Source organism: Phocaeicola sp. RTP21198st1_B8_RTP21198_201120 (assembly GCF_040929485.1).
Lineage (GTDB): Bacteria > Bacteroidota > Bacteroidia > Bacteroidales > Bacteroidaceae > Phocaeicola > Phocaeicola dorei.
This window is the reverse complement of record NZ_JBCOCI010000026.1, coordinates 1-54,660: the sequence shown is the minus strand read 5'-3', so window position 1 is coordinate 54,660 and position 54,660 is coordinate 1. Positions and strand designations below refer to the sequence as shown.

At 39.9% G+C, this 54,660-nt stretch carries 29 protein-coding genes, 2 tRNA genes and 3 pseudogenes; 7 read left to right on the top strand and 27 right to left on the bottom strand.

Annotation, left to right across the window (positions count from 1 at the left end; genetic code table 11):
* Positions 1–67 precede the first annotated feature (67 nt).
* From AB5935_RS11760 to AB5935_RS11735, 6 genes and pseudogenes are all read right to left on the bottom strand, one after another.
* Positions 68–235 (bottom strand): hypothetical protein, encoded by a 168-nt coding sequence (locus AB5935_RS11760; RefSeq protein WP_368327433.1) that lies wholly within the window; start codon positions 233–235, stop codon positions 68–70.
* Between the two features lie 22 nt (positions 236–257).
* A complete protein-coding gene (locus AB5935_RS11755) occupies positions 258–3,584 on the bottom strand; it encodes a SusC/RagA family TonB-linked outer membrane protein (protein WP_038610834.1) in 3,327 nt (1,108 codons plus the stop codon).
* A 43-nt stretch (positions 3,585–3,627) separates the two neighbouring features.
* Positions 3,628–4,143 carry a sigma-70 family RNA polymerase sigma factor gene (locus tag AB5935_RS11750; RefSeq protein ID WP_038610837.1) on the bottom strand — a complete coding sequence of 172 codons (516 nt, stop codon included), beginning with the start codon at positions 4,141–4,143 and terminating at the stop codon, positions 3,628–3,630.
* Between the two features lie 199 nt (positions 4,144–4,342).
* Complete coding sequence (locus AB5935_RS11745; protein WP_038610840.1) at positions 4,343–7,156, bottom strand: two-component regulator propeller domain-containing protein; 2,814 nt, start codon at positions 7,154–7,156, stop codon at positions 4,343–4,345.
* 158 nt (positions 7,157–7,314) lie between these two features.
* Positions 7,315–10,053, bottom strand: coding sequence for a heparinase II/III family protein (locus AB5935_RS11740; RefSeq protein ID WP_038610843.1), 2,739 nt, complete (start codon positions 10,051–10,053; stop codon positions 7,315–7,317).
* Between the two features lie 89 nt (positions 10,054–10,142).
* Positions 10,143–11,744: pseudogene (locus AB5935_RS11735) on the bottom strand (hypothetical protein).
* 133 nt (positions 11,745–11,877) lie between these two features.
* Here AB5935_RS11735 and AB5935_RS11730 point away from each other — a divergent pair.
* Positions 11,878–13,191 (top strand): annotated as a pseudogene (locus AB5935_RS11730) (glycoside hydrolase family 3 protein); the annotation flags it as partial.
* Between the two features lie 130 nt (positions 13,192–13,321).
* Here the strand turns inward: AB5935_RS11730 and AB5935_RS11725 are convergent.
* The 5 genes and pseudogenes from AB5935_RS11725 to AB5935_RS11705 form a co-directional block, all read right to left on the bottom strand.
* A complete protein-coding gene (locus tag AB5935_RS11725) occupies positions 13,322–13,867 on the bottom strand; it encodes a sigma-70 family RNA polymerase sigma factor (protein ID WP_038610846.1) in 546 nt (181 codons plus the stop codon).
* Positions 13,868–13,891: 24 nt separating this feature from the next.
* A complete protein-coding gene (locus AB5935_RS11720; RefSeq protein WP_007831627.1) occupies positions 13,892–15,118 on the bottom strand; it encodes a glycoside hydrolase family 88 protein in 1,227 nt (408 codons plus the stop codon).
* Positions 15,119–15,351: 233 nt separating this feature from the next.
* Positions 15,352–18,173, bottom strand: a pseudogene (locus AB5935_RS11715) (two-component regulator propeller domain-containing protein).
* Positions 18,174–18,327: 154 nt separating this feature from the next.
* Positions 18,328–18,401, bottom strand: a tRNA-Met gene (locus AB5935_RS11710).
* A gap of 60 nt (positions 18,402–18,461) precedes the next feature.
* Positions 18,462–18,535 (bottom strand) — tRNA-Met (locus AB5935_RS11705).
* A 203-nt stretch (positions 18,536–18,738) separates the two neighbouring features.
* Here AB5935_RS11705 and AB5935_RS11700 point away from each other — a divergent pair.
* The 4 genes from AB5935_RS11700 to AB5935_RS11685 all read left to right on the top strand — a co-directional run bounded on the left by AB5935_RS11700 (position 18,739) and on the right by AB5935_RS11685 (position 23,642).
* Entirely contained in the window at positions 18,739–19,125 is a 387-nt protein-coding gene (locus AB5935_RS11700; protein WP_007831622.1) for an START-like domain-containing protein, read from the top strand.
* An 83-nt stretch (positions 19,126–19,208) separates the two neighbouring features.
* Positions 19,209–21,107 carry an LptF/LptG family permease gene (locus tag AB5935_RS11695; protein ID WP_007831621.1) on the top strand — a complete coding sequence of 633 codons (1,899 nt, stop codon included), beginning with the start codon at positions 19,209–19,211 and terminating at the stop codon, positions 21,105–21,107.
* Positions 21,108–21,109: 2 nt separating this feature from the next.
* Positions 21,110–22,324 carry a bifunctional 3,4-dihydroxy-2-butanone-4-phosphate synthase/GTP cyclohydrolase II gene (locus AB5935_RS11690; RefSeq protein ID WP_007831619.1) on the top strand — a complete coding sequence of 405 codons (1,215 nt, stop codon included), beginning with the start codon at positions 21,110–21,112 and terminating at the stop codon, positions 22,322–22,324.
* A 124-nt stretch (positions 22,325–22,448) separates the two neighbouring features.
* A complete protein-coding gene (locus AB5935_RS11685; protein WP_038610849.1) occupies positions 22,449–23,642 on the top strand; it encodes a pyridoxal phosphate-dependent aminotransferase in 1,194 nt (397 codons plus the stop codon).
* A gap of 177 nt (positions 23,643–23,819) precedes the next feature.
* Here the strand turns inward: AB5935_RS11685 and AB5935_RS11680 are convergent, their stop codons facing one another.
* From AB5935_RS11680 to AB5935_RS11665, 4 genes are all read right to left on the bottom strand, one after another.
* Positions 23,820–23,987, bottom strand: a complete 168-nt coding sequence (locus AB5935_RS11680) for a 4Fe-4S binding protein (protein ID WP_005841910.1) — start codon at positions 23,985–23,987, stop codon at positions 23,820–23,822.
* A gap of 117 nt (positions 23,988–24,104) precedes the next feature.
* Positions 24,105–27,083, bottom strand: coding sequence for a glycoside hydrolase family 3 N-terminal domain-containing protein (locus AB5935_RS11675; RefSeq protein ID WP_007839511.1), 2,979 nt, complete (start codon positions 27,081–27,083; stop codon positions 24,105–24,107).
* Between the two features lie 45 nt (positions 27,084–27,128).
* A complete protein-coding gene (locus tag AB5935_RS11670) occupies positions 27,129–27,971 on the bottom strand; it encodes a bifunctional metallophosphatase/5'-nucleotidase (protein ID WP_007839508.1) in 843 nt (280 codons plus the stop codon).
* A gap of 11 nt (positions 27,972–27,982) precedes the next feature.
* On the bottom strand, positions 27,983–28,762 hold the full coding sequence (locus AB5935_RS11665; RefSeq protein ID WP_007839506.1) for a 5'-nucleotidase C-terminal domain-containing protein: 780 nt from the start codon (positions 28,760–28,762) through the stop codon (positions 27,983–27,985).
* A gap of 198 nt (positions 28,763–28,960) precedes the next feature.
* Here AB5935_RS11665 and rplS point away from each other — a divergent pair, with 198 nt between their 5' ends.
* Together rplS and AB5935_RS11655 are read left to right on the top strand one after the other, a co-directional pair.
* The gene (rplS, locus tag AB5935_RS11660) at positions 28,961–29,314 is read left to right on the top strand and encodes a 50S ribosomal protein L19 (protein ID WP_005841919.1); all 354 of its coding nucleotides are present in this window, start codon (positions 28,961–28,963) and stop codon (positions 29,312–29,314) included.
* Between the two features lie 153 nt (positions 29,315–29,467).
* Entirely contained in the window at positions 29,468–29,686 is a 219-nt protein-coding gene (locus tag AB5935_RS11655; protein ID WP_007831604.1) for a hypothetical protein, read from the top strand.
* Between the two features lie 87 nt (positions 29,687–29,773).
* Here AB5935_RS11655 and AB5935_RS11650 read toward each other — a convergent pair whose 3' ends face one another.
* The 12 genes from AB5935_RS11650 to AB5935_RS11595 form a co-directional block, all read right to left on the bottom strand.
* A complete protein-coding gene (locus tag AB5935_RS11650) occupies positions 29,774–34,060 on the bottom strand; it encodes a two-component regulator propeller domain-containing protein (protein ID WP_032933340.1) in 4,287 nt (1,428 codons plus the stop codon).
* 81 nt (positions 34,061–34,141) lie between these two features.
* Positions 34,142–34,456 carry an L-rhamnose mutarotase gene (gene rhaM / locus AB5935_RS11645; RefSeq protein WP_007831600.1) on the bottom strand — a complete coding sequence of 105 codons (315 nt, stop codon included), beginning with the start codon at positions 34,454–34,456 and terminating at the stop codon, positions 34,142–34,144.
* Positions 34,457–34,492: 36 nt separating this feature from the next.
* Positions 34,493–35,908, bottom strand: a complete 1,416-nt coding sequence (locus AB5935_RS11640; RefSeq protein ID WP_007831598.1) for a glycoside hydrolase family 105 protein — start codon at positions 35,906–35,908, stop codon at positions 34,493–34,495.
* Positions 35,909–35,920: 12 nt separating this feature from the next.
* Positions 35,921–37,828 carry a rhamnogalacturonan lyase gene (locus AB5935_RS11635; protein ID WP_007831596.1) on the bottom strand — a complete coding sequence of 636 codons (1,908 nt, stop codon included), beginning with the start codon at positions 37,826–37,828 and terminating at the stop codon, positions 35,921–35,923.
* Positions 37,825–39,213: a glycoside hydrolase family 28 protein gene (locus AB5935_RS11630; protein ID WP_038610852.1), complete on the bottom strand. Its 1,389-nt coding sequence runs from the start codon at positions 39,211–39,213 to the stop codon at positions 37,825–37,827. Before AB5935_RS11630 ends, AB5935_RS11635 begins: the two co-directional genes overlap by 4 nt.
* Before the next feature lie 63 nt (positions 39,214–39,276).
* Positions 39,277–41,628 (bottom strand): glycosyl hydrolase 115 family protein, encoded by a 2,352-nt coding sequence (locus tag AB5935_RS11625; RefSeq protein WP_007853429.1) that lies wholly within the window; start codon positions 41,626–41,628, stop codon positions 39,277–39,279.
* 273 nt (positions 41,629–41,901) lie between these two features.
* A complete protein-coding gene (locus AB5935_RS11620; RefSeq protein WP_038610855.1) occupies positions 41,902–44,019 on the bottom strand; it encodes a hypothetical protein in 2,118 nt (705 codons plus the stop codon).
* 56 nt (positions 44,020–44,075) lie between these two features.
* Complete coding sequence (locus tag AB5935_RS11615; RefSeq protein WP_007839490.1) at positions 44,076–46,316, bottom strand: hypothetical protein; 2,241 nt, start codon at positions 46,314–46,316, stop codon at positions 44,076–44,078.
* 8 nt (positions 46,317–46,324) lie between these two features.
* Positions 46,325–47,833 (bottom strand): pectate lyase, encoded by a 1,509-nt coding sequence (locus AB5935_RS11610; protein ID WP_007839489.1) that lies wholly within the window; start codon positions 47,831–47,833, stop codon positions 46,325–46,327.
* Positions 47,834–47,925: 92 nt separating this feature from the next.
* Positions 47,926–49,803 (bottom strand): RagB/SusD family nutrient uptake outer membrane protein, encoded by a 1,878-nt coding sequence (locus AB5935_RS11605; protein ID WP_007831581.1) that lies wholly within the window; start codon positions 49,801–49,803, stop codon positions 47,926–47,928.
* 18 nt (positions 49,804–49,821) lie between these two features.
* Positions 49,822–53,361: a TonB-dependent receptor gene (locus AB5935_RS11600; RefSeq protein WP_038604606.1), complete on the bottom strand. Its 3,540-nt coding sequence runs from the start codon at positions 53,359–53,361 to the stop codon at positions 49,822–49,824.
* Positions 53,362–53,478: 117 nt separating this feature from the next.
* Positions 53,479–54,498: a FecR family protein gene (locus AB5935_RS11595; RefSeq protein ID WP_007831579.1), complete on the bottom strand. Its 1,020-nt coding sequence runs from the start codon at positions 54,496–54,498 to the stop codon at positions 53,479–53,481.
* Positions 54,499–54,660: the final 162 nt, after the last annotated feature.

Sequence of the window (54,660 nt, the reverse complement as noted above, 5' to 3'; positions counted from 1 at the left end):
CAAAATCCTGAGCAACTTTTTGTTGCTCAGGTACTTAAAAAGTTTAATTTATAATAGTGTTGCGGAATTAAGGATTATATAAAGCATTGGCAGCCTGTTCAAAATGTTCAGGAGTCTTAAACACAATAGCCTCTGTTCCCTGAGACAACGGTTCTTTATCAAGAAAATCACTGCATGCTGTCAATGCCATCACTACAGCCGATACAAGAAAAAATTTATTTATTATGGTTTTCATACGTTTATATTTTAACAGATTATTAGAATGTAACATCTACTCCGAATGTCAGCAGTCTGCTGAACGGGAATGTATTATTTGAATTTTCACCATATTCCGGATCATATCCATCCTTTACTTTTGTCCATTCCCAAAGGTCATCACCGGAGAAGTAAACTCTCAGTTTGCTGAGTCCGGCTTTTGAAATCCACTTTTGAGGCAATGAATACCCTACTACCAAAGATTTCAAACGGACGTACCGATTATTCTGAACACTGACATCTTTGTTATTATAGTTCCACTTATTAAAATCCTGATCACGTGAAGCGATAGTATATTCTGCATCCCGATTATTCTCACTCCACATTTTCCCTGCGAAGTTTTTATTTTGCAGAACATAATTTGTTGTCCATGGAGCAGCCAAATATCCATTTCTTAACAATACTTGTTTACCTACTCCCTGGAAGAAAGCCGAGAAGTCGATTCCTTTCCATTCCAACCCCAATTTAAAGCCAAATGTCAAACGAGGGGCCATATCTCCTGCATAGTAAAGGTCATCCTTCGTGATAGCACCGTCGCCATTCAAATCGACTACTTTGCGAGCACCCGGACGAAGTGTATTGGTAGCCGCCTCCTGAGGTGCAGGAAGAATATTATTAGCTTTCGGTCCTGAATGATCCGCATTCCAATAGTACTTTTCATAATATGCAGCCACTTCATCCGCATTTTGGAAAATTCCATCAGTCTGGTATACATACAATGCTTGTCTTGGCATTCCTATCAAGCGATTTTCATTCTTACCCTCATTGGGTACATTTTCATTATTAGCTAATTCAAGCACTTTTGACCATGCATCCGAAAGAGATCCTCCAATACTATATTTCACCTGACCTATTTGATCATCCCAATTCAAAGCCAATTCCCAACCACGGGCACGAAACTTACCATTGTTGCTTTTAGGAGCAGCCGCACCTAAAATAGAAGGATATTGTACATCAATAAACATTCCGTTATTGGTCTTGATAAAATAATCAAATGAACCTCTCAAACGGTTACTGAGAAAGGCAAAATCCACTCCCACATCGTGACTGTCGATAGTTTCCCATGTACGGTCCGCAGATCTCATACCGTCTACCCACAATGAAGTATGCGTACCGGGATTTATACCAAAAATAGTCGTACCAGTTTTGATAGTAGCAAACCTTTCGTAATTATCAATACCTTCCACACTACCCGTTCTACCATAATTATAACGCAGCTTCAGATCACTCAACCATGAAACATCTTTTAAAAAGTCTTCATTTGAAAGTCTCCAAAAACCAGAAATAGAGTAAAAATTCTTCCAACGTTGTTCTTTCGCTAACTTAGAAGACCCATCCCGACGTCCCAATATCTCTATTGAGTATTTATCAGCATAAGTATAATTTAAACGTCCTAAATAAGAAACCAATCCCCAAGAATTCTGTCCACCGTATGCCTCATTATTATTTCCATTTACCCATACATCCAAATCTGTTAATCCGGACCCCGGATAAACAGCACCGGATTTACGAACCGCACCTACCTTTTTATATGTTTCTTGTTCGGCAGTCATACCCAACATGGCAGAAACGCTATGTACATCAGCGAAAGTACGGTTATAATTAGCAAAAGCACCTAAAGTAATGTTTTCCCATTTTTCTATTTCTTCTTTCAATTGTCCGGGACCTTGCTTATTACCAGTCTGTGTACCTACCCAATCATAATATTGTACTTTATTCTTCACTTCCTGCATATTTCTCTGTACAGTTTTATAAGCTCCCGAAGCTGAAATAGAAAGTCCTTTTACCCATTTAGAAAAATCATAAGTCGCTTTGGCACTTCCTCTGAAGGTTGTCAATGAATTTTTCTTTCCCCCCCCTTGAGTCAACCCGCCAATAGGATTCCGGTTACCACTGAATGTATCATAAGCCTGACCATTTTGATTATACACAGTCCAAAACCAAGGGTCAAAATATCCAGCTCCCACATCAGTAGTTGGAGTTATAATATCACGTTTGTCATACGACATGTTTGTTTCAAATTTCAAAGCATCTGTCGCTTGATAATCAGCATTTAAACGACCACTATATTTTTTTTCTCCATCATTAGCAACTTTCAATTGTGAATTATTATCCGCATATCCCAAAGATGCCCGATAACTGAATTTTTCATCTGCTCCCGAAATACTAATCGAATGCTTTTGGGAAGTTGCCTGACCATAAAGATAATCCATCATATACACATTTGGATCCCAACGTTCTACCTTATCGCCATTTTGTAATGTCAAGACTTTACCTGCACGAAGGGCATTAAAAAGTGTTTCTCCCTTATATACTGTTGGTGCACCAGTAGCCGGATCAATATCTGATTGATCCAGAGTTGGACCTCCAAAAGAATTAAATATCCACCAATTCACAGCTTTATGAATTTCATCAGCAGTAGTCAAATTAGGATTTAAAGCGGCAGCATCGTTATATTGAGCTTCATAAAACATATCCAACCATTCCTGATTATTTGTGATAGGGGGCTGAATACCATTAATTGTACGACTAACTGAACCACTATATGATATTTGAGCCTTTCCTTTCTTACCACGCTTTGTTGTCACCAGTACAACTCCTGAGGCTGAACGGGCACCATAAATCGCTGCTGAAGCATCCTTCAGAACTGAAATATTCTCAATATCACTTGCATCCATGGCATTTAACTCATCCAATGAACCAGTTATACCATCAATGATAACTAATGGAGAAGATTTTCCGTTGACAGAAATATCACCACGTATTTTCATCTCTGCTCCCTCACTACCCGGACGAGTAGAAGTGCGTGTAATTGTCAATCCCGGAACTTCACCTTGCAAAGCGACTGTAGCATTAGCAATACCCTTATTTTTAAAAGCCTCATCCCCCTTGATCTGACTAATAGAACTAGTTAAAGAAGCTTTCTTTTGGGCACCGTAACCAACCACTACTACTTCATCCAGCACCTCGGTATCCTCTTTCACAACAACCTTAATGCTCGTTTTCCCTGATATATTTACTTCCTGAGCCTTGTATCCGATATAAGAAATAACCAATATGCCTTTTTCCGGGACATTATTCAATATAAAGTTACCATCAAAATCGGTAATTGTACCATTAGTCGTACCTTTTACTTGTACCGTGGCACCAATAACAGGTTCTCCGGCAGCATCCACTACTTGACCTTTCACTGTACCAGCCTGCATAACAGACTGTAACTCATTCACCTCTGCAAATACAGCCTGCGGACTACCTGCCAACAAGGCAGAAGCCATCACCGTAGAAAACAAGATTCTTCTCGATGAAAATTTAAAGAATTCGTTTTTCATAAACTTGAAATTTAATATTAACAGTTTTATTGTTGTTTTCTTATTATATACACTGTTTGATAAACTCGCGCACCTCATGCCGCCCTATCCTTAAATGGTTTTCAACGGTACGATGCGAAAGATTTAATTCCTCTGAAATATCTGAAATAGATTTGTCTTCAAAACGACTCATTGCATAAATAGTACGACGCTGTGGAGGAAGCAAAGACAATCTATATTTCTCACATGCTTCCAAGTCATCAGCCACCACACGAGCCTCAGTCTCATTTGTATAAGTTACCGCATGCTCATATAAATAAGAAGTCACTTCCTGCCTCTTATAATAACGACGTAAATAGTCAGTCACCAAATTACGGGCAATGGTAAAAATGAAATACTTAATAGTTTCTGCACAGAGCATCCGATCGTAATCCATCAGCCGTACATACACATCTTGTGCCAAGTCTTCTGCCTCTTCTTTATGACCTATCTTATAATAAAGATACAGATAGACCGAATGATGATAATTCGCATAAGAGTCTTTTATTAATTGAATAGATTTCATGGATATGTTTTTCATGTCTTCAGCTTTTTGGGTTACATTTACGAATGCAAATATAGAAGGTAGAAGAACAAGAAAAGCACTTTTCCGGTTCCAATAAATCTCATATCATTACCCTAGACAAAAACAGTTTAAGCTGCTAATTTATAGCAGCTTAAGGATTTGAGACTATCAGTATCATATAATAATTTGATACTCTCAACAAGAAATAGCGAGGTTATTCATTGTTTTTCCCAATACTTCGGATGTACTCATTGGGAGTGATATTTGTCGCTTTTTTGAAATATCGGAAGAAAGAAGCCCGTGAACTGAATCCGCACAACTCTGCCAAAGCACTCAAAGTGTATTTAGCATATTCATCTTTCTCCACCAAGCGCTTGAATTCAGCTATACGATAATCATTAATATAATCATAATAATTACGGTTTAAATACTGATTAAACAAATAGGACAAAGTATGAGATGAGGTTCCGATAGAGGCGGCCAAATCGGCAATCTTCAAATTAGGATTGGTATAAGGCTTTTCTTTATGCATAACAATCTCCAATTTATCCGCCAACCGTTTACATTCTTCCACACTTATCTTATTTGTCTTATACTTTTCTTCCGCTACAACATTGGTTTCCTCAACCGGTTGTATTTCCTTTTCTATAACCTTAGCAGGACCAGGCATTGGTTCTTCCCTTTCGTCCTCTCCCTCTTTCTTCTTTGACAAAAGAATAGCAATACCTCCGGTCACCACTGCTATCACGATAAACACTATGCTCCATATACTGATAGAAGAAGCGATTTTAACCGTCATCTGAGTTTCCGACTCTGGATTCCCCGTCCGCCTTACTTTAAAAGTATAGGTACCGGACGGCAAATCATAATAAGTCATATCCGAACGACCTGTCACAGCTATCCATCCGGCATCCTCACCCTCCAACTGATATTCATATGACATAAAGGCAGGTGCCGTATAACTGAAATCGGAAAAGTAAAAGGTAACATTCTTTTGAGAAGACTCCAATGAAATTTCACTCTTGCCGCCATCTCTCACAACAGATTGCACTACAGATTTTCCATTTACACATACATCTGTTATGGCAACCGGATAGGGAATGGATTTCTTCTGATTCATCCGCACTGCATCCAAATACAGAAGCCCTTTGGAGTTTCCAAACCAAATGCCATTCTCATCACGCACCGGCGGACAAAGAGTAAATATGGAACTGGGAATGCCATCGACAAAATTATAAGGAATAAAACAGTCTTTCTTATCATACCGGAACAAACCATTGTTAGTTCCCAGCCATAACCACTTTTCACGATCCTCCACAACAAACATACCATCATTCCCATCCAGAGGAGTCCCCGGCTGCAAACGTCTGAAAGTAGTCATTGATAAATCAGAGATAAAAAGCGAGCCTTTGTCCGGAAAAAAATAAAGATCATGGTCGGAATCTTCGTAGATCACTCTTACTTTTTCCTTATGAATAAATCCTTCAGGAAACACATCGGTTTTTAATGTCCGGACGGAAGGGTCCCAAATACACATTCCATTCTCCGTACATATCCATCCTTTATGGGTGGAATCAAAATAAATTTCATATACATTCCCTTCCGGCAACTTAGAGTTGGCACTGGTATAATGAGCTATCTGTCTGCCATTTTTATAGCAGAATATTCCTAAAGATGTTCCTATCCACAAATTACTTTCATTATCCTGCTTGATACAGAAAATATGTCCTTTACTGAAAGGCATTCCTTCATCGGGGGCAAAATCTCTGAGTGTCAAAGTTACAGGATTGAAAACATACATTCCCCCACCGTATGTACCTATATAATACTCATTCTGATAATACAGACAACTGAAAATCATATTTGAGCGTAACTGTGGAACCTTGAAACTTTTATAACGATGATTTTCTTCGTCAATATAAAAAAGTCCGTCACGAGATCCGATCAGCTTTTCCTTCCCCTCGATGGCAAGTGCACGTACCGGCATATCTCCGGAATCAAAAAAAGGAGCATACGTATAAGTGGAGAACAACCCGCTCTGATATAATGTGTAATCCAATCCCAGCTGATAGAATCCTACCCATATCAATCCTTCCTTATCAACCAAAACAGAATAAACGGAATTAGAACGCAAAGTCTCATCCTTCCCTGTTTCATGACGCATGGAACGAACAACTTTCTTTTTATCCGTTGATACAAAATGAACTCCGTTACCATCCGTCCCTACATACAAAAGGCTTTTGCCATCACCGGACAAAGAAGAAATGACATTACAACCTACATCAACAAAACGGGCAAATTCTTTAGTTTGTGTATCAAAACTGATGATTCCCTGTCCCATCGTTCCCAAATAAAGCATACTCCCTATCCGGGCTATATTCTTAAAGGAACAAACATGTTTCTCTTCCACCACATTATGATAAGCCACTATTTTTCCATCTGAGAGTTGTAAGGAATAAAGACCATTCTCCGTAGCCATCCAAAGTATTCCATCTTCCCCCAAATTCAAACCACCAATCGAATTCGCCGCCGACAACATATTAGGATCTATCATAATTTGGTTCAGGCTCCCTTCTTTATAAATGAAAAGTCCTCTTTCTGTTCCGATATAAAGTATTCCTTTCCCATCATGTAAAAGAGAGCGCACAGCATATCCTATCGTTTCACGAGCAATGGGTTCCAAACTGTTTTTCGCTCTACTGACACGCCATAGTCCACTGCCATTCCCCATCCACAATTCATTGCCAGGCATTTCGGCAATGGCATTCACCCGTTTCAATTTTTCATCTGAGCCCGGAATAAGATAATGCTTGAAATGAATCCCGTCAAAACATTCCAGTGAATTACCGGTTCCCAACCATACATAACCCAAAGAGTCTTTATAAATGGCATTTACTACCAAATCTGATAATCCCTCAGTTACAGACAAGCCACGAAAAGCATAGGAACGAGAAAAAACGGGTAAAGACAAGAATATAAGAAACAATATAAATATAAATCTTAAAATGTTTTTCATTACATTGTGCATATTTGGAACCTCGTGTTTATCAAATAATGCAAATATAGTGAAAAGGGAATATATTTTCCCTATCAAAAAAAGAAAAAATCATCATCCACTTCTTATTTGCTGTATGAAAAAGAAAGGATGATGATTTAAAAAGATTACTTTATAAAAGAAAGTTTATATCAAAGTTTGCGTAAATCATGTCCGGGCAACAAATTATATTCTTTTCCATTCATCCTGACTTTACAAGGTGTAGAAGCTGCATATTTCCAAACGCCCTCTTTATACACCAACATCACATCTGTTACTGTCAATGAACTTATTTCAACATGTGGAGTTTTCAATAGTGTACCTCCTCCCAAAAAGAAAATACAATCATCGCCTTGTTTATTTCCCCACAATGCATAAGCTGCTTGTACAGTCATTTCTCCACTTTTACACAAATGGCCTGCATCATCCGAAGAAATAATCCGGTCCACACGTCCCTCTTTTTGTTGGATACAAATTCCGACATGACTTCCAGCCACACCACTTTCCACTTCTGGAAAAGTAACGGAGGAAATACATCCCGGCTCCTTTACCGAAGAAGGTTCATAAACAGCTACAAACGGACGATTCCAAGCTTCACCTTGTTGGCGGGCTACAAAAGTCAACGTAGGTTGCTCTTTGATAGCATAAGGCATATCCGGAATCCGGCTCAATCCTTCAGTCATCGGGCTCAAAGCCGAGAAGACTTTACGTTCAGGAGCACCTTTCATCCACATATTCATACTGATATTATCCTCATCCGGCATCTGTATAGTAAACGTTGTTTTAATATCTTTGGACGTCTCGGCACTTTTCTTATCAAACAAATACGAATAGGCATATATATGTGCCCCAGCAAAAGCCAGTTCCTCCGTTGGTTGAAGAGACAAGCTGCTCCCGTCAGCAGCAGTCAAATTCATGGTTTGTCCCATATTATGATAAAAATAATCATGCATTTTATCTCCTCCCTCCACTTTCCTGCTACGGAAAATATCGACATAATATCCGTTCTTTTCTCCTGTAGTCACAATACTCATCATACGGTTTTGATCAGCTTGTGATTCAGGTTCACGGAAAAAGACTTCACTATAACTCACAGGCTGATAATCTACTTTCATCCCTGCTTCGGGGTAGCAGTTCAATAATTTGAAAGCATGATTGCTTTTCATAACCGGATAAGAAGAGATTCCATCTACACAAACCGTATTGTGTGCAGGGAACTGACTATAATACTCCAAATAATCCAAACCGGAATAAAGGGTCAAGCCAATACCTCCATCCGGTGCCAGACGATATCCTTTTCCATAAAGTTCCATGCTGATGCCATTGGCATGCATGTGATTCCCTTCACTGGCATTTTGGGCAATCATCAAACTATGACGTTTGTCCATGCCATTGCGTTGCACCAACCAACTGGCATTGGGAGCATAAAAAGTAGGAGTTACATAATCATTGATATCACCGGCAGGTATCTTATCATCAATTACCAAAGGCTTGTCACTGAAAAAAGAAGTTACCGCCACCCTCACATTTTTCTTTTCAGTCGCCGGTTTGGAGGCATCGGGATCAAATAACTTCAACATAGCAGTAAATTGTCTTTCCTGATCTTTTTTACCATGTTTCTGGGCATTAGCTACCATACGGGCAAAGATAGCAGGATTCAATTTACCGGGATGTGTATCGCCAAAACCCATTGTCATACAATCCGGAAACAAATATTGCGGGTCGGCGGCCACCGCTTTTTTTATGACAGGAATCTCCTCGGTCAGGTCCATACCCAAATTACGGTCAAAGATAGTGACCATATCCGTATAATCCCCGACAACTACCTGACTATAACCCGGACATTCAGCCCAAATACCGGTTTCAGCATCATAACCATAATCAGCAAGCTGTTTCAGTGACCATTGACGGATGGAAGAACGATTCAACACATAATCAATATAATACTCGCCTCCCTTTTTATCCGGATAAGAAGCATCAGATTCCAAAATCATGCCGATGCTCATGATATAACGTGCCTGCATCAGATTCCAGTTATTATGCGGCACTCCATTATCAATGATATTATCCGCCCATTTCTTGAATGCTCCGGCATAGATGTCCATCTTATCAGCCTTATCGGTTTTCAAATAATCATATAAAAAATCATACAATGGAACCAAAGCATTCACAGCATCCTCGTGAATGACTTCAAAACTGCTCATACCCACCAAAGTCTGCTGATGTCCATGATTCAAATCCTTGGGAACATTCCGGTAATAAATCCCCGTCATATAAGTGTCAAATACCGAAGCTGCCAAATCAGCATATTTCTTCTCCCCGGTCATCCACCAAAGAAAAGCGGCATCACGGGCGATACCCAGTATCTCTACATTAATACTTTGGATGATATTTCCGGTTTTACTGATATTCACCCATTCGTACGGTCTGCCTTCCAACGTCCCATTTGCCAGATACATTCCCCGAGCATCTTCCTGATAAGGCTTCAAATCTTCCAGCTTGGGACGTACATAGTTAGCTGCATGACTGCGTGCACCGGTATACATCACCGTAGGAGCCGGCGCCTTCTCTCCTCCTGCATGATCATAATATTCTCCTTTAATATATACCTCCGTTGCATGAGTTTTCCAATACATTTGCAAACGGGAAGTAAGCCATTCAGGCCCTCGGTCAGCATACCGGTCAGTCCGTTGCTTTAACTTTTCAAACACTTCCTGTGCCCACGGTTCTTCCTTTATCAACTTCTGCGTTTCAACTTTGCCATTACTATCCGTCAGATAACGGGGATGACCTTGTGACAGTTTCACCGATAAGGAAGTTTCCTGTGCATATAATACACTTGTTACAAGCAAGCATATCCATAAAACGATCTTTCTCATAATTCTATTCATTCTCTTTCACAAAAATACGTATCATAAAGCTATTCCACTCAATCCAAATGAATTATTTTATCATCCGCCTCTTCCATTCAAATTTAAAGTTACCGAATATAAAATGTTTGCTTTACCGGCTCTGCAGTCTTTATCTTAGGATCAGAGTTTTTTCCGTATTGCCATGCTATTACAGTTACTTTTACCGGATAGGTGGTTTTAGGAGGAATAGCAGTTAATATCAATCGATTACCATCCACATAAGCCGGTCCCGATTCCACATAAAAATCGACCGGCAAGCCACAACTGGAAACAGCAGATAAAGAAACGTACTTAGTACCACGCTTTATGTCCGGTAACGTTGCAAACTTAATATGTTGCTGCTGTCCTTCCGTATTTTTAACCGGAATTGTCACCTGAGCTTGCTGAACAGCCGGTTTATATTCTTCGTCTCCCGGATGAGTTATAGAAAAAACAATATCCGATTTCTTGTCCGTCCATAAAGTTCCCCGATTCCATTGTATTCGAAATGTCACAGAATCAACTAAAACAGCTGGGCCGGTAATCATCTGCAGGACCGGAGTTTTTCCAGCATGACCAACAGATGCCCCAACAGGCAAATCAGTCCAATTGGAAAGTCGGGGACTTTCTCCTGGAACAGTATCCCAAAAAACAGGGGTCAATTGAAATGTGATACCATCTTCCTGTGGCATAAAAGCCGGGTGAACTTGTAAATGAGTATTCTGTTGGGATACTGTTTTTCCGTTTTGAGACACACTTACCAATTGTGGCTTCATATCGTAATATCGGGATTGATACGCCAAAGTAGCCTCTATCATCTCACGATCAAAAAACCAAAAAGCTTGTGCAGGATCACCTTTAAATTGATTTACCGGTGCCGGAATACAAGAAGGTTTTTCATTTTTTTTCCATCGCTCCATCAACCATCCTTCCTTTGTCGGATCCACATGTCCATAGTGCATTGCCTTTTTAATATAAAGAGCTATATATTGTGCTTTTTCCGGGGTATAGGCAAAATGGCCTTCAGCAGGACAGGCCAACATACTTAAAGGTAGCAATGGATGTTCCTTACGTTCTTTCAAACCCTCATTGCTCCATGTATGTGCTGATTCATATTCTCCCATGGTTTCCAGACAAGGGATTTTATTGATGTTACGCTCACCCCAAATATCTGGACATAACCACTTATCACGATGATATGGCCATTGACCACTGACAGAAATACATGCCAATGTACGTTCCGGTTTATAGGCTGCAAGATAATAAGGCCAACTAGCAGCTGCCGAATGTCCTATAGCTATTAAAGGAGCTGTAGACAACTCTTTATATCCAGATTCTTCAGCAAGATCTGCCAAAAGACCATCCAAAGTTTCCCATGCCCCATCCGTAAAATCAAATCCGTGATTGAAAGAAGGACATACCCATATTTGAGCAACATCAAGTTCAGCCATACGCTGCCGGAAAACCTCATCTTCAAGGATAGAAATTTCCTCCATATTGTGTTGGGCAACCAAGATTGCTTTTACTTGTTCACACTGACTGGGAATCCACAAGTAAGCCCTTGACTCAGGATTCTTGGGATGAGTGCTAAAATTACGAACGGGTACGGATCATTGCCAGATTCCTGTTTGTGCGACAAGCGTAAATGATAAGAACCAACCGAATATTCCAAATAAAAATACATGTTTCATAGTTATCTTCACTTTTATTACAAAGACGAATCACAATCAAGAAACACTCAACTTTAGTTATGAATATCTTCCGGAGAGATGAGTAAAATTCTATCTTTGTACGTATTAAGCATATATACAAAACCTAGATAACATGAATAAACACACTTTATTTACAGTAGCCTCTTTCCTGTTTTGTACACAAGTATCAGGAGATACGCCGGATGGAATTTATCACAAAGGATGGATAGATTTCAACAAGAATGGAAAAATGGATCTATATGAAAATCCTAAAGCCCCACTGGAAGAGAGGGTACAAGACTTGCTCTCACAAATGACATTGGAAGAAAAAAGTTGCCAGATGGCTACCCTCTATGGTTCAGGACGTGTACTGAAAGATGCCCTGCCCCAAGACAATTGGAAAACAGAGGTATGGAAAGACGGAATAGGGAACATAGATGAAGAACATAACGGACTGGGAACTTTCAAGTCCGAATATTCTTTTCCCTACACCAAACATGTGGATGCCAAGCATGCCATTCAACGCTGGTTTGTAGAAGAAACACGTTTAGGCATCCCCGTAGATTTCACCAATGAAGGTATTCGCGGATTATGTCATGACCGGGCAACTTATTTCCCCGCCCAATGCGGACAGGGCGCTACTTGGAATAAAGAGCTGATAGCCCGTATCGGTGAAGTGGAAGCCAAAGAAGCTGTAGCGCTGGGGTATACCAATATCTATTCTCCTATCCTTGATATCGCCCAAGATCCTCGCTGGGGAAGATGCGTGGAAACATACGGAGAAGATCCTTATTTAGTAGGAGAACTGGGAAAACAAATGATTACCAGTCTGCAAAAACATAACCTGGTGGCTACTCCAAAGCATTTTGCAGTTTATAGCATTCCGGTAGGTGGGCGTGACGGAAAGACGCGGACTGATCCACACGTAGCTCCACGAGAAATGCGTACCTTATATATAGAACCTTTCCGGATGGCATTTCAAGAAGCCGGAGCATTGGGAGTGATGAGTTCTTATAATGACTATGACGGAGAGCCCATTACGGGAAGTTATCATTTCCTGACTGAAATATTACGTCAGGAATGGGGATTTAAAGGATATGTCGTATCGGACAGTGAAGCTGTGGAATTTATCTCCAGTAAACATAAAGTGGCGAATACATACGAAGACGGAATAGCGCAGGCTGTCAATGCAGGACTGAATATCCGTACCCATTTCACTCCGCCTGCTGATTTTATCTTGCCTCTTCGTAAAGCTGTTGCCGACGGTAAAATCTCTCAGGAAACTCTTGACAAACGGGTAGCCGAGATACTTCGTGTCAAATTCTGGCTGGGATTATTTGACAATCCCTATCGGGGTAATGGTAAACAAGCGGAACAAATCGTCCATAGCAAGGAACATCAGGCTGTATCATTGGAAGCAGCCCGTCAGTCACTTGTATTATTAAAGATACTTTTTCCGACAAGAAGAATCGCACATTAATTTTATCATCAGGTGAGAACACTTCTTGCGCCTTCACACCAATAACCCAACATATTGCTAAAATTCCTAAAAATAGTCTTTTCATATTATCATCAATTTAAGAGCATAAATAAGAGTCAATATATTTTCGTAATACATTACGGGCAATATAAACCTGGTTTTCAACCGTACGAAGAGACAGACCTAAAAGATTACTTATTTCTGAATTCGAAAGTGATTTTCTACTTTTCATTACAAATATCTGTTTACATTTAGGTGGTAAAGTATCTATTCCATTTTCAACTATTATAAAAAATTCTTTAGTAAGCAACTCATTATATTCACCAATACTGACTTCTTCCCTTTTTTTATCACTATGTGCAGTTTCATAATGCTGCACAATCTGTTTATGACGCAACATATCAATACTACGATTATAGATAGCAATATAAATACATTTTAATGCAGCCATTTCAGACACAAAATAATTTGTTTGCTGAAACAATCCTGTAAATACATCCTGCACTACATCTTCCGCATAAAATTCATCAGATAGCACTTTTCCGGCATATCTAATAAAACTATTCCTATATTTTCCATAAATTCTCTCCAAGGAGATATCCCCTTTTTGATAAAGACTGGTATTAACAGATTGTGTATTCATAATATAGATGGATTAACAATGGTTTTATAAATTAGCCAAAACAGATTGTTTCTCTTTCAAACGTTTCAATCGTACCAATGCTTCCAAATAATAGTAATCTGCATAACTAATAGAAGCATCAACTTCCCATCCCTTGTTCATGTGCCCAACCGAATGCAATAAAAAAGCATCTTTTTTATTTCGAGCCTGGTATGCCGGAGAGGATAGTATCTGAAGCATTTCCACAGCCTTATTCCGATAGAAAAATGCAGAATCACTATCATTTATATAGGTAGAAAGTTCCAATAAAGCAGAGGCTGTTATGGCAGAAGCCGATGCATCTTTCGGTTCACCTGAGGATAATTCCGGAGCATTAAAATCCCAATAAGGAATCATGTCCTCAGGAAGACGGGACAAATAGACATCCGATACCTTCCGAGCAAAATCCAAAAAACGCACATCATGTGTTTCACGATATACCATGGTATATCCATAAATAGCCCATGCCTGTCCACGGGCCCACATAGAATCATCACTCAATCCTTGATGGGTAACTCCTTTTATAAAATGACCATCCAGCGTATCATACACCGCTACATGATAACATGAATAATCTTTACGGAATTGATGTTTCATAGTCGTTTCCGCATGTTTACAGGCAATGTCATACAAATACTGCCCCCCTCCATTCCGCGCAGCCCAAAACAAAAGTTCCAAATTCATCATATTATCAATAATAGTATTGTGCGGCCAGTTTTCCTTTTTCACCATTCCAGGCCAAGATAAAATAGTACCCACAACAGGATTATAAAGCATAGCCAAAGAATCTGCGGCATGCAGCAATCCTTCCTTATATTCCGGTTTTCCTGTCAAACGATAACCGTTGCCCAAACTACACATCATAATAAAACCGGAATCATGACTCTTTGCTTTCCTGTAAGCCAAGGGAGCAATCATATCGGTTACTTTTCCTGCTGCTTCCCTCCACATATTATCCTTAGTATCCTCATATAAATACCAAAGGATACCAGGCCAAAATCCACAAGTCCAAGAGCCTGCCTGTGTATAACGCCATTTAATACTATCTAAATCCATAGAATTAGGAATTTTATCTAACGAAGGAATAGAAACCAGCGTCCGCATAGCCTGAGACCGGCAATACGCAATTTCCGAATCAACAGGAAAATCATCAGTAGCAGTCGTTTTACACGAAAAACATCCTATGCTAACTAAAAAGATAAAAACAAGAGTAAAAAAAGTTCTGCTTTTCATAATCGTATCAGTTTCTTTAATGGATAAAAATATTTTTCTATCAGCAAAATTAGAAACTGAAATGTCTTTTCAACCATCTTGTAAAGTAGGATTAATCCCAACCTACTAGATGAAACAAAAAGACCATACAGCACTATGAATCAACAAATTACACAACAAGAAAGAGAGTTTCAAAAAAATATGAAACTCTCTTCTTCTATCCAATCACTAGAGTAACACCCCTATTCCAAACGCTACTTTATAAATATCCCATGTTCCTTTATATATTCGGCAGGTGACATTCCCTTAAACTTCTTAAACGAACGAAAAAAAGAAGTACGGGAACTGAAACCACATTGTTCCGACAAAGAAACCAAGGTATATCTGGAGGCAGACTTATCCTGTATTCTTTTTATGAATTCGTCTATCCTATATTTATTAACATAATCCGTGAAACCAATATTCATAAACATATTCAGCACTTGGGACAACTCTCCAGTATTACATTTCACCACTTTTGCCACATCCTGCAACTTTAAATCAGGATTCAAATATAACCGATCTTTTTCCATACACTCATTCAGTTTCCCAATAATGAGCATGGCCGTTTTCTCTTCCATCCTTGATTTTTGATATTTTTCTTTCCGGTTTTCTTCGGATGGTTCCGTCTTTTTATTTATATATTCCTTCATTGTGCGATACTTCCCCAATAACCCGGAGTAAAAATAAATAAGAATACAACAAACGACTACACTTAACACCACAATCCATCTTATAAAAGGCGTATTTCCGGCAACAACCACCCTTACCGCTTTTATTGCTGCAGGATTGGAAGCCGCCCTGACCCTAAACATATAATCGCCAACAGGAAGTTCTGTATAAGAAACCTGATTTCCTTTCATCAAAGTTTTCCATTCCTTATCATATTCTTCCAAACAATACTCGTATAAATCCGTATTCTCCACTGCATAATTCAAGGCTGAGAAAGTGAATGAAATATTATTATCATTTACAGACAGAAACACCTCATCTATAAATGGAGCAGAAACGGGCATTAATGTCTCTCCCGGGCACAAAGGTCTGCCTGCGACTGAAATGGAAGTAATCACGGGAGGCTGGACCTTTTTGTTCCTATCTCACTCCAGCTCTTTACTGCATCATAACAGACCAATCCTCGTTCATTTCCCCACCAAACCGTATTATCATCCGTTATCTGTACCGGAGAATTAAAAATATATCCGGGAATGCCATCGTATAACGAAAAAATCTTATGATAATTTTCCTCTTCCTTTATATATAGTAACCCCCTCTGAGTAGCAAACCATAATCCGCCATTCTTAGGATCTTCCACTATGCTCATCACAGAATTATTCGGTAAGAAATCATCGATCGTGATGTGTTCAAATGTCGTAAAAGACTCATCTACCTTAACCACCCCCTCCTTATCATCACAAAACCACAAATTCTTCTTTTTATCCTCATAAATGAACCGTACACTTTTAGTATATGGCAAAACATGTTCCGGAAAAACATCCGATTTAAATACTCCATCAACCCTATCATACATAAAAACGGCTCCTCCCGTGCCCAGCCACATCCTGCCCTTCGAATCTGCCTTCAATGAAAAAACAGAATTAACCGACAAAGAAGAATTACGACTGTTATAAACCTCATATTCCCCTGTCAAATGATCATATACATACACACCTTTGGAACTGCCGATCCATAATTTATTATTTACATCCCTTTCATATCCATTAAATGACCCTTGCATAAAACATTGATCTGATTGAAGAAAGGAAAGTTCACCCGTATTCCTGTGAAGCAAGTACAAGCCCCCTCCATAAGTTCCAATTAAAAAATCCCGATTGAAAGGTTTTACAGACAAAATTATATCCGAACGCAAAATGGAATTCCGGTGTGTATAATGCCTTATCCTTCGTTCCATTTCAGAAATATAATAAAGTCCGTCACGCGTGCCTATTACTTTTTTCCCATCTGCATCCACCCAAAAAGCACGTACATTCATATTATAAGAATTAAAAAGCTCTGGATAAGAATAAACAGAAAAGAAACTTCCATGAGCCGGAGTATAACTTAATCCGCCCATGTAAGTACCTACAAAAAGCATATCATCCTCTTTCAACAAAGAATAAACTGCATTAGAACAAATAGCATCCGCATTCGAAGTATGCTCTATAGCCGACAACTCTTTTCCTGTAGACGCACTGATTATTCTAATACCGCTTCCATTTGTTCCCACCCATATCTCATCATTAACAGCAATGATACTTTTTATATATCCATTTTCCACTTCAGGACAAATAGAAAAAGCCGTCTTACCGATATCAAAAACAAGCATACCATTGCCGGCTGTTCCTAAATATAGCTTTTCTTTTAAAAGAGTCAGACAAGAAAAATAATTAACAAACCTCTCATCACCCTGATATGTATAGACTTCCGATTGACCAGTTACAATATTATATTCTATCAAACCACCTTGTGAAGTCAGCCAAAAAGTATCTTTATGTCCTTCAACAATGCCAGTGAGAAAATTAGTAGAAGACAAAGCATTTGATCCGAAAAGCACCTTCCTGAAAGTATTCTCCTGATAGATAAAAAGTCCGTGAGTTGTTCCAACCAGTAATCGCCCTGTCTGGCTTACAAATACTGATCTAACTTCCAACGACTTTGTATCCAAAGTGACCAATTTCACTTGGTCTGTTTTCCTATCAAGTCTCCATAATCCTTTATCTGTACCCACCCACAAATAAACAGAATCTGTTTCGGCTATGGAAAAAATGGTACGTCCTGAAAACTGAAGAAAACTTTTCACATTGATACCGTCAAAACGATCTAATCCGGTCTGGGTGCCCAACCAAGTAAAGCCTCTTTTATCTTTATAAATAGTATTAATAATATTGTTAGACAGGCCGTCTGAAATAGTAATAGTACGAAAAGTTAAATTCGGAAGGTCAACGGCCGGTAAGGATACAGGTAGCCATAATAAAATTGCCACCCAAAGATATAATCTATATAGCCATAAATTCCCTTCCATATAGAATGCGTTTTTCATAATTCAGCAAAAGTTACAACTTTGATTGATATGAGTAGCAAATCTACATAAAATTATTCAAATGTGATTCTTTATGAGAAGAAAAATAAGTCCACATAAAATAAAAGAAAAACAAGACATCCATGAAACAAACTCATAAATACCTTGTTTTGTGTAGCGGGACCCGGGATTGAACCGGGGACCTCATGATTATGAATCATGCGCTCTAACCAGCTGAGCTATCCCGCCATCGTTTTTAAAAAGACCGCCAAGAGTGGAAGCCTCTCAACAGTCTAATATTGCTCATTGTAGCGGGACCCAGGATTGAACTGGGGACCTCATGATTATGAATCATGCGCTCTAACCAGCTGAGCTATCCCGCCATCGTTTCTCAATTGCGGGTGCAAAGATAGAAGGTTATTTTGAATATTGCAACATTTCAGAGAACTTTTTCTTGTAAAATTCGTTTTTAAAGAGAAAAACAGCTTAGTATGTGGCTAATAAATATTTCAAAAAACATAGCATTTATTATGGCAAATAAGAAAATTTGGCTTAATTTGCCACCGAAACTTTAAAAAGCTAACCTATGGGAAAAGAAAAAATTCGTTTGGAGTACATGTTGAAAGCCGGATCCGGTAATATTGTATGGTCTATTATTAGTACCCCATCCGGCCTGGAAACATGGTTTGCAGACAAGGTGACATTCAAAGACAAAGTATTCACCTTTTATTGGGGAAAAACAGAAACACGGCAAGCTGAAGTAACAAACTTCCGGGTTAACAGTTTTATACGCTTTCGATGGCTGGATGATGAAGATCCTAAAGCCTATTTTGAATTGAAAATGGTCTATAACGAACTGACCTCTGACTATATGCTGGAAGTGATTGATTGGGCAGAACCCGATGAAGTAGAAGATATGAAAGAACTTTGGGATTCCGAAATAGAAAAGCTAAAAAGGGTAAGCGGACTGTAATTCTATAAAAATATGCAAAACTTGTCTTTGCTCTCCGTTTTTTATGCTAATTTTGTGCCTTGATAGTTGCACAAAATGAAATAATGCTACGCATAAAAAAATTAGATATATTTATCCTAAAGAGCTTTTTGATGCTCTTTATAGGTACTTTTTTCATCTGTCTCTTCATCTTCATGATGCAATTTTTATGGAGATATGTAGACGAGTTGGTCGGAAAAGGATTGGAGATGAGTGTTTTAGCACAGTTTTTCTTTTATTCTGCTCTGACCTTAATACCTTTGTCCCTACCTTTGGCAATTTTATTAGCCGCCTTAATGACATTTGGTAACTTTGGTGAAAGATATGAATTGCTGTCTATGAAAGCAGCGGGTATTCCCTTATTGAGGATCATACGTCCACTGATTATTTTTTGTACTTTCCTGTGTTGTACCTCGTTTTATTTTCAAAATGTCATAGCCCCCAAAGCGCAGATCAAATTGCTTACTTTACTTGTATCCATGAAGCAAACTTCACCAGAACTGGATATTCCGGAAGGTGTATTTTACGACGAAATTGAGGGGTATAATATATATGTAAAACAGAAAGACCGTGAAACAGGAATGCTAAAAGATGTACTGATCTACAACTTTTCAGATGGGTTTGAAAACGCTCACATTATATGGGCTTCCGAAGGAAAAATGGAGATGACAGCAGACAAACAACATCTTTACCTACATCTGTATAACGGAGAACAGTTCGAAAATCTGAAATCGCAGACCATTTCATCCAATAATGTCCCCTATCGACGTGAAACCTTCAGAGAGAAACATACCATTATTGAATTTGACGGCGGATTCAACATGGTAGATGGGAGTTTTTTAAGTGACCGTTCGGACAGCAAGAATATGATTGAAATCAGCCAGTCCATCGACTCGCTGAGCCACCGCGCCGACAGTTTGGGAAGAAGCATGTACAATGAAATAAAAGCCTCGACTTATCGCAATATCATATTATCGAAAACAGACTCCGCAAAAATAGTTGAAACAAACAGCAAAATCAATGTAGACAGTCTATTCAATTCCTATACTTTAGCTGAAAAAGATAAGACACTGGGTAGTGCGGCGGATCGCACCGAGTCACTGGCCAGTGAATGGAACATGAAAAGTTATCAAACTACAGATGCGGACAACAATATCCGAAAACACGAAGCCGACTGGCACAAAAAAATCACCCTCTCTATAAGTTGTTTGATTTTCTTTTTCATCGGTGCGCCTTTGGGAGCCATCATCCGCAAAGGAGGTTTAGGAATGCCCGTAGTGGTATCCGTCTTGATTTTCGTAATCTATTATATCATTGATTCCGGGGCTACCCGAGTAGCAAAAAGCGGTGAAATGAATATGGTATTAGGTGTTTGGATGAGTACCATTGTATTGGCACCTATCGGAGCCTTCTTTACTTATAAGTCGAATAATGACTCAGTGGTATTCAATGCCGAAGTATATATCAATTTCTTCCGTATGCTGTTAGGTCTGCGCCCCTCGCGCCATGTATTCAAAAAAGAAGTTATTATAGAAGATCCGGACTATCCACGCATACAAACAGAACTGGAGAAACTATGCAACATCTGTAACGAGTATGCCATCAAGCATAGACTGGCCGACGCACCTAATTATATCCGCATCTTCACCAACAAAGGACATGATGACATCATAGCCGATATCAGCGCCAAAATGGAACTACTCATAGAAGAATTATCCAACAGCAAAGATGGAGTATTACTGGAATACTTAAATAGATATCCCATTTTGTCCACCAAAGCTCACAAAAGTCCGTTTGACAACCAATGGCTGAATTTACTCGCAGGAATCATTGTACCAATAGGCCTGTTCTTCTATTTCCGCATTTGGCGGTTCAGTATCCGGCTGGATAAAGATTTAAAAAACATAATCAAGACCAACCGTGAAATTCAAGAAAGAATAAACAATAAATCATTTATAATTTGACTATGGAAGAATTAAAACTAAATACCATCGAAGAAGCGATAGCTGACTTCCGTGAAGGTAAGTTTGTCATTGTAGTGGACGACGAAGACCGTGAAAATGAAGGCGATTTAATTGTTGCTGCGGAAAAAATTACTCCCGAACAAGTCAATTTCATGCTGAAACATGCGCGTGGCGTACTTTGTGTACCTATCACTATTTCTCGTTGCAAGGAATTGGAATTACCTCATCAAGTAGATACAAACACGTCAGTTCTAGGTACTCCTTTCACTGTAACTGTGGATAAGCTGGAAGGTTGCAGTACCGGAGTTTCTATCTACGACCGGGCCGCCACTATCCGTGCTCTTGCCGACCCCACCTCCACTCCCGAAACATTCGGACGTCCGGGGCATGTCAATCCATTATATGCACAAGACAAAGGCGTACTGAGACGTGCCGGTCATACAGAAGCCTGTATAGACATGGCACGGCTAGCAGGACTCTACCCTGCTGCCGCATTAATGGAAATCATGAGTGAGGATGGAACCATGGCTCGTCTGCCCGAACTAAGAAAAATGGCCGATGAATGGGGGCTGAAACTAATTTCAATCCGTGACTTGATCGCCTATCGTCTAAAGCAAGAGTCATTAGTAGAAAAAGGGGTGGAAGTGGACATGCCGACTGAATACGGCCATTTCCGTCTGATACCTTTCCGCCAGAAAAGTAATGGTTTAGAACATATCGCTATTATAAAAGGTGACATAAAAGAAGGAGAACCCGTTTTGGTACGCGTGCATTCTTCTTGCGCCACCGGTGATATTTTCGGATCCATGCGTTGTGACTGTGGAGAACAACTGCACAAAGCATTGCAAATGATCGAAAAAGAAGGAAAAGGCGCTGTTGTTTATTTAAACCAAGAAGGAAGAGGCATAGGACTAATGGAAAAAATGAAAGCCTACAAATTGCAAGAAAATGGTGTGGATACTGTAGAAGCTAATATCCTTTTAGGACATCAGGCAGATGAACGTGATTATGGAGTCGGAGCACAGATACTACGCAGTATAGGCGTCACCCAAATGCGTTTGCTGACAAATAACCCTGTCAAACGTGTAGGATTGGAATCATACGGTTTGTCCATAGTTGAAAACGTTCCTATTGAAATCACGCCTAACAAATATAACGAGCGTTATTTAAAAACCAAAAAAGACAGAATGGGACATACATTGCACTTTAACAAATAAAAAAGCTATAACTCAGACGAAATCACATCATTTTTCATGCGATTTCGTCTGTTTTACTTTCATAATTGAGATATTATCCTTTATTTTGCAGCAAGTAAACTTAAACACATTAAAAATAATAGCAATGAATCAATTATCAGATCGTTTGAATCGTTTGTCTCCTTCAGCAACATTGGCCATGTCCCAAAAAAGTAATGAGCTAAAAGCCCAAGGAGTTGATGTCATTAATTTAAGCGTGGGTGAACCGGACTTCAATACCCCGGACCACATCAAAGAAGCAGCAAAAAAAGCAGTAGATGATAACTTTTCCAGATATTCTCCAGTTCCAGGATATCCTGCACTTCGCAATGCAATCGTAGCCAAACTGAAGAATGAAAACGGATTAAACTATACAGCTGCACAAATCTCCTGTGCAAACGGTGCCAAACAATCTGTTTGTAATACGATTATGGCTCTAGTTAACAACGGTGACGAAGTAATAGTCCCGGCTCCCTATTGGGTAAGCTATCCTGAAATGGTAAAATTAGCTGACGGTACTCCTGTTATTATTACTGCCGGTATTGATCAGGATTTCAAGATTACCCCTGCACAACTAGAAGTAGCGATTACTCCCAAGACCAAAGCATTGATTCTTTGCTCACCGTCAAATCCCACCGGTTCTGTTTATACCAAGGAAGAGTTGGCTGGCTTGGCCGCTGTTTTGACAAAGCACCCGCAAGTATATGTTATAGCCGATGAGATTTACGAACATATCACATACAGTGGCAAACATGAAAGCATTGCCCAATTCCCCGAGATTCATGACAATGTAATTATTGTAAACGGAGTTTCAAAAGCATATGCTATGACAGGATGGAGAATCGGGTTCATTGCCGGTCCGGAATGGATTGTAAAAGCTGTAAATAAGCTACAAGGACAATATACCTCAGGTCCGTGCTCTGTTTCTCAGAAAGCTGCCGAAGCTGCCTATACAGGCACTCAAACTCCCGTAGAAGAAATGCGTCAGGCATTCCAGCGCCGCCGTGACCTTATTGTAAAATTAGCAAAAGAAATTCCAGGATTTGAAGTAAACAATCCTCAAGGAGCATTCTATTTATTTCCGAAATGTGATTCTTTTTTTGGCAAATCAGCAGGTGACCGCAATATCAATAACGCTGACGATTTGGCAATGTATCTACTTGAAGTAGGTCATGTGGCATGTGTAGGTGGTACTTCATTCGGTTCCCCCGAATGCATCCGTATGAGTTATGCAACTTCCGATGAGAATATTATAGAAGCTATGCGCCGCATCAAAGAAGCATTAGCCCTATTAAAATAAAATATTCTTTCTTTAAAAAGAACAGGCATCCGTTTTTTTCTGTGGTGCCTGTTTTTTTATTCATAAAGTAGACATACGAGCTTGTAATCAACACAAAGCTTTAAGAAAAACAAAAAAACGACCGTTTCCATCAACGGAAACGATCGTTATTAACTTTAAAGAACAAAATTGTATTGCTTAGCCAAGATGAATAGCTTCAGAAGGACAAGCATCAGCACAAGTTCCGCACTCTGTACACAGATCCGGATTGATAGAATACTTATCACCTTCAGAAATTGCTTCTACCGGGCATTCATCGATACAAGTACCGCAAGCGATACAATCGTCACTAATTACGTAAGCCATTTTCGTTAATTATTAAATTATTAGTACTAATTGATGGAGCAAATATACAGCTTTTCTCTATTAGTTGTCACATAGAGATTACAAAAATGCGCTAATTTGTATTTAATCTAAATACGGTTATTTCATCAAAGCCTGATACATAACCTGTTGCATACGAGGACGGATATTTAACCGCATCAACTGTTTATGGTCAAAAGGACGCGGATAAATCCGATTACTCAGAAAAACAAAAACCAAATGATTTTTCGGATCTGCCCAAGCGCAAGTTCCGGTAAAACCAGTATGTCCTACCACCTCTTCAGGCGCTTCTTCCGTACACGGACTTTTCACACTATTATTCACATCCGGTTTGTCGAATCCCAATCCTCTCCTACTGATCTTCGAAGTATGGGTTAGAAATAAATCACAAGTTTCCCTACTCAGATAACGCTTTCCATTATAAACTCCTCCATCAATCAATAACTGATACACTTTTGCCACATCACGAGCCGTAGAAAATAAACCGGCATTTCCTGACACCCCTCCCATGAAAGCAGCTGATTCATCGTGTACATAACCTTGCAACACTTTTCCTTTACGCAAATAATCCGCTTTCACTGTAGGAACAATTTCCTCCTTTTTAAACTGTCGAAGCGGCAAATAAGCCGTACGGTTCATCTCCATCGGTTTATAGAATTCTTTATCTAAAAAAAGATTCATAGGCATTTTACTGATATTCTCTACCATTTCCTTCAATAACATAAAGTTCAGGCAACTGTAACGATATCTCCTGTCTTTTAATGGAATACGTCCTATTTGTGCTATAATGGAATCACGAAAAGAACGATGAAGAAACATACTGTCAGCTACCTGTAAAGGATAATCGGCAGAGAAAGATTTTGCCATCAACTCTTTTCTATAATCGAACTTATCAGTGACATACAGCCGTACATCTATTTGCGTATGATGACTAGCGTCCGGTCTTGCTTTGTAAAAAGTCCCCTTATAACTGTCTTTATCTATAGCCTCCTTATAAAAAGGCCAAAAAGCGGGAATGCCCGACTGGTGTAAAAGCAACTCCTCTATAGTGACCCGCTCCTTATCCGTGCCTTTTAAAGCTGGAATGTATTGGGATATGCGATCGGTCAAACCAAATTTACCTTCATCGTAAAGTTTCATAACAGCCAACAGCGTCGCCGTGGTCTTGGTCAACGAAGCCAAGTCATACAAATCATCCTTTTCCACCTTTTGGTCACTTTCATAAGTGAAAGTACCGAAAGACTTATCATATACTGGTTTCCCATCTTTTAAAATTAGAATCTGACAACCAGGATAAGCTTTCGCTTTGATTCCTTCCATAGCTATCCCGTCTATCTTTTCCAGTATTTTGGAGTCCATACCATAATCCTCAGGTCTATAAATACGAGGCACTTTAGGAGTTATAGTCACTCCATCACCCGGTTTGAACAAATCGGCGACAGCCACGGACAAACGCCCGTCTGCCACCGCCTTTCCTACCAAGACATCAGCCACATACTCCTGAATAACAGATTCATCACTATGCCCCAATACTACAGCCGCCGCTTTCTTCCAGTAGCCCTCCATATCCAACATAGACTTTAATGGCATCAGAAACACATAAACAACAGGCAAATCAGCCGGAAGCGAATCAAGCATTGTTTTATACTTTTTGTAATCATCCGAAGTAACCACCACAATTACACGCTGACTACCCAACAATCGTTTTCTAATAGCTTCCATCGAATCCGGACGAGCAACAACGCGTGTGAGAGAGAGTGTATTTTGCAAACGATTATAAAAATCAAGCCCTGCACCGGGAGTTTTCCCAATATTCAGAACCACCGTACCCTTCAATTTTGAATCCAAAGGCAAGATTCCACTTACATTAGCAGGAACCGTTATAGCAGCTTTCTGCAAGCGGAGAATCAACTCCTTCGTTTCCGGGCGATTCAATCGTTTCTCCAGCCCGGAAAGTTGGACGTGAGGTTTATTCTTCAACCCTAAAACATATTTATAAGTCAATACTTTACGACATTTTTCCGTAATCAATTCTTCTGATAGTTTTCCACTTTTTACAGCATTTAAAACACCATCCAATTCTCTCTTCAAATTACGGGGAGCCAATAATAAATCATTGCCTGCTATCAAGGCTTGAGCGCATATATTCTCATTTTGCGAAATACCTTTCATCTCCAAAGCATCTGTAAAAACCAAACCTTGAAAGCCCAATTCCCGACAAAGTAAATTATAAATAATATGTGAAGAAATCGAAGCCGGATTTTTACCCAATTCAGGTACCTCCAAATGCCCTACCATCATACCTCCCAGTCCTGCTTTAACAGCCTCTTTAAACGGAAAAAGTTCAATGCTGTCCAAACGCGCACGATCAAAATTCAAAACCGGTAACGCCTTATGAGAATCCACTTCCGTATCTCCATGCCCCGGAAAATGTTTACAGACAGACAATACCCCTCCATCCTCCAAACCACGAGCATAAGCCACCACTTTTTGAGCCACATTCCGAGGATCACCACCAAAAGAACGGGTATTAATAACCGGATTCCGAGGATTAACATCCACATCAGCCACCGGAGCAAAATTGATCTGCACACCTATCTCCTTACATTGGCGAGCTACTTCCTTACCATATTCATAAAGCAGTTCATTATCCTGTATACATCCCAAAACTCTGTTTCTTGGAAAACGAGGAGTTCCTTTCAAACGCATAGCCAGCCCCCATTCACCATCAAAAGTAATGAACAAAGGTACTTCTGCCAGACTCTGCGCATAATTAGTTAATAAAACTTGATTAGACAACTGGCCACTCGAAAAAAGTAATCCTCCTACTTTATATTCTTTTATAGCTGCATATATATTGTTTTTATTTCGTTGTGTCTGAAGAGGAGCCACTGTGTGTATAAACAGTTGTCCTATCTTTTCCTTCAAACTCATTTCAGAAAGCTGTTCATCCACCCACGCCTTACAATCCTGAGTGTCCGCCTTCCCCTTTTGTAACAGCCCAGGCATCTGCTGTGCATACATCATCGCACATCCGACAACACATAAACTTATAAATAACAATATGTTTCTCCTCATCTAACTTACTCAATTATATCAGATTTCCCTATACAACAGCAACTATCAGTTCTTTTCCATCCTTACTTTCATTTCTCCTACATAAACAGCATTTTTTCCCATTTGTTGCAATGGAATCTCTTTGCCATCCAAATTCTTATAAAACAAAGTCTTATCAAAATAAGAATGCGAATGACCTCCCAAGACAATATCAATATTACGAGTATTAGGAATCAAAGTTTCATCAGAATAAGGTTTTCCTTGCCATCCTAAATGAGACAAACAAACCACCAAATCACATTTTTCCCGATTCTTCAATATATCTGCCACACGCTGGGCGGCCTCTATTGGATTTTCAAAAACCACTCCTTCACAGTTTTTTGCCTGTACTAATCCCTCCAACGCAGGACTCAGTCCGAACACGCCTACCTTTACCCCCTTACGTTCCAAAATAACATACGGTTTGACAAGACCCTCCAAAACAGTTCCCTGTACACCATAATTAGCACAAACAATAGGAAAATCCGCCATTTTAAAAAGACGTGCCATATTATCCAAACCAAAATCAAATTCATGATTTCCAATAGTCCCGGCATCATATCCCATTTCATTCATCAGCTTCACTTCAACCTCACCACCAAACATATTATAAAAAGGAGAACCTTGTGAAAAGTCACCACAATCGAACAATAACAAATCCTTGTTCTGTTTCCGCATTTCTTTGATTAAGGTAACACGACGTACAAAGCCCGCTTTTCCTGCAAACTCCGGATTCGGGTCAGTAATGGAAATAGGTTCCACACGGCTATGGGTATCATTAGTATGAAGTATCAAAAGTTCTTTGATATCCTGTGCTGCCAGCACACAACATACACACAGAGCAGTAAATAATACATATATTCGTTTCATGACGGTTCTGTTTATTCTTTAACGGTAATTCTTCCTTCTATCTTTGAGTCTATTTTCTTCCCTGCTTTAGTCTGCTCATTCACATAGTTCAGAAACAACTGACGCACTGTGGCCTTTTCAGGCAGCAATTTATCCGCATCGCCTACTTTAGCAAAAGCAGTCATATGGTCATTTCCCTCAGCCAAATAATCCAAGGTAGCCACTTTATACTCTTTGGAGTCTTCAATTTCTTTTCCGGCTACTGTAGCATCCAATAATTTTCCATCTCCAGAAATTTCAAGGCAAGCACCACTTAATCCCTCACCATGCACAGCTGCTATATTTTCAAAAAGTTCGCGCAGCAAAGAACCATTCATAGTAACAATGCACAATGTATTTTCAAAGGGAGTTATTTCATAAATATTACCGTAAGTTATATCCCCCTCGGGCAAAGCCGTACGTAGTCCGCCCATATTCGTCACCCCCACGTCGGCTATGCGGCCTATATATGCAGAAGCAGAACAACGTAAAATATCCGCTACCAAGTTGGATAACTCACTTTCAGGACGAAAGCGATCCATAAAACGAGCGCTTTGTCCTATGACTGGTGACATAATACTATCAACCGTTTTTTGATACGGAGTCAAAATAGCGATTGCAGTGGAATCCGGGTTAGCATCCAAAGCTGCTGTCACTTCTATCCTGTTTCCCTCAACTGATGCCAGTGAATACCCTGAGTGACAGCTTGAAAACATAAAAATCCCGGCTGCTATTCCTGCCGGAATCATACACATAATTCGGTTTGGTTTCATGTTTATTAGTTGTTTATTGCCCAAATGTAGTTAAAAAAGAAGTTGCAACCAACGATATCAGATGAAAAAATAGTTGAATTTAATTTGGCTGTATGACAAAAATCTAGTAATTTTGCACCGCTTTCGCGCAATCGCTGTCAAAGAAGAGTTACTTGATATGTTGCGTTGGTAACGATAAACAATTTAAAATCAAAAAAAATGGATTTAATTAAAATTGCTGAAGAAGCATTTGCTACTGGCAAACAGCATCCTTCATTCAAAGCTGGTGATACTATTACAGTGGCATACCGTATCGTTGAAGGTAGCAAGGAACGTGTACAGTTGTACCGTGGTGTTGTTATCAAAATCGCTGGACATGGTGACAAAAAACGTTTCACCGTTCGTAAAATGTCTGGTACTGTAGGTGTTGAACGTATTTTCCCTATCGAATCTCCGGCTATCGACAGTATCACTGTTAACAAAGTTGGTAAAGTTCGTCGTGCTAAATTGTACTATTTACGTGCTCTTACTGGCAAGAAAGCTAGAATTCAGGAAAAAAGAGTTAATCAGTAAGATTTATCATTCCTACATAAAAAAGGAGTATCCTCTTCCAGAGGATACTCCTTTTTTAATTTACATCCCTTTTACTCACGATTTTTTATATAATCATGAACAAACTGACTTGAAATAGCATTTATTTAATATTGAATCAAACTTAAACCATTTATGAAAAGAATAATGTTCATTTTAGGAGTAAGCATCATTATGGCCTTACTTACTGTTACCGCAGCCTTGGCAGGTTGGTGGCTTGGAGCGTCTCTGCCTCTAGATATATCTGACACCACTCGACAAATAGCAGCATTACTTACCGCTTCTGCTTGTACATGGATACTATATATTGTAAGTCGCAAAGTACTGACTAAAATCAGTCTCAAGCCATACTAAATAATATAGTCCATTAAAGCAAAAAGGTCAACCGATTCTATTCTATATTATTCTCGATTGACCTTCTTATTTAAGAAAAGTTTTTCATCAGTCCTTATTTTCTGTATCCTGTATCCCGGACTCTTCCTTTCCACGCAAATAAACAGAAGGTGCCACACCAAATTGTTGCTTAAAACATTTACTAAAATAGAACGGATCATTAATACCTACTTTATAAGAAACTTCAGCTACCGTATAACGATTTTCCAACAACAGTTCTGCCGCCTTCTTCATACGAATAATCCGAATATATTCATTGGGTGAATATCCCGTCACCCCACGTATCTTACGATAAAAAACGGTTCGTCCCAATCCCATCATCGAAGCAAACTCATCAATCGTAAACTGAGCATTACCAATCTGTTGTTCCATAACCACCTGTAATCTGTCAGCAAATTCTTTATCCTTATCAGAGGTACAAATAGCCGGTCGTACCATATTCGGATCATTCGAAAACTTCTCACGTAATTTCTCACGTTGCTCTATTAGTTTGAAAGCGCGTGCCAACAGTAGTTTCGGGCTAAAAGGCTTAGTAATATATGCATCCGCACCACTTTCCACACCTTCCAAATGACTTTCGGCAGAACTCATAGCTGTCAATAAAATAATAGGTATATGACTTGTATCAAAATCATTTTTCAATTTTCGGGTTACCTCAAACCCTGTCATCCCCGGCATCAACACATCACAGATTATCAAATCAGCATCATACGTACGTGCACGTTCCAATCCAGACGGACCATCCGCCTCGGCCACAACTTCAAAATATTGTCCCACTTCTTCTTTCAAAAACTCACGTACATCGTTATCATCTTCTATAATAAGTACTTTCCGCTTATTAAGTGGTGCAGATGGAAGTTCCACTTCCCCTTCTTGCGCCGATATTTCTCCTGCAAGAACAGCCGCATGATGTACTTCCTCCTCTTCCAGCAACACATTATGGGGAATCAGGAAATCTTTTTCCTCATAAACAGAAATATCAGTAGGCAAACTGACTGTAAATATAGACCCACCACCTTCATTTTCAGTATACACTATCGTACCTTTATGCACACACACCAGTTCATGTGTCAAATGCAGGCCGACTCCGACACTACTACCCGAAAAACTACTTTGCATAAAACGCTTAAATAACTCATTACGCTTCTCTTTAGGAATGCCTACACCGGAATCGGCTACCGATATGACCAACAGTTTCCTTGCTTCATCTACCGTCACAGAAAAAGTCACTTTTCCACCACTGGGCGTATATTTGAAAGCATTAGACAATAAATTATAAGTCACTTTATCCAAATAACCCTTATCGATAAACATCTTATAAGAGGCTACAGATGGCAAAAACTTGAAATCCATATTCTTAGACTCAGCAGCATCATTGAAACTCAGAAAAATTTCATACAAGAAAGCCATGACATCCGTTTCCTCTAAAGAAAGGGCCAGTTTATTATTCTGCATCTTACGGAATTCCAGCAACTGATTGATAAGACGCAACATACGCTGGGTACTTTTATCCATGACCTTCAATGAATAAGCCATTTCTTTAGGGATTTTACCACCACGCTGTATCTTCTCCAATGCTCCTTGTATCAAAGTCAAGGGAGTACGGAACTCATGAGAGATATTCGTGAAAAAAACTAATTTATACTCTGTCAGCTGTTTCTCCACCTGTATACGATTACGCAAAGTATTAAAGTCACGCATTAGTCTGAAAGTGATGTATAACGCCCCCCCTATCAAAATAGCATAAATAAAGAAAGCCCAAGTAGTTTTCCAAAAAGGAGGAACAACGATAATCTTCAAAATCGTTTCTTTATCTCCCCACACACCTACCCCATTGCAAGCTTTCACCCGCAATTTATAAGTACCGGGTACCAGGTTCTTATAAGCTGCAAAATTCAACGAAGACGGTATACTCCACTCCTTATCATAATTATCTAACCGATACGTATATTTAGTACTATTCGTTCCGGAATAATCAAATGTAGAGAAATCTATGACAAAAGAATTTTGGAAATATTTCAACTCAATTTCATCTGTATAAATCAACGAACGGTCTAACGGAGAATCCACATCGCCTGGGCGCATAGCAATACCATTAATTCGAAGATTGGTAAAAGCTGCCATAGGAGTTACAGTAGAATTATTCACAATTTTGCCGGGAGTGATAACAACTAATCCATAATTAGAACCAAACATCAGTTTACCATCCTTACTCACACAACCACTGTTCTCACTATAAACATTCCCCAACGCATATGCTGAAAAAAAGAAATTTTCAAAAGCATGCGTATCCGGATCAAAACGAGAAATACCATATTCCGTCGCAACCCAAAGTTTGCCCTCCCTGTCTTCAACAATAGATTGCACCATACTATTTACCAACCCATCACTTCCATCATAATGCTCAAAAGTCAAGTTTCTGTAATCACCTTCTGGCATGCACATACTGAATCCTTTTCCTGAAGTACCAACCCATATCCGACCCTTACTATCTTGATGGATACACTTTATTTCATTACTACGTAACTTACCGTTATTATAATTATAAGTAATATAGTTATCCGGATCATTCATTAACGAATCAGGATTAAATATGTAAACCCCAGCACTAGTACCCACCCATATCCATCCATTATTGTCTTCCTGTATCACACGAATCTGACGCTGGCTATAAAAATTGTTCAAAAACCGCTTGAATACATACCTATCCTTTTCCTTAACCGCCAAATTCAATCCACCGCCAAAAGTGCCTATCCACATTCTATTCTTTCGGTCCCGGTAAAGAGTAAAGATATTATTATTTCCAATAGACAGAGGATCATCCGAGTGATAAGTGTACCATCTTCCGTCAATACTCAATCCGTTTCCACGGCTCCCCAACCAAATACTACCATCAGCCCCTTCCTCAACAGCATAAATATTAGAATCAAAATAACGACTGCTCTCTATAGTTTTCAAATGAGGGTCATAAATATACAATCCTCCACGACGGGTACCCAACCAAATCTTATCATCAGGCATACGGTTGATCATACGCACGGTATTTGAACGGTCTGATAAAGTTTCATCTTCAGGAAAAATACGCTCAGCTCCTTCATTCAAGACCGAAAGACGAGAAATACCCGTATATTCCGAACTAACCCAAATACCACCGGCACGATCCTCCATAATATATTGCAAAAAATTTGAAGTGATATGACTGAATCCATTAATATTGGATTCGAAATGCTGCAATTCATCAGTTGCCAAATCATAAGCAAACAAACCGTTACCATAAGTGGAAATCCAAACTATATCACGAGAATCATGAACTATGTGGTAACGTTCCTCATCTATATAATTTACTTTATCAGCCGGAATCAGTTGGAAAGACTTGACAAATCTGGTCTTGGCATTGACATACCATACCTTACCCGTATGATTATAAATCCAAAAATTCCCCCGGTTGTCAATCTGAACTTGTCCTTTTTTTATATTCAGTTCCGTATCCAAACTTACCTGATGAGTTTTCAAATTGAAGACATAACTGCCATCTTCCGTAAAAACAATCCAATCGTTTTGCAAGCGCATGGTACTATATACTTTACTACCTTCACCTAAACGAGTAACAATACGGCTATCCTCTCCTTCTCTCTTCAACGAAATTGTTCCTGTTCCCGAAAGAAAAAAAACATCTTTACCAAAAGACATCATCTTGGAAGCATCATGATTTTCTTCCACCAATACTGCCTTGTCCTCTACCACTTGAGCTATACCGTCATGGCTACCAATCCATATTCTTCCTTGTTCATCCTCAGATATATAAGTAACATTATTAGAAGGGAGATTATTATTTTCTTTCTTGAAAACTATAGATGTAAACCCACCATTCATATAAGTCACTTTACGACACCCGTTTCCATCCTGCCATAACCAGACATTACCTTCACGGTCAGTCATCTTATAGCTATACAGTTGTTTATATTCCCCACAACCGGTAAAATCAACAAAGCAATCTTTCTTCAGATCATAACAACTAAACAACTCGGCAGAAGTCGCAATCCACAAGAAACCATTTTTATCTTCTTCCAAATCGCGAATCCGATGGTCTATCAACGAAATTTTATTTCCACCCTCAGGACGAAAAGTCACAAACGAATTCCCGTCATAACGACTAAGCCCATTCAACGTTCCCATCCAGATAAAGCCTTTGCTATCCTGATATATATATCGAATTGAGTTATTGGCGACTCCATCTCCCGTAGTCATATGAGTAGAACGCACCTCGACTGATGCGGCAATACTCTGACTGAAAAGAATAAAGAATGCCCATAAAGTATAGATGTGTTTTTTCATATCATTCATCATAGTGTTGTTGTGCCTGCAAAGGTATAAAAAAAGAGTGTATCAAAATGAATCGATACACTCTTTTTTATCTTAGTCCATGTGGAAGACTTCAGGCAGCGGGATGGTTACCGGAGAATTATCCGGATTTACTTCCATGATATCCGCCATATAATCCCACCATTTCTGTACAATGGGATTGGCCCCCATATCTTGCGAAGACTCATCTCCTTTTGTCTTCTGACAGGCAAACAGAATATTAGTATCCTTATCCCAATAAATGGAGTAATCATATACTCCTCCATCAGATAACATTTTCTTCAATTCCGGCCAAATAGCCGCATGTCTTTTTTCGTACTCTTTCTCAAAGCCCGGCTTCAAGAACATCTTAAAAGCTTCACGTTTCATGGTATTTTCCTCCTTTTTTTAAGTTCTGTTTTTTTCTTATTTAGCTCCACCATCCATTACATGGAAAATAGGTTCTGAAGTCTTTTGTTCCGTACGGTAATATTGCACGGCGCTGTCATTCATTTTAGGATGTTGTTTGTTCAGCATATTAATCATCTCAGCACCCGCCCAAAGTACCGGGCCATAACCGTGGGCAGCATATACATTGACCGGACGATAATAATAAAAAGCCGGATCAAAAGCCATACCTGTTCCTACACAAGTTCCGTCTACTTGACCTTCCGCATTGATTTGAGTCGTTACGGCATGCCATCCCAACTGTGCCACCGGTCCGTATGCCATAGCGTCAATCCATCCTTTATTGATAGCATGGGCAAAGCAATATACATAAATAGCCGTGGCTGAAGTTTCCAGATAAGAATCATTACGATCCAGCAACTGATGCCAGAAACCTTCACCACTTTGACATGCAGCAAGACCACGTACATGAGTACGGAACAGATCTAGAATTTTATCGCGCTGAGGATAATCCTCCGGCAACACATCCAATACCTCACACATAGTCAACAACGCCCAACCATTGGCACGTCCCCAATGGAAAGCAGGATGATCCTGCATACCTTCCACCCATCCATGACGGAAAAGTTTCTTCTCGGGAACCCACATACGGTCTGCAAATTGAAATATCTGACGTACAGCTTCGCTCAAATAGGCCTGTTGTTTATCACCTGCGATACACGAATACCAAGCTATCGGTGGAATACCCATAAACATATCGTCCAACCATAACGTATTATGTTGTGGACGGGTACGGGCAAATGTTCCATCAGCAAGACGATACTCCTTATTCACAATAAAATCCATATAATTATCAATCAACGGCTTAAGTTCCGGTGAATTTTTCTTCATCTGCACCTTGACCATAGCCGCGCACACCGCCCCGGCATCATCCAATGCATGAGGAGTCAAAATTTGTTTCATCTGCGGATCTACAGTTCCATACTTTTCCAATACTTTACGGAAGTGTGGAGCAACCTCGGCCAGAAACTGAAAACGATCTGTTACATATTTATAATAAGCCTGATCCCCTGTAGCCTCAGCAGCAGCCAACATAGCTGAATAAGTCACCCCCCATTCATAACTTGCCAGACGGAAAGCACCTCGTTCCAGCTGTGCATCAGCCGTCATATTGGCATAATCCGTAATAACCTTACCTGTATTCTTATCAACGACACGAGTCGGAGTATTCTTTTCCAAATAACGAAGGACACGATCCATATCGGCCTTTATCTCCTCTGTAGTGAGCATACCGTAAGGCACTTTGTATGCAGGTTGCAACAAGTGTAACGGCGTATTCGAATCATTCAGTACTTCTTTCTTCTTTTGCGCATTCGCACCCGTTCCTGCCAGCAGCAACAGAGCGCCCATCATACTTAATGTTTTCAGATTCATGGTATATAGTCTTTATTTATTTTTAAATTCATAACCTCTAAATATCCCCTCTTTCAAATCCGGTCCGAAATAAAAACCAGGCTGGGTAGGCTGGTTGTATGCCACATTTTGAGTAGCGATACTGATACGATACACCGGATCTTCCAAGAAAGTATGAAAACGGTATTCAGTCGGTATCCGCGACACATACAGACGAAGTGCCGAATTATCTTCCGTACGGAGCAGCACCTCCTCACGCCAATCACCTATTATATCTCCCTGCAAACAAGGATTGGACTTCGTACCATTATTTGAATCCGTTCCATCAAATATCATTAACGGACGACATACATCGTCTTCCCAATCATACTTGGTTATCCTGTTTTTATCCAGCAACTCACGAAGCAAATCTCCATCCCACCATACAGCCATATTGACTGAAAAGCTCTTGAGGTCAGAACGAATCACTTCACCTTTTATATTACGTACTCCTTTTGAATCGGATGACCACATCTCCACTCCCGGATTGCGCGGATCAACATCAGCAGCCATACACCGACCTACATCTATACTACTTTTCACCTGAAACAACACTTCACCCGTAGCCGCATTACGGAAAGTGGAACCATCTTTCTTATTTTCATGACAATCCCAAACCTGCAAACCTTTTAATCCGGGAGCAAATTGTGTTAGATGCATAGCGTCTCCATGCCCCATACGGGTAGAATACAATCCTTTTCCATCATGATCAATAGCACAAGAACCATAAATTATTTCATCACATCCGTCACCATCCACATCGCCTACGCGAAGATTATGGTTACCCTGCCCGGCATAGTCTCCACACCCCGGATTATTGCTGTCGAACACCCAATGTTGTTTCAAGTTCTTGCCATCCCAGTCGAATGCCGCCAGCACAGCGCGGGTATAATATCCACGACACATCACCACACTGGGATGTACTCCATCCAGATAAGCTACACAAGCAAGGAAACGGTCACTGCGGTTGGCACGGTTGTCTCCCCAGTCGGTCAATTTACCACGAGCCGGAACATAATCAATTGTTTTCATCGCTTCTCCTGTCAGTCCGTTGAATACAGTCAAGTATTCGTTACCAGTCAGGATACGTCCTTGGTTACGAGGTGTATTTCCATGGGAATTTCCGTCTGTGATACCCGGTTCACGGTAATCAGCCTTGGCATCACCTATTATCTTTCCTTTTCCATCCTTTGTTCCATCAGAAGTCTTCATGACTACTTCCGCCTTACCATCTCCATCCAAATCAAACACCATAAACTGAGTATAGTGTGCTCCGGCACGGACATTATGCCCTAAGTCAATGCGCCACAATTTTTCTCCTGTAAGACGATAGCAATCAAAATAAACATTTCCGGTATAACCGTCATGAGCATTGTCATGTGCATTGGAAGGATCCCACTTTAAAATAATCTCATATTCACCGTCGCCGTCCACATCACCTATAGATGCGTCATTAGGACTATAGGTATATTTTTGTCCTGAAGGAGTCACACCTTCTGCCGGCCTGTCCAGAGGAATATCGATATAACCAGACGGAGCATTAGCCGGCAAAGTATAATTTCCATTCAACTTACCTGTTTCAACCCCATTTATCATCGGTTTTACAGTATATACCGCTTTTTCATTACCCGAGTAAGTATCTCGATAAAAAGTACCTGTAGAATTGGGGACTTCCGCTATTTTCTCTCCATTTCTATATACATTGAAAGAAGTATTGATCGGATCGGAAGACAGGTAACGCCACGACACCACTACCTCCGATGGATTTTCACGAATGGCCACAACGCCACGCCCCAACTGTTCTTTTTGCAGTTTAGAATAATTGTAGGCCGGTTGGGCAACCGTTACAGTTGCCACACACAGAGCAGCTAAAGCACTCCATAGTTTTTTTTGTGTTTTCATTGTTTATCTTGTTTCTCCTTGTAAATTATATTTTCCTCCACCACATTCTCCGCATTTACCACATTCTTCACAAACTTTGTAACTTCACCCACAGTCACATTCCTTATTTCCACATTCTTGATAGGAAGACGGGCATCGCCTTTCAAATCATAAACAGCCTCGGTACGGTCGCAAGTCACACTATCCATATAAAGTCCGTTGATGAATGTAATGCTATCCTGATAGGTAGGTACCAAATCACGCCACTGGTAAAGCACATCCGTATCCACTTCGAGTACACGTTGCATCTTTCCCGCTTTCACATTTTTCATCCAGATATTTTCAATAAATCCGCCACGGCGATGATTGGTTTTAGCAAAGAAAAGACGGAATACAGAATCGGGAGCCGTACAATTGTGCATGTACACATTCCGTACACCACCAGACATTTCACTACCGATTCCCAGTAAAGTATGTCCTTTCAAAATATCACAATGGCGTATCACAATATTCTCACAAGGAGTATTCAGACGCCATGCATCCTGATTACGCCCTGCCTTTATAACCACAGCATCATCCCCTTGATCGAACACACAGTTCTCTATCAAGAAGTTGCGGCTCATTTCCAAATCAATTCCATCATTGTTATGACCATGAGCCTTTACATCCAGATTACGTACGATACCACCATCACACATATAAAGATGTATAGTCCAAAAAGGACTCTGGCGAATCTTGAATTCATCCAGCAGCACATTTTTACACCGGTTGAAATGTATCAAATGAGGACGAAGATGATTTTCTCCTTTTGCCATCTGACGCTGTTCTACAGGTACATCAGTAGAAGCCATCGTATATAACTCTTTCAAAGCATCCATGTGAGGTTTAGGACGCTTGAACCAGATTTTCCAAGTATCCATAATAGGAGCCAATGTTCCTTTTCCGGTAATAGCAATATTCTCACAATCCATAGCATACAGCAACGGAGAATAGTTGTAACATTCCATACCCTCCCATGAAGTCATCACAGCAGGCAGATAATCAGAAGGATTATCTGTAAAGCGTAATATGGCATTTTCTTCCAAATGAAGATTTACATTACTTTGAAAATGAATAGGTCCCGTCAACCATTCCCCTTCAGGAATAACCACACGGCCTCCTCCGGCCTTATTACAAGCTACTATGGCTTTGGCGATGGCCTCCGTATTCACTATTTCCCCACCTTTCACCGCACCATAATCCACAATGGAAAAATCTTGTTCGGGAAAAACACATTCTTTGATGGGTTCCATAGCAAAAGGAGCATCAACTATTACCATTTTATACTTTGGAGCCGGTGCTGTACATGATACGGCAAAAGCTACGGCCGCAATACTAGCCAAAGATTTAAAAAAAGTCTTCTTCATTTTATCTGTTGTTTTTCATTGTAATTTCTGTATGCACAAATATCCTGAATATCTTCGTTCACCCTATTTTATCCGAGGTGTATAAAGGTATATCTGATCCAATACCACACCTTCATCCAATGCAGTAAAAATTAAACGATGAGAGGTTTTCCGTGTAACAGGAAGAATCATCCGGCGAACAGCCTGATTACACAAAACATTTTCCTTCCATTCCTCACTGCGTCCTTTGGTTTCATACGAAACAGACTCCGTGGCACTTCCATCCAAAGAAATGGTAAAACGCAACCGTTCTCCTTCCACCGGATGATTAGGCAATAATCGTACCTCCACCTCTACAGAATCCGTTTCCCACGCAGCAAACTCAAAAGTAAGTTCTTTATTTTTTGCCACCGCTACCGCCTTTCCTTCATAACCTAGCCCCTCGCATACTACCGGTGAACTATTAACGCAATCAGCACCATTCCATGTATAGACAGCCTGACGTTTTTCAGGTAAAACGGATAAAACTGTTTTTCTTTCCACCCGGTTAAAAACCGGAAGTTTGCGTGGTTGGAAATCCATCATACGATTCCATTTGGTCGTGTTATAGCGTTTTGTCAATGAAACAATACTATCATACGCCCTGTCGCTATCCGCCCAATCAACCTTTCCACGACGTGCCAACTGCGCGGTCAACAGTTTGCTATTCATTTGAGCTGCTGCCTGAACAGGATACTTCGCCAACTGGAAATAGGTTTCTTTTTTTTGTGCAGAAAGCGTATGCCATTCCTGCTCCACTTTATCTGATAATTGTTTGTATGCAGTCAGACGTTCTTTTATTTCTTGCTCACTCCAAGGCAAATCACTGATAATTTTAAACTTAGGATCTTTTTCTTCCGTACGAGTATTCCCCATAAATTCCGGTTTACGGATATAAGCCAAACGATAAGCTTCCTGCATGACAGGTTGTAATTGTGCAGCCACTTCCAGTCCAAACTCACGCTCTAGAAACTGACGTTGATGAGCTACAACCCCTTGCTGCTTCACCGCTTCCAAGTTCCATGCCATATCAAGGAAAAGTTCTATCTGATATTCAGACGGTTTAATATCCCCTACATTCAATATCCACATTTTCTGTATCCCTCGCTCATATGCCAAAGTCATTTGTTGATATATCAGCGAAGGATGAGCAGTTCCTAACCAAAGATAATCATGCGGACGTCCCCAATAAGATATATGATAATATACCCCGTTTCCTCCCTTACGGGCACGTTCTTCTGCTGTAGGGAAATGACGGATATAACCATAATTGTCATCGCACCACATCAGCGTCACTTCATCGGGTACTTGCAGCCCAGCATGGTACACATCCAAAACTTCCTTATAAGGAATAAAGACTTGAGGCACTTGAGTCACATCCTTATTTACATATTTAGTCAACAAATCGCGCTGATCCTTTAGCACTTTAGTCAGAACGGCTTTTTGTTCTTCTATAGTCTTAGCACCATTCATCGCACCGTCGTGTACTCCACGCATACCTAAAGTATACAGATTATCCAACTCTGCAACCTCCTTTACGCGTTGTTCCCAAAAGGACAAAACATGAGCACTGTTATGAACATAGTCATACTCTCCCACTCCATCCCGTTTCCACTCACCATTGGTATTCCGCATCATCGGTTCACAATGAGAAGTTCCAATGAAAATACCAAACTTATCAGCCACTTCTTTATTGCCCGGTGTAAAATAAAAAGGTACAGAACAGCCATGCATAGCCGGCCAGAAGGTATTGGCACGCAGACGAAGCATCAATTCAAAGATACGTTCATGCGTTTTCGGGCCTATTTGTCCTTTCATATTGCTCGGCTCGTATGTCTGCCAGCTCCAAGGAGTCAGCCCCCAGTCCTCATCGTTGATAAAAATCCCCCGATATTCTACAGAAGGAAACTGCATATTCCGATAAGAAGCCGGTAGTTGAAAAATCTCTTTCTTTGCAGGGATCGCATCTGCCCACCACTCCCATGGAGAAACGCCTATCAACCGTGAAAGTTCCATGACGCCGTATGCAGTACCACGCTTGTCACTGCCGGCTATAACTAATTTACCAGTGGAAGAAACGGTCAACAGAAAAGCTTCTTTTTTATTTTTTATAGGAGATAAATCAACACCTGCCTTAGCGATCAAATCACTTTGTCCGATGGTTCCGACTATAATCATTCCTTTTTTACTTTCTGGAGTAACGATTATGCGGGTAGAAAAAACAGACTCTACATCACGATTGAGCAAATTCAAAGCTGTATGTACAACTTCTTCCTCTGAATTACCACAAGCAATAGTCACCGGTTCACCTGATTTCAAGACAAAAGGGTTCTGTCCATATACTGACAAAACTGCTAAAAAGAAAGCTAGAAAAGAAATGAGTTTTTTGTATTTCATAGTTTTTATTTTCAATATTGCAAAAATAAGACGAAATGGAATTAGATTCCATAGAATAAGATACAATAATATGGAAATTCGTCCATAAAGCCTGTATTATTTATCGTATTTATGGTGTTTTTTATGTTGCAGAATACAAAAAGCCTCAATAAACAATTACCACATTTACAACAATAAACCAATGTGCCAATATACCAATAGCTATGCGAAACATTACACAGCCTATTGATACATCAGCACATAAACAATAGTACGCCACTTTATCAAATCAATTTAAGGCATGGGCGACAATCCCTCCCACATTACATTCCATTTTCCATTTTTCGGGAAACCAGGATTTTCTATTTCACAACCATCCCAACCAGCGCACATTAATGCAATGGCAGTTAATAAACCACCATTACCAGGTAAATAAACACGTAAACGGGGATCTTGATAATTATGTCCATTCGGCAAATATGTATTGGTACGTTTATTCATAAGCAATGCCTCCACCGCTTTTTCCGGCTCACCCAATCGAGTAGCATTCATTGCTGTCATAGGATAATCCCAGCCCCAAGTCTTTCCCCAATTCCAATTATCCCATATCCATTGAAGTGTATTCTTCATGTAATCTTCACGGATTAATTTATTCATAGGCAAGATACCTACGGCACCCAACACTGCCATGTGGTCACTGGTAAAACGAATATCCTTATAAGTGTCTATTGCATTTTCCGCAGCCAGATACAACCCATCCTCATTATAAGCCAGCGGAGAAAGTTTGTCTATTAACTCATCCCATTCCAAGTTACGTTTTTCACCTGCACGCTCACGCCATATCTGCGCTATCTGCATGGCAAAATACCAATAAGAAAGTTCAAAAGGAGGATTTATAGTAGTACTCGCATTCAATGTTTCTTGAGCTGGAATCGCTCCCTTTAAAATAAACCGCACTCCCAATTCATCATATGTGGCAAAAGCATACATAAACTTAGCTGTTTCTTGAACCAGATAGTTATATTTCTCTATCACTTTCTTATCAGGGTTAGAGCGATAAAGAAGTTCTGCCAGATAAATAAAATGCGGTTGTTGCCAAATCAAAAAACTGCCTACACTGGAAGGTGCCTCCACACCACTAGGATCAGTCATTTTCATCCATCGGATTCCATCAAAACCTTGCCGACGAGCCACTTCCCTTGCTATAGGCTCTACCGTTTTATACCATTCTAAAGTATGGCTGAGTAATTCAGAATGTCCCCAAAGCGGTTGCCATGCCTGATGCCACCAAATCATTTCAAGATGATATTTCCCAAACCACGAATTGTAAGTTAGCCCTGTTTCCTGCGGAGGGGTACTACCCGCGCATTGAATAGCAAGCAAATATTGACTAAGCACTACCCGACGTTCCAATTCTTTAGCACGCGGATCCGTGCAATGAGAGAAATCTACCGCAGCACCTTCTTCCCAAAAGTTCACCCAATGATTCTTAGCCAAACTTTCAACTTCAAAAAAATCAGGGAGTACAGTAAGCTGATCTGGCTCATTAGCGGTAAAAGCACATGAAAACGAAAAAGCATCTTCTTGTGGAAGCAGTACGAAATAATTTTTCTCTTTTTCTTTCAATAATGCCTTGCCTTCCCATTTTAATTCTACATAATATACCGTGGAATCCAACGTACGCTTTAACACAGCGCTTTGTGTGTCCTGTTTAAGAACCTCGGTAGAGTGTTTATCATTGGCATCCCAATCACATGCATTATCAGTATGAATACCTGTAGGATAAGGAAAATGAAATTTTATCCCTGTATGCAAGTGACTGTCTATATGGGCTGAAATCATATCTTGTGCCGGATGGCAAACCGTCCGTACATTAAATTCATTCCCTTTCCAAGTAAACCGACTGAGTATCTCACCTTCCCATAAATTCAAAGTCTGACTGATTCTGGTAATATCGGAAATAGCAGCCTCATCCCCCCATTCAAATCCGATCACTCCTAAATGTAACCGATGTGGGTTGACACGAAACCAATCAGATGCATTCTTTTGTCTTTTATCTTCTTGAGATTGAACTGCATACAATTCCTTATGTCCTCGTCCAAAATCATATTCACTCAATGTTTCTTCGTGTCTATAACCGTCCATATTAGCAAAACTATGCCATCCCCATTGACTTTGCGTACCTAGAGGGACACCTTTTTTATAAGCGTCAGGAAAAGTTTGCAATCCTGTAATATCTACTGTAAATGCAAATTCGCCATTCCCTACTGAAAGCGAAGCCAACGAATCGAAAGCTGAAAATTGAGGATTATTCCGATTCACTAACGCCTTACGGTCTATTGAAATCTGCTGTACGGGATGAGTACAGGCACCGAACATCACTAATAAAGAGCAAAATAACAATATTTTCATTACCTAAATTTTTATACACTGTAAATAGATATTCATTTTTACGACTTCCTTATATCCTATGGCATAGGATGTAATCCCTCCCAACGCACATTCCATTTACCATCTTTGGGAAATCCCGGATTACTGACCGAGCAACCGTCCCACCCGGCACACATCATAGAAACAGCTAATAACAGCCCTCCATTACCAGGCAAATAAGAACGAAGACGAGTCGAACGATAATTATTACCACTAGGTAAAAGCAAGTCCTCCCGGTTGTCCATAGTTATGGCACGCAAAGCAATCTCAGGCTGCAACAGGCGAGTAGCATTCATTGCCAATGTGGGATAATTCCAACTCCAAGATCCTCCGGACCAATTCCAATTTTGAGCTGCACGCACCAAAGTCTTTTGCATTTTTTCTTGATCAATGAGCCGCGACTCAGGCAACATGCCGTAAGCCAGCAAATTTTCAGAAGAAGTTCCTGTAACATAAAAAGGATCATGCTTACGTTTGCTTTTCTCGCCTTCCGATAGAGAAACAGAACCGTCTGCTTCTTTAGGACGCTGGCCATTAATGTATCCACCGGCCGGCATTTCCGGTAATTTTTCAGCAGGAATACCATTCACGAAATCAGGTATTCCTCTACCCTTTTCCGCCGGTAAGTAAATGCCATCAGGACTAGTAGCAAGAGGAGCTAATTTAGCAAGAATTTCATCCCACTCCGCATGACGTTGCAGCCCAAGTCTCTCCCGCCATTTCTGAGCTATGGACAAGCCAAAATGCCAATAAGCCATTTCAAAAGCAGGATTAAGGGTCGTCTCTTCATTATAGGATTCATTAGCCGCACAAGCTCCCTGAATAATGTAACGATCATTATCAGAATCATAATTAACAAACGAAGCCATAAAAGCAGCCGTCTGCTCTACCATATCAGCATACTCACGAAGAAATTCTTGAGAAGGACGTGCACGATAGATAAGTTCTGACATATAAATGACATGGGGTTGTTGCCAGATAATAAAAGAGCCGACATCCGATGGTGCCTCTTTAGAAGATGGATCAGTCATTTTCATCCAACGTATGCCATTAAATCCCTGTCTGGCTGCAATATCACATGCCATCGGTACGGCAGTCTTATACCATTTCAATTGTTTCTCCAAAAGATCTGCTTTATTCCAAAGCGCATAATGAAAACTGTGCCACATTACCATTTCTAAATGAAATTTACCATACCATGTATTATAAGTCAGGCCGGTTTCAGCAGGAGGGTAATTTTGCGCTTCCTGCGAACGGAGCAAATATTGAGACAGCACAACCCGACGCTCCAAAAGCGAAGCACGGGGATCCGTACAGGAAGAAAAATCAATAACACCGGATGTCTGCCAATAATCCCTCCAACAACGGTTGGCCGAAAGCAGATTAGCCTTGTAATCAGGCTGAGGCACTACAGGTTGGTGCTTATAGAACCCAACATTGAAATTCCACTGCTTATCGGAAGGTGTCAATTTTAACCTGTTCTTCCCTGTTTGAGAAAGAACAGCTTTACCACTCCAACTGATTTCCACATAATAGACAGTAGAATCTACAGTACGACGAATAAGAGCCCGTTGAGGTTCGGAAAGAATAATGTCGGTAGAGTGGCAGTCATCGGCTGTCCAGCAAGTAGCATCGTCAGCTGCCTCACCTGTAGGATAAGGGAAACGGATGCCAACTGCCAGCTTTGCCGATGAAGACACAGAAGCAGAGACAATGTCACTATCGCCATTACAAGAAGTAGTTACCGTAACCGGAAGTTTTCTCCATAGGAAATGGGAATGAAGTTCTCCTTTCCACATGTCGAGAGTCTGGTCTATTTTAGTAATATCGCTCACCAACAAGCTGTCAAATCCTATATTTCCCAAATGCAGGCGGTGCGGATTGGCACGAAACCACTCTGCCGCTTTGGCATTACGTTCAGGACCTTCCGGAAATTGTACGGCATAAATCCCATGAGGATGACCGGGAAGCGGATGATCCTGTAGAGTTTCAACTATCTTATAGTCCTCCTTGTTAGGAAAACTGTGCCATCCCCATTCGCTATAGGTACCTAAAGACAAGCCTTCTTTATAATATTCGGGAAAAGTCTGCAATCCTGTAGCATCGGCAGTAAAAGCGAACCGCCCATTTCCGACTGTCAAAGAATGAAGAGAATCAATTTTTGTAACATGAGGGTTATTACGCATCACCAATGCATGACGGTCAATAGCAGTATCGGCACAAGCTGTAACCAGCAGCATTGCTGCCAATACAACAATAAAAAATGTTTTATTTCTCATCATAGACACTATTTAGTAAGATACTGAATAAATGTAGACATACCATTCATATATTCCTTGATGGAAATGACTTCAGAAGGAAGAGGAGCATTAGAGAAGCCCGGATTCTCTTTCGAAACACTAGGCAAACGACCGGGTAAATAATCTTTTTTCTTCAAAATAGTGAGCAGACTATCTACTTTTTGTGTATCCGCTTGCTGCATTTTACCACGCATTAAATGACTTAGTAAAGTTCCAGAAATATCCGTTTGACCTATAAACGGAGAATCTTTTGTCACTTCCTCTTTGGAGAGAGAGAGCAAATGCTGATACTCATCTTTTAAAGATTGCAAATCAATAGCCCGCGTAGAGCTATAATGAGTTATGAGTCCATGATAATCATAATCCACCCAATAATGATCTGGATCATTATGAAGGTAAAGAGGTCTGTTAGTGCCTACTTCTACAAAAGTAGGACACAATATCTGTCCCGGTTTTACAGACTTACCCAATTGTTTCATTTGCGCGTCGTTATATCGGATAGATTCTAGAAATTCAAATGCATCCGGAATACGGGCTAAATATTTAGTATCCCCAGTCCAACGATAAAAACGCATCAAGTTGCGACACATCTCGGCAGTAGCTGTAGCCGCATAACCTGCCGGTTCAAAATCACGGGCATGACCTGGAGAGTAATTGAGATCCAACTTATGCTGCATAGCCCAACCTGCCTGAGGCTTTCCTCCCTGCAAAGCCAAGACACAAGTCATAGCCCGCTGAAGAGGCTCCAATGCCCGAGTTTCACCTAATAAAGTGTAACAAGCCAATAAAAAATTAATATTGTTAGTATGAACTCCATCATTAATGGTAATAAACGAAGTATAGTCTTCCTTATCACCTTTCACATATTCATAATGGAGAGGATAGCGCTGCGGCCACCCACCAATAGGATACTGACTCTCCAAAACAAAATCAAGACACCTTTCTACCGGATATTTATACTTCGGATCCAGAGTCAGTAAATACATACGCAAAAGGAACATTCCACTATCGTAGGTAGCCGCATCATCATAAGTACAATTTCCATAATAATGAGCATGTTCCTGAGCACAATGAATATATCCTTTCTGTACTTTGGAATACCATTGCTTAAGCGAAGTTTCTCCGGAAAAGTCCAACATATAAGGCCATCCCCCACTTGAATGCTGTCCCCAGATAAGAGCATCTGCCGCTGCTTGTGCCGCTTTCAGGTAATAAGATTCTCCAGTCAATTGATAAGCATTCAAAAATACATTTCCCATAGCAGGTGTACCAGCTTCTATCCATATCATACTTGGTTTAGCTTCCAGTTCCCCCCAACAACGGGAGAAATCAGGACTGTAATTCCATAAATAGCCACCACGGTTGCTGACCTTCTCTACCATGAAACGTGTAGCTTTCATCATAGCCACTTTTATATCAGAGGCCGGAATGTTTTTCTGTGCTCCAGCAGACAACAAAGTAATGAAAAGCATTACCGCCATACATATCATTTTCATACTGTTTTTTTTATAAGATAGGAAGAGAAAAGAAACAAAAAATCATCACTATTCTTCCCCCTTCCTATATAGAAATGTTTATAATTTATTGATTAATAAGCAGGATGTTGTTGACCGGTTAACCCAGGATTAACATCAATAATGGCTGTGGTGCTCAAAGTATAAAGTTCAGCCTGATTCTTGATAAACCCACGATATAACTCGGTAATCCAGGCGGGCAACGTGTTATTGTTTTCTTTATAACCCAATATCTTGGATTGTCCGGCTATACCGGAATTAGTTTCTCCTGCAATATTGGGAGTAATAAACATATTTACCCAATTCCAAGTGCCTCCATACCGGGCAACCAGTTCACTCATTTCCGTTTCTGTGGGCTGATGATCGAAATCTATATAAGTAAGACCTACCAAAGGATCCTTCCAAGATGTAGAAGTTGCTTCTTTATATGCCCGATAAGTCTTCACCTCATTATAAGGAACCTCACGCATAGCCAGTTTCTCGGTATTTGCTTTTGTTTCAGCCAAAGTTTCAGCCAACAAGTTCCACCGGATAAGATCAGTACGCCGCCATCCTTCTGTAGCTAATTCAAAGGCACGTTCCTTCACAATCGCTTTAAAAAAAGTATCATAAGTAGAGGGTGTGGTACCTATACGAGAGGCATCTCCTGCAAAAGCACGCAGACGAACTTGTTCATAAGCTGCCTTAGCTGCTTCCGTGGGCCCATTGTTCAAGTAATTTTCAGCTTCTGCGTACATTAACAATACATCCGAATAACGAAGTATAGGCCAATTGACATCCGTTTTCAAAGTGGCCGTACGGGGACCGGCTTTCCAATTGCAGCGCCATTTTCCCAAATTCAAAGCGCCATAAGGCACAGCAATATCGTTACCAGCCGCATCAATACTGTAATTGCCCACTGTAACATCCCGACGGGTATCATCATCGGCAAAAGAAAGATAAAAGGTAGGATGAATCAGTTGCAAAGGCAATGTTTTACCATAAAGGGCATTGGAAGCATGAATGCAAAGTCCATTTGTATATCCCACACGACCATTGGTTGTATTGCCAAACTCAGCATATTCAAACATTACCTCTTCAGGGTTATAAACGCCACCCTCGTTCAAGGCTCTAAACACATCCTCATATTTAGAAAGCAAACTGTTTTCACCTTTACTAATCACTGCTTTACAAGCTTCATCAGCAATGGTATATAATTTTCTTACACGCGATTCATCCAAAGGACGGCGCATCTGAAGAGTAGATTTATCATAAGTATTCAGATCCCAATGCAAAGCATAACCTGCTGCATAAAGAGCTGTACGGGCCAATAATCCATAAGCAGCATTCTTGGAAATCCGCTCAGGAGTAGAGAAAAATCCTTCACTATACCAAGGAAGTACTTCGACAGCTTCTTGCAAATCGGCAATAATGCCATCATAAATCTCATCCCGATCAACACGGGAAGAAGAAAAAGTCGTCATATCCAATACAGGAACAGTAGAATAAGGTACATCCCCAAAATAACGAATCAAATTCAGAAAACAAGTAGCCCGAACAGCCAGACATTCAGCTATATAAATGTGACACTTTCTCTCGTCCTCTCCCGAAAGGCTCATTGCACGTAATCCTTTCAAGCATGAATTACAACGCTCAATGCTGGAATAAGAGGTAGTATAAATGCCTGTGGGACAACTTTGATCATTGAGCACATAATTGGCCGCATAATTATTAGCATTCGAATTACTCTCAGTAGACCACATTTCATCTGTTCCATTCTGAGCCTTATACCAAGCATCCTGCATCCAGACACCTGTGTAACAAGCAAGAACAGCCATCTCAGCTTTATCAATGGAAGAGAAAACACTTTCACTGTCTGTCTTCGATTTAGAAGGAAGATCCAGAAAGTCAGAACAAGAACTGAAATTGATCGCCAAAAAGGCAACAGCTATATAATATACTATTTTCTTCATAATACAACTCTCCTATTATTATAATGAAAGATTAATGCCAAATACAAATCCTTTGGAACGTGGATAAGAAGAATCATCAATACCCGGAGTTAAAATAGAACTTTCCTTAGAAACTTCGGGATCATAACCTGAATAATTCGTAATAGTGAATGGATTATTCAATGTACAATATAGACGCAAATTACTGATAAAAGCTTTACTTAACCACTTTTTCGGGAAAGTATAACCTAAAGTAATAGTGCTTATGCGAAGATAAGAACCATCTTCCACAAAACGATCAAGCGGAGTAGTAATAGCTGCGCGGTTGTCATTATGAATACTCCACAGAATGTTCGGATCATGCTGATTAGGATTAAGCTCAGCTATACGGTTGAGGTCCATAGCTTCTTTTCCAGTACGGGGATCCAGCAGAGTGAAACGATTGGCAGCATCCGCAAGCATATTTTGGTACGGTTGGTATGGACCGACAAAACGCTGGGTAGACATATTAAAAATATCATTACCATAAGAGAATACCATAAATACAGAAAGATCAAAGCCCTTATAAGAAAAAGTATTTTTAAAACCTCCGGTAAAATCCGGATTAGCATTCCCGATGACTGTCATATCATCAGAATTATAAACAGGTGTCCCCTTGTCATCCGTCTGCCCCGTAGTATTTACATACTTGATATCACCCGGTTTATATTGAGTTTTTACAGATCCTTTCTGATAAATAACACCATCTTTCAAAACATATTTATCACCATTCTGCACAAAATCGTCGGTAGTATAAACTCCATTGGTCTTATACCCATACATCTCACCTAAAGAATGACCTACGATGGCACGGTATAGAACAGAAGAATTGGTACCACCACTGACGCTAGTCTGATAATATTCATTCTCACCGTCTATTCTCAAGACCTTGGAACGATTGAAGGAGATATTGAAATCGGTAGTCCAAGTAAAATGTTTGTTGCGGATGTTCGTACTGCTTATAGCTATCTCAAGACCGCGATTACGGATAGAACCGATATTCTGATATTGGTGCGTATAACCGGTTGATGTCGGGATAGCCACTTTCATAAGCAAATCATCGCTCTTATTGTTATACCAGTCCAATGTCAGGTTAACTCTGTTTCCCCACAAACCCAAGTCCAGTCCGATATTCGTAGAAACGGTTTTCTCCCATTTTAAGTTATTATTACCTACTGTGCTGCCAGGTGCCAAAGCCGCCGTTTCCTGATTGCCCACAGGATATACCGTAGCATTATAGGCAGTAGCATACATATAATTATCAATATTACAATTACCGGTAGTTCCATAACCTACTCTCAATTTGAAATTATTGACAACATTTCCGATAGCATTATCTTTCCAGAATCCTTCTTCAGAAACGCGCCAAGCTGCCGCTGCTGAAGGAAAATAGCCCCAACGATTACCCTCGGCAAATTTAGAAGAACCGTCTGCACGTAAGGTTGCTGTAAAAAGATAGCGGTCATTAAAAGTATAATTGAGACGACCGAAAAAAGACAACAAAGCATTTTCTTCTAAAGAAGACTTCCATGTATCGGGAGTGGCCATACTAATATCATTAAGACCGAAATTAGTATCGGGAAATGCCTTATAGGCAGTTTCTGTACCAGATGTATTTGTATAATATAATTCGTGTCCTAACAAAACGCCCAAATCATGCTTCTCAAACGTATGTTTCCAATTCAATGTATTAGTCCATTGATAAGCATATCGTTCCTTATTATCAATACTGCCATAAGGTCCGCCTTTGAGTTGAGCATTGGCCGTACGACCATCATCGAAATTAGTTGTTTTGATTTGGGCCCAATTATAACTACCAGCTGTACGGAATGTAAAATCCTTCAAGAAATCAATGTCCACACCGGCATTAACACTAAAAATACGACTAAGTTTTCTATTTATTATAGCATCGTTGGTTATCAATGGGTTATACACATCATATTCGTTACTGAAAGTACGGAATTCGGTATTTAACTCTTCATTAATAAGCTGATCATCAGTAAACAGGATTCCGCCAGTTTCAGGACGCAAAATAGCTTGTTTTAATCCGGAATAAGAACCTCCACCTAATGTTTTGGCGTAATTAAAAGAAGAATTCATATCAAAACGTACATTTTTCCATAGCTGGGAATTTACTTTAGTACGAATCGTATTACGGTAATATCCGTGATTTTTTACGATACCGTCTTGCGACATATTATTGTAGCTTACCAATACTTGAGTTTTTTCCGTTCCGGTAGAAAGAGATAGATTATGGCTTTGAGTAAGAGCACTTCCACCAAAAATCTTATCTTGCCAGTCTATTCCGGAACGTCCGCCATAAGTTTGCTCTATATCAGACCATGCTCCCGTATAAAATCCATCATCCGTATAATCCCCTCCAAACATACGTGCATACTGGTTCATTTCTCCGGCAAGAGTCCACCATTCATACTGATATTTGGCATACTGTTCAAGATTGAGCAAATCCAGTTTCTTGCCCAACCAATCCACAGATACATAGCCATTGTAATTCACAGTTGTCTTGCCACTACTTCCACTTTTGGTCGTAATAAGAACCACACCATTTGATCCACGCGCTCCATAAATAGCTGTTGTCGAAGCATCTTTTAAAATATCAATAGTCTTAATGTCATTTACATCAATATTCTTCAAACCATCTTCCGACTGGAAGCCATCAATAATATAGATAGGTGTAGTAGACTGAGTAATGGAAGTACCTCCACGAACGGTAATATTCACTTCAGCCCCAGGAGCTCCGTTCTGTGAAACAATATTCACTCCGGCAGCTTTTCCTGCTAGCGCTTGAGCCGCATTAGTAACAGGAACTTCCGCTAAATCTGCACCGGTAACTGAAACAGAAGAACCGGTCAAATCACGTTTTTTCACTACTCCATATCCTATAACAACCACTTCTTCAAGGGTTTTAGCATCCTCTTTCATCACAATTTTGAAAGAAGATTTTCCATTTACACTTATTGTTTCAGTTACATACCCCACATAACTGACAATCAAAGAAGCATTACTTGAGACATCATTCAATATAAAATTTCCATCAAAATCCGTAATAGTTCCATTAGTAGAACCTTTGACCATCACCGTAGCACCTATTACAGGCTCTCCTTTATCATCAACCACCACGCCCTTTACGCTACGACCTACCTGTTGTACGATGGCTACCTCTTTCGTTGCGGAAGAAATGGCAGACTTTTCAGAAAGAATAATATTCTTATCCAAGACTTTATAGGTCGTATTTGTTCCGGAGAAAAGCTTCTTTAAGACTGAAAAAACATTCTCATTCTTGACATTCAAGGTTACTTTACGTTTCAAATCGACCTGCTTATTATTATAGAAAAAGGTGAAATCCGTCTGTTTTTCAATTTCGGTCAGGACTTCAGAGACCGTCCGAGTCTGAGAACTGATGTTCAACATGGTTCTCTGTGCATAATTATTGCTAGCATATAACAAGCTGGCAAAACTGAAAAGAACAAAAATAGTTATTTTCAGCGACAAAGGCAGTTTACATACTGGTTTCTTCATTTTCGTAAATAGATTTAATTTTAACTTCATAATTTGATTACAGATAAAAAGTAGTGTGTTTTTTCTGTAGATTGTTTTACGTAGGATGTTTCAACATAGCTTGTTATTTTTAAAAGATTAATAAACTTCTATTTTCTGTTTTTCTTGATGAATATTATTACTTTCTGCATACTTAAATTTTATATTTGAAGATACGCTGATATATTCCAGAATTCGTCCCAAGCGTTGTTTCTCAAGTACACCGGTAAAAGAGGCTTCAAAACATTTGGGATTCTTTACTACGAAATCCACATCAAAACGTTTAGATAGCATTTTAAGAACTTCCTTAAATGGAGTATCACGAAAAATAAGTTTTCCGTCTTTCCAAGAAGTGATAACCTCTACATCTGCCTGATCAATTTTTATTTGTTGCTGTGCAGCAGTATAAACAATTTCCTGTCCCGGCTGAATTTCCTGTTCCGTCCAATTACTTTTCTTATTTTCATACGCCATGGCAATGCTTCCTTCCACCAAAGTTGCAGTTATTGTTTTATCATCAGCATAGGCTTCCACATTAAATTGGGTACCATAAACTTTTACAACAGCTTTCTGCGGCGTTCGGACCATAAAAGGCTGACGGGAATTCTTTGTTACCTCAAAGTAGGCTTCGCCATTCAATTGGACATTACGACTTTTTTCGTCAAAGTGAGAAGGGTAAACAATAGTTGAATTGGAATTAAGAATTACATGAGTTCCATCCGGCAAAATAGTAGAAGTTATCATTCCCGGATTAGTACGAATCTCTATAAAATTCACTTTATTCTGCTCATTACCATTCATCCATAAATACAAAGTAGACAGTAGCAAAGGTATGGCAAGAATAGCAGCGGCACGCTGTGCCCATCGCCCCCATTGTAGCTGTCGTTCCCTTCTTATCCTGCCTCTGACTTCCTTCAAAGCAGCCCGTGCATCAGTCCGTTTTAAGGTATCCATTGTTTTTGTGGCAAAAGAAAGATAATAAATCTGCTTGGCCAGCTTTTTATTTGCTTCGGAAGAGATAATCCATTTTTCAATCTCTTCTTTCTCACTTAGAGTCACTTCTCCTTCAAAATAACGGAGTAAAAGCGCTTCATCTATTTGGGTATCTGAATTTATCATAATGTCCTTTTATAATAAGTCTAACCAAGATCCAAAGTTCCTAAACCAAAAACTGTTTTTTTTGAATTATTTTTCGATTAAGCGCTTTCATCCTCAAATCCGCAACTAAGCCCTTGAACGTCCTTATTGCGTTTACACGTCCTCTCATTACTGAATTTGCAG

Excerpts from the sequence above, each read along its gene's own strand:
- AB5935_RS11760 (WP_368327433.1), bottom strand. The coding sequence starts at position 235 with ATGAAAACCATAATAAATAAATTTTTTCTTGTATCGGCTGTAGTGATG.
- AB5935_RS11755 (WP_038610834.1), bottom strand. The coding sequence starts at position 3,584 with ATGAAAAACGAATTCTTTAAATTTTCATCGAGAAGAATCTTGTTTTCT.
- AB5935_RS11750 (WP_038610837.1), bottom strand. The coding sequence starts at position 4,143 with ATGAAAAACATATCCATGAAATCTATTCAATTAATAAAAGACTCTTAT.
- AB5935_RS11745 (WP_038610840.1), bottom strand. The coding sequence starts at position 7,156 with ATGCACAATGTAATGAAAAACATTTTAAGATTTATATTTATATTGTTT.
- AB5935_RS11740 (WP_038610843.1), bottom strand. The coding sequence starts at position 10,053 with ATGAATAGAATTATGAGAAAGATCGTTTTATGGATATGCTTGCTTGTA.
- AB5935_RS11725 (WP_038610846.1), bottom strand. The coding sequence starts at position 13,867 with ATGAATACACAATCTGTTAATACCAGTCTTTATCAAAAAGGGGATATC.
- AB5935_RS11720 (WP_007831627.1), bottom strand. The coding sequence starts at position 15,118 with ATGAAAAGCAGAACTTTTTTTACTCTTGTTTTTATCTTTTTAGTTAGC.
- AB5935_RS11700 (WP_007831622.1), top strand. The coding sequence starts at position 18,739 with ATGGGAAAAGAAAAAATTCGTTTGGAGTACATGTTGAAAGCCGGATCC.
- AB5935_RS11695 (WP_007831621.1), top strand. The coding sequence starts at position 19,209 with ATGCTACGCATAAAAAAATTAGATATATTTATCCTAAAGAGCTTTTTG.
- AB5935_RS11690 (WP_007831619.1), top strand. The coding sequence starts at position 21,110 with ATGGAAGAATTAAAACTAAATACCATCGAAGAAGCGATAGCTGACTTC.
- AB5935_RS11685 (WP_038610849.1), top strand. The coding sequence starts at position 22,449 with ATGAATCAATTATCAGATCGTTTGAATCGTTTGTCTCCTTCAGCAACA.
- AB5935_RS11680 (WP_005841910.1), bottom strand. The coding sequence starts at position 23,987 with ATGGCTTACGTAATTAGTGACGATTGTATCGCTTGCGGTACTTGTATC.
- AB5935_RS11675 (WP_007839511.1), bottom strand. The coding sequence starts at position 27,083 with ATGAGGAGAAACATATTGTTATTTATAAGTTTATGTGTTGTCGGATGT.
- AB5935_RS11670 (WP_007839508.1), bottom strand. The coding sequence starts at position 27,971 with ATGAAACGAATATATGTATTATTTACTGCTCTGTGTGTATGTTGTGTG.
- AB5935_RS11665 (WP_007839506.1), bottom strand. The coding sequence starts at position 28,762 with ATGAAACCAAACCGAATTATGTGTATGATTCCGGCAGGAATAGCAGCC.
- rplS (WP_005841919.1), top strand. The coding sequence starts at position 28,961 with ATGGATTTAATTAAAATTGCTGAAGAAGCATTTGCTACTGGCAAACAG.
- AB5935_RS11655 (WP_007831604.1), top strand. The coding sequence starts at position 29,468 with ATGAAAAGAATAATGTTCATTTTAGGAGTAAGCATCATTATGGCCTTA.
- AB5935_RS11650 (WP_032933340.1), bottom strand. The coding sequence starts at position 34,060 with ATGAAAAAACACATCTATACTTTATGGGCATTCTTTATTCTTTTCAGT.
- rhaM (WP_007831600.1), bottom strand. The coding sequence starts at position 34,456 with ATGAAACGTGAAGCTTTTAAGATGTTCTTGAAGCCGGGCTTTGAGAAA.
- AB5935_RS11640 (WP_007831598.1), bottom strand. The coding sequence starts at position 35,908 with ATGAATCTGAAAACATTAAGTATGATGGGCGCTCTGTTGCTGCTGGCA.
- AB5935_RS11635 (WP_007831596.1), bottom strand. The coding sequence starts at position 37,828 with ATGAAAACACAAAAAAAACTATGGAGTGCTTTAGCTGCTCTGTGTGTG.
- AB5935_RS11630 (WP_038610852.1), bottom strand. The coding sequence starts at position 39,213 with ATGAAGAAGACTTTTTTTAAATCTTTGGCTAGTATTGCGGCCGTAGCT.
- AB5935_RS11625 (WP_007853429.1), bottom strand. The coding sequence starts at position 41,628 with ATGAAATACAAAAAACTCATTTCTTTTCTAGCTTTCTTTTTAGCAGTT.
- AB5935_RS11620 (WP_038610855.1), bottom strand. The coding sequence starts at position 44,019 with ATGAAAATATTGTTATTTTGCTCTTTATTAGTGATGTTCGGTGCCTGT.
- AB5935_RS11615 (WP_007839490.1), bottom strand. The coding sequence starts at position 46,316 with ATGAGAAATAAAACATTTTTTATTGTTGTATTGGCAGCAATGCTGCTG.
- AB5935_RS11610 (WP_007839489.1), bottom strand. The coding sequence starts at position 47,833 with ATGAAAATGATATGTATGGCGGTAATGCTTTTCATTACTTTGTTGTCT.
- AB5935_RS11605 (WP_007831581.1), bottom strand. The coding sequence starts at position 49,803 with ATGAAGAAAATAGTATATTATATAGCTGTTGCCTTTTTGGCGATCAAT.
- AB5935_RS11600 (WP_038604606.1), bottom strand. The coding sequence starts at position 53,361 with ATGAAGAAACCAGTATGTAAACTGCCTTTGTCGCTGAAAATAACTATT.
- AB5935_RS11595 (WP_007831579.1), bottom strand. The coding sequence starts at position 54,498 with ATGATAAATTCAGATACCCAAATAGATGAAGCGCTTTTACTCCGTTAT.